The sequence below is a fragment of the Myxococcus sp. CA023 genome (assembly GCF_010998615.1).
Classification (GTDB): Bacteria; Myxococcota; Myxococcia; order Myxococcales; family Myxococcaceae; genus Myxococcus.
Window position 1 is genome coordinate 57672 of the sequence record NZ_JAAEAH010000023.1, and the last position, 44829, is coordinate 102500.

A 44829-nucleotide genomic window follows, 5' to 3' on the forward strand; every position below is an offset into this window, starting at 1 on the left:
ACTTCGGCGTGGGCGTGTCCGTCCTCGGCGAGCGCGCGGCGCTCGTCCTGCTGCTGGTGGACCGCAAGGCGGAGCTCCAGGAGTTCCCGCGCCTCATCGCCAACGACAAGCACTCGACCATGACGCTCTGCGGCGCACTGGTCCCACCGCTGCGGCGGGCAGAGGTGTACGTCACCCAGCCGAACGGCGGGGTGAGTCTCATGCCCGTCCAGAACCGGGGTGCGGGGGGCGGCTTCTGCAGCCGGCTCGCCTTCGCCACGCCGGGTACGTACACCGTGGAGGTGGTGGGACGCGCGGACGGCGGGCCGGAGGTGGCGGCGCTCTTCCTGGTGGACCAGGGTGAACCCCGCAAGCACGCCGCCAGCGAGGACACCGCTGAGCCCACCACGTTGGAGGACGCCCGCCGGGCCGTCTACGAGCGCATCAACGCCCTCCGCCGCGCCCACGCGTTGCCCGAACTGTCCCCCGACGCCGTGCTGGAACAGGTGGCCCAGGACTACAGCGCTCGCATGTCGAAGGAGGGCTTCTTCGCCCACATCGCCCCGGACGGCTCCACGCTGACGAAGCGCCTGCCGGCGGGCGCACGCTACGTGCGCGCGGGAGAGAACCTGGGCCTGGCACCGGGGCCGCTGGCGGCCCACTTCGGCATCGAGCACAGCCCTGGACACCGGCGCAACGTGCTGGACCCGGGCTTCCGCTTCATGGGCGTGGGCGTGGCGTTCCACACGGTGAACGGGCGCAAGGAGGCCGTCCTCACCGAGGTCTTCACCGTCGCCCCGCCCGCTTCGCCAGAGTTGGCGGACCCGCGGCAGGAGGCCTACGACACCCTGAGCCGGCTGCGTGCGTCCCGCAAGCTGCCGCCCCTGACGCGCAATGCCGCGCTCGAGACACTGGCACGCGCCCACGCCAGGCGCGCGCTGGAGTTGGACCAGCCCTCGGCCCAGCCGGGTGAAGCCCCGGTGCACGACCGCGTCTTCGAGCTGCTGCCCGACGCGGGAACGGCATCCGTGGACTTCTTCGTGGTGTCGGACCCCACGGCGATTCCGGAGTCCCGCAGCCTGGCCGACGCCACGAACAACCGCGTGGGCGTAGGCGTGGTGCGGGGAGACTCCCGCCGCTTCGGCACGAATCAATACTGGGTGGCCGTCATCTACGCGGCCGTCCCCTGACGTCCCGCACGGAGACGCCGTGCGTGGTGGTGCCCCCGGTGTGTGGCCAGGGGCGTCAACGCCATGAACCCCGTTCAGACAGGCCGGCGCTGCGTGGCGTAGGCCTCGAGCCCCATCTGCGGCGGCGCCACCTGCTGATACATCGGGCACTTCATGCAGGTGAACGACTGCCAACCTCGCCGGACGGCTTCATCCAGGCAGTTGTCATACTGATGACAGTTGAGGTTGCGGTGGGTCTCGACGCCGGCTCGCTTCGGCCCGGCTTCGGGGTTGATGGTTTGTGGCAGATCGGCTGGACACGGCTTCATGAAGCCCTCCCTCTGAACTGTTTCCCCCCCGAGCGCTGTGAACGAGCAGTGCTACCTGACGACAACGACTGGACCCGCCATGCAACGACGGACCGGAGTGGCGCTGAGCGGCGGCGCAAGGTAGTGATTCACTCCGGGTGACGCAATGGGTCGGCAGTTCCTACCCAAGTGCACGTAATCACCTGGACGCTTTCAGCGAATGACATCTGGTGCTGAACAGTCAGGACTGACCCGACGCCGCGCGGATCTAGGACTTGTCGCGCCCGCTGTCAAACCACCCTCCCTCCGGGGCAAGGGGAATGATCGGTGTGTGCGTCTCGTTGGCAGGCCGCAAAGCCGCGTCGTGAAAGGAAGACCACATGAGTTGGAGTGGGTGGGTTGCGGGGGTGGTTGCGGGGATGTCCCTGGGACAATCCCCCACGACGCTGGAGGCCGTCCGCCTCCACAAGCCGGATGCGGCCGCCCTGGCGCGCGCGGAGCTGACGGCCTGCGCTGCGAAGAAGTGCGACGACGTGGGGCGGCTGGCGCTGCTCGCGGGGACGCTCGCCCTCTCTGACGGACAGGCCGCCGAGGCAAGGGAGCTGCTGGCTGCCTGGCCGGCCCCTCCACTGCTGGCGCCGTACCACGCCTTCTACCTGGGCCAGGCCCGCTTCTACGCCGGGGACGCCGCGGGCGCGGCCGAGGACTTCGCGCGAATTCTGGAATCCAAGGCATCCGCTGAACTCGCGGCCCGCGCCCGGGCGCGGCTGGGTGAGTCACTGCTCAAGGCAGGCAAGCCCCAGGACGCGGCCCAGGTGCTGGAGGCCGCCGCGAAGGCGTCGCCCACCGTGGAGCTGCTCTATCAGCGTGCCTTGGCAAGAGGTGGCTCCGGAAACCGCGCCGGGCAGCGCGCCGACATGATGACGGTGGCGCTGCGCTTCCCCACCCACCCCTACGGTGACGAGGCCATGGCGTGGCTGACGGAGGGCAGCACGCCCCCGGTGAAGCTGGGCTACACCGAGCGCACCACCCGCGCGGACCGATTCCTGGACGCGGGCGCGACGCAGCGCGGACTCGACGAGCTGGCGACGCTGGACAAGGTGAAGCTCGACAAGGCGCAGGCGGCCCGTGTGGCGCTGTTGCGCGCGAAGGCCTGGTTCGCGCTGGGGCGGACGGAGGATGCGGAGAAGGCGCTCGCGCTGGCGCGCAAGGGCCCCGCCGCCGTCGCCGCTCAGGCGGACCTGCTGGTGGCTCGGCGCGCGCTCAAGTCCGACGACAACGCCAAGGCCCGAACGCTGATGGCGGCCCTGGACCAGAAGTACCCCTCGGAGCCTGCGGGTGATGAAGGCGCCTTCTTCGCGGGCTGGTTGGATTTGCAGGCCGGGCGCTTCGCGGACGCGGTGCAGGCCTTCACGGCTTTCGAAACGCGTTATCCGCGCTCACGCCGGCGCGACGAGGGCATGTGGTTCCGCGCGCTGGCCCACCTGCGTCAGGAGGAGTACGCGAAGGCCCGCGCCGCATTGGACGCGTTCCTGACCGCCTACCCCAAGAGCAACATGGGACCGCAGGCGCGCTACTGGATGGCGCGCAGCCGCGAGCTGGACGGCGCGAAGGCAGACACGCTGGGCCCCGCATACGAGGCCGTCATCACCTCGGCGCCCGCGTCCTTCTACGCGCTGATGGCCAACGAGCGACTCAAGGCGCTGAGCCTGAAGACGCCCGCGCACTTCCCACAGCCGCCGCAGGTGCTGAAGCTGCCCCGCCCTCCCGAGCTGGAGCTGGCGGTAGAGCTGACGCGCGCGGGCTTGTTCCGTGACGCGACGGTGGAGGTGGAGGCCCATGCGGCGCGGCTGCGCTCGGCAGACCAGGCCCTGCCCTTCGCGCACGCGCTTTTGGGACTGGGCGAGTACGGCCACGCCCACGCGGTGGCGGCGCGCCACCTGTGGGGACGGGCTTTCGGCGCGCGCGCTCCGGAGGCCCTGGCGCCCTTCTATCCTCGCGCCTTCGCCACCGCGGTGGAGGACGCGGCGACGCAGCACCAGGTGGACCCCTACCTGGTGTGGGCCATCATGCGGCGAGAGAGCGCCTTCCGGCCGGAGGTGATGAGCATCGCCGATGCGCGAGGGCTGATGCAGATCATCCCCAAGACGGCGAACGCCATCGCGGAGAAGCTGAAGGAGCCCGTCCCCGCGCCCGCGGACCTTTTCTCCCCCGAGCGGAACATCCGCTATGGCGCCTGGTATCTGTCCCGGCTGATGGAGCGCTTTGGACACCCGGTGCTCGCGGCGGCCGCGTACAACGCGGGCCCTGGCTCGGCGGCGAAGTGGGTCCAGGAGCGGAGCTCGCTGCCACTGGACCTCTTCGTGGAGACCATCCCCTTCAAGGAGACGCGCGGCTACGTGAAGCAGGTGGTGGCGGACCTGTTCCTCTACCACTCCTTCTACGGCGACGGCACGGGGGCGCTGAAGCTGCCGCTGCAGGTGCCCGCGCCGTCGAAGGAAGGTGTCAGCTTCTAGGCTCCGATTGGGGCGCCCGGCCCGCGAGACAACGCGCGGTCGCGCGCCGAGCTTCAATCCCGGTCTGGCGCGCCCAGGGGAAAGAGCGGCCGGAATTGCCGCGCCTCATTCACCGCGCGGGCGAAGGACGGGCGCGCAAGCAACCGCGAGCGGTAGGCGCGAAGCACGGGAAACGCATCGGAGATGCGGTGGGTCCAGTCCGCGTAGAACAGCGAGGGCGCGGCCGCGCAGTCCGCCAGCGTGAAGTCCTCGCCAGGGGCGGCCCAGGTCCTGCCGGCGAGCTGCCCTTCGAGCCAGGCGTAGGCGACCTCCAGCTTCTTCACGGCCAGGGCCAATCCTTCCTGGCGCTTCACCGAGTCCCCCGTCAGCGCGCCATCGACCGCGTGCTGCGCCGCGTTCATGACGTGCAGGTCGAAGAAGCGATCGAGGAAGCGCACGTCGAGCGCGGCCATCGGGTCCGCGGGCAACAGACGCACGGGCCCGGGATGTGCGAGCTGAAGGTACTCGATGATGATGCTGGTCTCGGCGATGTCGCGCTCGCCATCCACCAGCAGCGGGAACTTGCGCAGCGGCCAGCGCCGCGACCACTCGGCCGAGTGCTGAGGTGTTTCCGGTCCGATACAGCGAAACTCGAAGGGCGTGCCGTTCTCGTACAACGCGATGAGGACCTTCTGCGTGTACGAAGAAAAGGGATGACCGTAGAGCACGAGTGACATCGGCGGACTCCTGTCGCAGACCACTTGCATATCGCAAGTAGTCGAAACCCTATCCCTACCACTTGCACATCGCAAGGAGTAGCCTGGAGAGAATGGCCATGGCGCAGACAGGGCGATCCGGCTGCCCGATCAACCTGACGCTCGAACAGCTCGGCGACCGCTGGAGCCTGGTCGTCGTCCGCGACGTCATGTTCGGAAACAGGCGCAGCTACGGCGAACTGCTCGCGCAAAGCGAGGAACGCATCGCCTCGAACATCCTCGCGGACCGGCTGAAGCGCCTGACAGCGTCCGGCCTGCTGACGCGACGCCCGGATCCAACCCACCGGCAGAAAGTCATCTACAGCCTGACGGAAGCGGCCATCCAGCTCGTGCCACTCCTCGCGCACATGGGCGCCTGGGGCCGCCGGCATACGCGCCCGAGCAAGGAGCTGTCCGTACGCGCAGAGCTGCTGGAACAGGGCGGCGCTCCGCTTTGGAACGCCTTCATGGAGGAGCTGCGCCACCTGCATCTCGGCGCGCCGCGGCCGGCACGCTCGGTATCCGGCGAGTTGCAGGCCGCCTACGAGAAGGCGCTGGCGAAGCGCTCACGCTGAGCCCGGCGCGTCGTCCTCTCGCCGGGCACAGGTTCACCCACCCGCGCTAGGCGCGCTGGGCCATCCGGCGCAGGATTTCAGACTCCATCCCATGCACCACCTCCGACAGGGGGATGGTGCTGGAGTCCACGTGCACCGCGTCCTCGGCGGCCTTCAGCGGCGCCACAGCGCGGGCGGAGTCGTCGCGGTCCCGCTTCGTCTGGTCCGCGAGCACGGAGTCCAGGCTGCTCTCCACGCCCTTCTGGAACAGCTCCTCGTAGCGGCGCCGGGCGCGCACCTCGGGGCTGGCTGCCAGGAAGAACTTCGCGTCCGCGTCCGGGAACACCACCGTGCCAATGTCACGGCCCTCCAGGATGGCGCCCTTCTCCGACTCCAGCGCCAACCGCCGCTGGAGCTGCAGCAGGCCCGCGCGCACGACCGGCCGCCCGGACACCTGGGACGCCGCCATAGAGATGTCTGGCGTGCGAATCTCCCCGGACACGTCCTGGCCGCCCAGGAAGACGTGGTTCTCCTCCCCCACCACCTGGAAGTGGATGTGCACGCGGCCCAGCAGCTCGCCCAGGCGCGCATCGTCGTCGAAGGCGATGCCCTCACGCTGGGCCATCAAGGCCACGCAGCGGTAGATGGCGCCCGTGTCCACCAGCGAGAAGCCCAGCCGGCGCGCCAGCAGCTTGGACACCGAGGACTTGCCGGCGCCCGCGGGGCCGTCGATGGCGACGATGAACGGCCGGGCGCTCATGACAGGAGCTCTTTCAGCACCTGGACGCAGCGCGCGTTCTCCGCGGGCGTGCCCACGGAGATGCGCACGTGGTTCGGGAAACCCTGCCCCGCGAAGGGCCGGACGATGACGCCCTTGCGCAGCAGTTGCTCGTACAGCGCCACCGCGGGACGACCAAAGTCCACGAACACGAAGTTGGCGTGGCTGCGCGTGACCGTGCCGCCCAGCTTCGGCAACTCCGCGGCGAAGTAGTCCAGACCCGCGCGGTTCACCTCACGCGTGCGGCGCACGTGCTCGGTGTCTTCCAGGGCCGCCAGACCCGCGGCCTGGGCCAGCACCGTCAGGTTGAAGGGCATGCGCGTGCGGTGCAGGTACGCCGCCAGCCGGACATCCATGATGCCATAGCCCAGGCGCACGCCCGCCAGCCCGTGAATCTTGCTGAAGGTGCGCAGCGCCACCAGGTTCGGGTGCCGGCCGACCAGCGGCACGGCGCTGGTGTACTCGGGCCACTCGACGAACTCGAAGTAGGCCTCGTCGTGCACCACCAGCACCTCCGGCGGCACCGCGGCCAGGAAGCGCGTCAGGGCGTCGCGGCTGAACGCGGAGCCCGTGGGGTTGTCCGGGTTGGCCAGGAACACCATCCGCGTGCGCGGGGTGATGGCCTTCGCCATGGCCTCCAGGTCGTACTGGAAGCCCTCGCGCATGGGCACCTCCACGAAGGGCCGCCCATGGGCCTGCGCGGAGATGCGGTACGCGGAGAAGGAGCCCTGGCACAGGAGGATTTCGTCCTCCGGCGTGGTGAAGGTGCGGATGAGCAGCTCGATGAGCTCGTTGGAGCCGCTGCCCAGCACCACCTGCTCCGGCTTCACGTCCACGTGCGCGGCCAGCTTGCGCGCCAGGTGGAAGGACGTGGCGTCGGGGTACAGGTGCGTCGCGCCAGAGACGTTCCGCATGGCCTCCACGGCGCGCGGGGAGGGCCCCAGTGGATTTTCGTTCGAGGCCAGCTTGATGACGCCCTTGAGGCCGAACTCACGCTCGGTCTCTTCAATGGGCTTGCCGGGCACGTACGGCTTGAGCGTCTCAACGTGGGTGGGGACGAGCGGTCGCATGGTGTAAGGGCCCTGATACGGTGAATTCAGCGTCCGGAGAACACACCGAGCGCGCGAAACTTCGCGTACCGGTCCTGGACCAGTTCATCGGGCGACAGCTCGGCGAGCTGTCCCAGGTGCTTGCGCAGCGTCTTGCCCAGCGCCTCCGCCATCTTCGCGGGGTCGCGGTGGGCACCACCAGCGGGCTCGGCGATGGCCTCGTCGATGATCTTCATCTCCAGCAGGTCCTTCGCGGTGAGCCGCATCGCGTCCGCGGCCTTGTCCGCCTTGGCGGCGTCGCGGAACAGGATGGAGGCGCAGCCCTCCGGGGAAATGACGGAGTAGACGCTGTTCTGGAGCATCAGCACGCGGTTGCCCACGCCAATGGCCAGCGCGCCACCGGAGCCGCCCTCACCCACCACCGTGGAGATGATGGGCACGCGCAGCCGGCTCATGACCTCCAGGTTGACGGCGATGGCCTCGGCCTGCCCACGCTCCTCGGCGCCGATGCCCGGGTACGCACCCGGCGTGTCGACGAAGGTGAGGATGGGCTTCTCGAAGCGCTCGGCCAGCTCCATGAGGCGGCGGGCCTTGCGGTAGCCCTCCGGGCGCGGCATGCCGAAGTTGCGCGCCATGTTCTCCTTGGTGTTGCGGCCCTTCTGGTGGCCCATCACCATCACCGGCTTGCCGTCGAAGCGCGCGAAGCCGCCGACAATGGACGGGTCCTCGCCAAAGGCCCGGTCACCGCACAGCTCGACGAAGTCGGTGAAGAGGTAGTGGACGTAGTCGAGGAAGTAGGGGCGGTTCGGGTGCCGGGACATCTGCACCACCTGCCACCGAGTCAGGTCGCTGAAGATCTCCGTCTGGAGCTTCTTCGCCTTCTTCTCGAGCTTGGAAATCTCCGAGGAGAAGTCCACCGTGCCGCTGGTGGAGAGGACCTTGAGCTCGTCGATCTTCTTTTCCAGCTCAATCAGGGGGCGCTCGAACTCGAGCACATAGCTGGTACCGGTTGCCATGGCGCGGAACTAGCACCAGGGTAAGGCGGCTTTCAACGCGCAAGCGATTACGCACCCCTGTCTGGAGGCACATGCACCCCGCCCTGCCCCTCTTGCTCCTGGCCCTCACGGGCGCAGCGTCCACCCCCAATGCCCGGGGACTGAACACCCAGGGCTTCCGGCTGTACCAGGCGGGGCGCTACCCAGAGGCCCTGGAGCGCTTCCAGGCGTCCGCCCGGGAGTCCCCGGACTATGCGCTGGCGCACTACAACCTGGCCGCCACCCTGGGGATGCTCCGCAAACAGGGGAAGGTCTGCGAGTACAGCGCCCACCGGGACGTCATCGTCGAACACCTCACCCAGGCGGTGAAGCTGGATGCCCGGCGGCTCACCCGCGCGAAGGAGGACGCGGACTTCACCCCCATCCGGGACACCCTGGGCTGGCAGAAGCTGCTGGGCCGCAGCCCGGCGAGGGAGGCGGATGTCCCCGTGCTGCTGCGCGAGGTGTCCTGGTTCGGCCCGGGCGTGGGCGTCTACGGCACCACCCAGGGGCTGCGCTTCGGCCCCTCCGGCAGGGTCACCCTGTGGACGAAGGAGGTGGGCGATGACGGGACGCCCCGTCAGAAAGAGGTGCGGGGCCGCTACACGGTGCGCGGCAGGCAGGTAGCGCTTCGGTTGAATGGCCGTGCGCCGCTGGAAGGCACGCTGACGGAGACGGGCGCGCTCACCATCCCCGGCCTGGAGACGTTCACCGACTCACCTTCGGAATGCGAGGCGTGAGCCCCCACGGGCCTCCGTGCCTTCCAGCCATCAGTCGCGACGCGAGGCACGCTCGCTTTCAGATACGGCCCGCGCAACACCCTTGGCACCCATGCCGCGCGTCGGCATGGTGCGCACGGGGGCAGGTGGGAAGGGATGATTCTTCGGGGTGGAATCAGGGCGTGAGGCGGATGTGGCGGCGGCCCCCTCTACTTCTGCACAACAGCCAGGACACTCCCGCCGGGTGAAACGAAGCCCGGCAGAGCACCCCTTTGGCCCGATCCACGTCGGGCCTGGCTCAGGCCGCCTTGGTCTTCGCGGCCGGCAGCGACAGCGCGTACCACGCCGTGCGGAAGGCCTTCAGCTCGCGCAGACCCGCCGGGTGACGGCCCAGGGCCGGCGCCATGGTCACAGGCAGGCCCAGCTTCTTCTCGATGGCCTTCGCCGCGTTGAGTTCCAGCTTGCGCCGGTTCTCGCACTTCTCGCAGGTGGACTTGGGGCCCACGCGGTTGACGAGCACCCGCTCCACAGGGAGCTTCTTCTCCTTCAGGTACTCCACCAGCCGCTCGGTGCGGGCCGTGGCCAGCTCCTCGCCACGCGTGACGACCACGAAGCGCGCCTCGCTCGGGGAGGCCAGCGCGTCCTCGAAGCGCTTCACGTGCTTGATCATCCCGGCGATGTCGTCCGCCAGCTCGCCCAGGCCCTTGGCGCGGTGCTTGGTCAGCACCGCGTGCAGCGCGCCCAGCCACGTCTTGGCCGTCTCCGCCATTTCCACCACGCGCACGGACGTCACCACCGGCGCCGAGTCCACCACGATGCGCTTGAAGCGCTCCTGCACCAGCGCGTCCGTCAGACAGGACAGCGCGGCCAGCTCGTCGATGCCCGGCGGCGCGCACTCCAGCACGTTGCGCAGGTAGAGCAGATCCGCGGGCACCTCGCTGCCCGACCGGGGCGCGCCCTCGAACGCCTTCTCCGCCTTCTCCTTCACCCGCTTGCGCAGGGCATTGAACCACCCGGCGATGTCCAGCTCGCGAGCGTACAGGCCCTTGGTGCCCTTCACCTGCGTCTCGGTGTCCGTCAGGCGGCTCTGCAGCACGTCCGACAGCGAGTGCGCCGGATCCGTGGAGATGAGGAGCACCGGCCCCTCCTTCTCCGTCAGCGTCACCGCGGCGGCAGCGGCGCAGGAACTCTTGCCCACCCCGCCCTGCCCCACGAAGAAGATGAGCCGCGTGGGCGGCAGCGGCGGCGCGGCGATGGGCGGCATGGACGGCGCGCGCACCAGCGCCGGAGGCCCTTCGGCCGCGGCGAACTCCAGCGCCTTGGTCTCCTTGCCAGCGGCCCACGCCTTGGCGAACAGCGCCAGGCCATCCAGCCCGCGCGGCGCCACTTCACGCCGGCCCAGCAGGTGCACCGGCACCGTCTTGTCCAGCGCCTGGAACTTGCGGACGTGGGGGGCCTGTAGGCCGCGGCGGCCCTGACACGCAGGACAGCCGTCCTTGTCCTCGATCTGATTGACGACGATCTCCGTCACCGGCAGCCCGCGCTCGCGAAGCTGGGTGAAGAGCATGCGCGTCTGCGCCTCGGGCACCGGCTCCGCCAGCGCCACCAGGTGGAAGGCCGTGCGCGCGGGGTCCTTCAGCAGCGCCAGCAGCTTCTCCGCCTTCTGCCCCACCTGCTCCAGGAATCCAGGCGCCTCGGCCGCGGCCGCCGCCTTCTTGCCCTTCTTCGCCGGCGCCTCCGTCTTGTCCCCACCGGCCTTCACCAGGCCCAGGAACTTGCGCAGGCTCGTCGGCAGGTCGAACAGCCGCAGGGTGTGGCTGGTCGGCGCGGCGTCCACCACGATGCGGTCGAACTCCTCGCCCTCCAGCAGGTCCACCACGTGGAAGAGCGCCACCAGCTCCTCCAGCCCCGGCACGGCCTGCTGGTACAGCTTGCCCATGTCGTCTTCCGACACGTGCGTGCCCTTCGCCGCGGCCTTCGACAGCGCTGGCAGGTAGGAAGCCAGGAAGGGCTTCATCAGCGCCGCCGGCTCCACTTCCAGGCCGTACACGCCGCCGTCTCCCTTGCCCGGGACCAGCTTGGTCGCCTTGGCCGGGAGCTTCTTCTTCACCAGGTCCGACAGGGAGCGGACCGGATCCAACGACACGAGCAGCACCCGTTCCTTGGGCGCATCCTCCGACAGCCTCAACGCATATGCCGCCGCGAGCGTGGTCTTACCTACCCCGCCTTTGCCGCCGAAGAAGTGAAGTACTCGCGCGTCGCTCATTGCGTTGTGGCCTTCCTTGTGCCCCCCCGCGGCACCCGATGCACACTCCGGGGCGCCCGAATAGATTGGCGCCGCTGGAGTTGCCCGAGGCGTGGAACATGTACGGCCGGGCACTCCCTGTGGGTGGGAGACCCCCCAAGAATCCCCCGTCAGGAGGTCAAAAGTCAAGAATTGACGGGGGTTTCGCGGCGGGGTCGCCGCCTGGGCGGGCATCCCCTCCAAGCCAGGCCAAGAGCCCGGAATCCGAAGGGGATTTCCTACCCGTGAGGTCAGCGGATGACAAACGAGTTGGTGCCCATGGCCCCCATCGCGCCGTCACTTCCCTGCCCGCCCAGGGGGCCGCCACCGCCGCCGCCGGGCGCCTGCTGCGCGCGGGCCTCGGCCGCGTAGCGGTTGAGCTTGTTGTAGAGCGTCTTCTCGCTCACCCCCAGCACCTCGGCGGTGCGGGCCTTGTTGTTCCCGTTCCGCTGGAGGCTGCCCAGGATGTACTCGCGCTCCACCGCGTCCAGGCTCAGCCCGAAGGGCAGCCGGAAGGTGTGGCGTTCTGGGCTCTTGCCGGCCATGTCGGGCGGCAGGTGCTCGCGGGTGATCAGCTCCCCGTCGCACAGGATGACGGCGCGCTCCACCGCGTTGCGCAGCTCGCGGATGTTGCCCGGCCAGTCGTAGTTCTTCAGGACCTCCATGGCCTCCGGGTGCACGCCGCTGACGCGCTTGCCGGAGTCGCCGCGGAACTTGTCCACGAAGTGCTGCACCAGGATGGGGACGTCGTCGCGGCGCTCGCGCAGGGGCGGCAGGTGGATCTGGAAGACGTTGAGGCGGAAGTAGAGATCCTCACGGAAGCGCCCGTTCTTGATCTCCTGCTTGAGGTCGCGGTTGGTGGCGCAGAGCACGCGCACGTCCACCTCGATCTCCACCTTGCCGCCCAGCCGGCGCAGCTTTCCCTCTTCCAGCACGCGCAGGAGCTTGGCCTGCAGCTCGATGGGAATCTCACCCAATTCGTCCAGGAAGAGCGTGCCGCCGTGGGCCATCTCGAACACGCCGGGCCGCCGCTGATCCGCGCCGGTGAAGGCGCCGCGCTCGTGGCCGAACAGCTCGGACTCGATGAGCGTGGCCGGGATGGACGCACAGTTGATGGCGATGAAGGGCTTGTCGCGGCGCAGGGACAGGTTGTGCACCGCGCGGGACACCACTTCCTTGCCCGTGCCGGACTCGCCGCTGATGGACACGCTGGCCTTGGAGGGCGCCACCTTCTCCACCAGCTCGATGACCTTGCGCATGCCCACGGACTGGGCAATCAGGTCCGACGAGCCGAGCTGCTTCAGACGCCGCCGCAGCGTCTGCACCTCGCGCATCGTCTCCTTCTTCTCCAGCGCCCGGTCGATACAGACCTTGAGCCGCGCGGTATCCAGCGGCTTGACGATGAAGTCGTAGGCGCCCTCGCGGATGGACTCCACCGCGGCGTCGATGGTGCCTCGCCCCGTCAGGAAGACCACCGGGCAGTCCGGCAGCTCCTCCTTCAGGTTGCGCAGCAACCAGAGCCCATCCGTCTCCGGCATGGCCAGATCCGACAAGACCACATCCGGCCGGAACTCGTTCGCCTTGCGGAGGGCGTCATGCCCGTCGAATGCGATCTCGACCTTGTGTCCCCAGGCGCTGAGCATGTCCGCCAGTGCCTCACACGTGTCGCGTTCGTCATCCACGGCCAGGATTCGTGCGCTGCCCAAGTGAAGACCTCCCGTGCTGCGTCGTGACGCGAAGTTGTCGTGACTCGAAATCAGAAGCCGGCCCGTCGAGATGAGACACTCAGGCGCGGGAGAAACTCAGGCGGCACAGCCCCGCCCGGAAGTACAGGTCGACGCCCAGCTGTGAACAGCGCAGTTGGAGCGCGGCCACGGCTTCGGGCAGGGGCTCGGGGCAGGCGCCGGCCGAATCCTCGACCTCCAGCACCGCGCTCGTCTCGTCCCCGCGCACCGTGACGCGGATCGAGCCGCCATTCTCCGCCCGGCGGAAGGCGCGCAGCAGCGTCTGGATGAGGAAGAAGCCCAGCTCCGACGTGTCCTGCAGGCGGACCTGGACGCCCGCCTCCACCCCCGCCTGGACCTGGACGCGGCGCTTGCGGCCCTCGTGCCCCAGCACGCCCAGCGCCCGCGTGGTGGCCTCCGACAGGTCCGCCACGCCTGGCGCGCCGCCTCGGAAGACGACGAAGTCGCTGAACAGCTTCAGGATGCCGTCCACGCGCTGGATCTGATCGCGCATGGCCTTGAGGTTCTTCTCCTGCGACGGCGGCACGCTCCCCGTCTCCACCTTCAGCTTCTCCGACAGGACCTCCAGGTGGATGGCCAGCGCGTTCAGCGGATTGCGGACGTCGTGCAACAGGCTGTCCATCAGCGTGGGGACGGCCAGATACCGGGCCGCGCCCACCACGGGCTGCGGCGCGTCCTCAACAGAGGGTGCACTATTTGACATTGCTGTCGAGGTAACCAACTGGAACTCCTCGGGATTTCCCCTGTTCCACCCCCGCCGCCGCCCAACCGGAGCCAAGAGTTAGGGAGCCGTTCCAACATCGTCAACCCTGGGGCGGTAATTCTTGCCGGAAGTGGCAAATTCCCCATACACGGCGCGGACTTATGTCCGCCCGCGAGTGTTATTCAGGTGACGATTGAGGAGCGCGCGCGATCCGCGCGGAAATGCCCGTACTGCCCCGCGGTGCGGGGTGCTCAGGCACCCGAGGCGGGAGGCAGGGCGGCATCGCCCAGACCCACCAGGTCCAGCTTCAGCCGGGCCGCGTACTCGAAGATGCGAGGGTCCCGGTAGAACTCGCCGAACACGATGCGCACCAGGCCCGCGTTGGCGATCAGCTTGAAGCACGGCCAGCACGGCGAGGCGGTGGTGTAGATGGTCGCCCCGTCGATGCTGACGCCGTTGGTGGCGGCCTGGATGATGGCGTTGGCCTCCGCGTGGACAGTGGCCACGCAGTGTCCGTTCTCCATCATGTGACCCACGTCATCGCAGTGCGGCAGCCCCCGGATGGCGCCGTTGTAGCCGGTGGACAGGATGGTCCTGCCCCGGACGATGACGGCTCCCACGTGCTTGCGATCACACGTGGCGCGCGAGGCCACCTGCGTCGCGATGTCCATGAAGTACTGATCCCACGAGACACGTCCGGCCATCCCACGCCTCCAGTCCGGCGGATGTACCCCGCTCGCGCGCGGTGTCGAGATTCCTGCCAGCCGGCCAGGCGGACCTGAGACACCGCGCGAAGTGGCTAACGCCCGGCGGCGTGTGCGAGTCCCCCCTCCGTCGCGGGATTGCGCGCCAGCAGCCGGCCAAAGCCCTTGGACTGGAGGAAGTGGCGCACCTTCGCGCTGGGTGCGGCGAACGTCTCTCCGGGCATGGGCACGTCGAAGCTGTAGTTCTCCTCTTGCACCTCGAAGTCCACCTTCGCGGTGCGGTAGCCCTCGACGATGGCCAGCAGCCGGCCCGTCGCGAGGCTGAAGATGCCGCCGCCCGACGCGCCGTAGCCGATGGGGGCGTCCGTCTTCACCATCTTCGGGCGCTGGGACGCCTTGTCCCATTCGACCTGGGACAGCATGCCGCCGGACAGCGACAGCGCGCGGCCGAACGGCGAGGCAGCCACCACCACGTCCTCGCCCAGCTCCAGCTCCGCGTCGTCTGCCAGCTCCACCGCGGGCAGGTCCAGCCCCGGCACGCGCACCAACGCGAGGTCCAGGTCAGGCACGTGGCCCATCGCCACCACCTCGCCCCGGTGCTCCAGCGACTCCGCGCGGCGGTCCACCAGCACGCGCAGCTCCGGAGCCTCCATCCCGTCCATGGCCACCGCGTGTGCATTGGTGAGCACCCAGGCGACCGTGGCTCCGTTCGCGTCCCGCTCGGCGCCCACCACCACGCCCGACGCCGTGCTGCGCACGCTGCCCTGCGAGGCCAGTTGCAGCCGCACGTTGTGCGGGAGGATGCGCCGCACCTGCTCCTTGCGCGTCATGCGCGGCGCGTCCGGCACCGCGATGACACGCTCGACGACGGGCGCCACCTGGGATGCGGGGATGGCGGCGGCCGGCTGAGACGGGGCACCGGCGCACGACACGAGGGCGAGCAGGGCGGGGGCGCCCAGGAGGAAGCGGGTCATCGACTCTCCGGTCTGGGGGGAAAACGGATGCAGCCAGTACAACTCCCTGGCAGCCCCCATCATCCCGAGCCCTTTCCGGCTTTGAAAGCAGGCGTCCAGGCGGGCCCCGGACGCCTGCCCGGTCACGCGTAGCGCTTCTTCATCAGGAAGAGGATGGCGTCCTTCGCACACGCCTCGCAGTAGCCGTAGCGCTCCGCCATCGTCTTCAGCGTGCTCTGCACCTGCGTCTGCTCGCGCGCGGTGAGCTGGTTGCGGTCCTCGGACAGGTACTTGAGGACGTTCTCCTTGTTCTTACGCAGCACGCGCTTGCGCTCCTCGAAGTAGTGATCTCGCAGGCGCTTGAACATGTCCGGGAAGATGCGGCCGTAGTCCATGACCGCGTCCGGGTTGTCCAGCCGGTGCGCGCCGATGGAGGCGATGAGTCCCCGGCGGAAGTCGGCGGCGTCCTCGCCGCGCGGCATGATGATGGCTTCCACCTCCGCCATCCGCTGCTCGTCCGGCGCCTCCATCACCCCGGTGACGCGGTTGCGCATCTTCTCCCCGCGCACCCAGTGGCTGATGGTCTGGATGTAGCGCTCCACCAGCTCGCGGTACTGCCCCTCCGACACCAGCCCCATGGACTCGCGCACCTCCGAGTCCACCCGGTCCAGGTACTCCGCCTCCGCCAGCCGCACGAAGGCGTCATGGTCGTGGTAGCCGTCCACCACCTCCTGCAAGAGGAACTCGTAGACGCTCTTGTCCTTGCAGATGGCGGACAGCTCCTCCAGCACCGCCAGCGCGTTGAGGCACTTGTAGTCGGCGTTCTGCGCGGCATTGAAGAGCGCCGTCTTGATTTCACGCGCGCTGGCGCCCGAGCGCCCCTCGTAGTTGGGGTACGCGTCCGACTCCGTGAACAGGTCCTCGCGCAGCTTGCGCAGCTCCTTGGTGTCGGCCAGGCTCAGCCGGTCCGGCGGCGCGCCCTCCTCGTAGAGGTGCAGCTTCTCCACCGGCGTCACCTGGTCGATGAGGTCCTTCACGTCCTGCGGGTAGCGGTCCGGAATGGGCTTCTTCAGCCGGGTGAGCACCGCCCACATGGCCGCCAGCTCCGTGGCATGGGGCGCCACGTGCTTGCCCACGGTGGTAGAGGTGATCTGCGCGTCGTAGATCTGCTGCTCGGTGCGGTAGCGGCGCAGGTAGGGCACGCGCACCAGCTCGATGCGGCCCTTGAAGGACGCGAAGTCCGGCAGCTCCTTGAAGGCGTTGAGGTGCTTCTCGTTCGCCGACGCGATGAGCACCTCGTCGAGCTGGAGGACGAAGGGCTCCAGCGGCACCTCGCCCGTCTCGCTGAAGCCCAGCAGGTACTTGAAGGCCTCCAGGGGCCGCTTGAGCAGGTCCGAATACTCGATGAGCCCGCGGTTGGCGTGGACCAGGGGGCCGTGCGGCTCGAAGAGCACCGTGCTGTGCAGCGGCGCGGGAACGTTGAGCTGGGTGCGGTCCGCGGTGAGCTGCTGGACGACGGCGTCCACGCTCATCTGCGGCTCCACCGTCACCGTGCCCACCTGATAGCGGCGCGACACATAGAAGCGCTCCACCTGGACGTGGCGCATCACCTTCAGCCAGTCCCCGCCGTAGGAATTGAGCAGCGCGGTGTAGATGCGGCGGCACTTGGAGCACAGCTCGCCGTCCCGCACGTAGTCGGACAGGATGAAGTCGCCACTCTCCCCGTCCCCGTTGCCCAGTCCCTTCTTCTTGAGCGCCGTCTCCAGCAGCTTGCGACGCTCGCCGGGCGGGACGGCGAAAAGCGGGTGGTCCCGCAGCTCGCACGGCATGCGCAGGTCGATGGACTCCGCGTCCAGGTGCGCGAAGGTGGTCATCTCCCCACTGGCGGAGTCCCGCTCGCCGAAGCCGATGGAGCCCTTGATGAGCTTCTCCGACGGGAACACCCAGGCGAGCCGGTAGAGCGCGCCCTGGGGCAGCCGCGAGTACGCCTCCATGCCCACCTTCAGGGCATTGACGAGCGTGGACTTGGCGCTGCCATTGGGCCCGTGCAGGAGGATGAGCTTGTTGATACGGCCGGCCCGCACGAAGTTGCCGAGCAGCCGGTAGATGGCGTTCTGCACCTCCTCCTGGCCCGCCACCCGGTCGTCCCGGTCGCCGCCGGGCACGTCGAAGACCTGGAAGCGCCGGATGGTGCCTGTGGGGTGCGGCACCGTGGTGGTGCCGAAGTGGTCCATCACGTCCCGCAGGTACTGCGCCGCGTTGCGTGCCTGGCCCTTCGGGTCGTTGAAGAAGAGGGAGAGATACTCCTCGAAGGAGAGAATCGACCGGTTCTTGACGAAGTCGGCGTTCACCTGCGCGCCCACTTCCTGCAGATAACCCTTCGCGTCCAAGTTGACTCTCCTCTGGTCAGTCGTCCACCACCAAGTTTTCCGCCCGGGCCACCAATGTCCAGCACCCCGGATGCCATTGTCGGCTGGGGCACGCGCTGCTGGCCACCGGGCGGGCACAGGGAGCGCTACGGCTCCCTCCTGGGGAAGCAGGGAGCCCGGGTCCGCATTCCCGGGGAGGGCAAACGTCGCGGTGTGTGAACTCGCGTGCGGCGCGAGGGTGCGCTACGGTCTTTTTCTTCCTCTGCGGCCTACCCACCCGGAGTCCAAGCAAGATGCACAAGGAGCCCATCATCGGCATCGACCTCGGCACGACGAACTCGTGCGCGGCGATCGTCGAGGACAGCGGGAACGTCAAGCTCATCCCCTACAAGGGCGGCGAGTACACCATCCCCTCGATCTTCGCGATCGACGACAAGGGGAACGAACTCATCGGCTACGAGGCCAAGCGCCAGTGGCAGCTCAACCCGCGCAACACCGTTTACGGCTCCAAGCGGCTGGTGGGCCGAGGCTTCGGCAGCGAAGTCGTCGACACGATGAAGCAGGTCGTGGCGTACAACATGCGCCCCGGCAAGCAGAGCGACGTCATCCTGGACGTGGGGAAGAAGGAGTTCGCCCTCCAGGAGATCAGCGCCAAGATCCTCGGGAAGATCCGCGAGGTCGCCTCCAACTACCTGAAGATGCCCATCAAGCGGGCGGTGGTGACGGTGCCGGCCTACTTCAACGACCGGCAGCGCCAGTCGGTGAAGGACGCGGGCAAGCTCATCGACCTGGAAGTGGTGCGCATCATCAACGAGCCCACCGCGGCGGCGCTGGCCTATGGAGTGGGCAAGGGGCTGAAGGAGAAGGTCGTCATCTACGACCTGGGCGGCGGCACCTTCGACGTCTCCATCATCGAGATCCGCGACCGCGTCTTCGAGGTGAAGGCCACCGGCGGTGACGTCTTCCTGGGCGGCATCGACTTCGACAACGCCATCATCCACCACGTCCTCAAGGACTTCGCGGCGAAGACGGGCCTCGACCTCGCCACGGATCCGGTGGCGATGCAGCGCATCAAGGACCTGGCCGAGCGCACGAAGATCGACCTGTCCGCGCGCGAGGAGGTCCCCTTCAACATCCCCTTCATCACGATGACGTCCCAGGGCCAGCCCCTGAACATCGAGATGAAGTTCAGCCGGAAGATGCTGGAGCAGCTCACCAACCAGCTCGTGGACCGCACCCTGCAGATGGTGGCGCGCGTGCTGGTGGACTCGGGACTGTCCACCAAGGACGTCGACGAGGTCATGCTCGTGGGCGGCCAGACGCGCATGCCCATCGTCCAGGACCGGCTCACCAAGTTCTTCGGCAAGCCGCCCAGCAAGGGCGTGCACCCGGACGAGGCCGTGGCCATTGGCGCCGCGCTCTACGCGCACTCGCTCCAGGACGACACCAACCTGCGCATCCAGCTCCTGGACGTGATTCCCATGGCCATTGGCCTGGAGAAGGCGGGCGGCGCGTTCCACACCGTCTTCCCGCGCAACGCGTCCATCCCCAACGCCAAGCAATTGCTGGCCACCACCAGCATGGACAACCAGACCGAGCTCGCCGTGCGCATCTTCCAGGGCGACAATGAGTTGGTGGCCCGCAACGACATGCTGGGCGAGTTCACCTTCTCCGGCATCCAGCCCGGCCGCGCTGGCGCCGCGCAGGTGGAGATCACCTTCGACGTGAACGTGGAAGGCATCCTCACCATGCGCGCGCGTGACCCGGCGTCCGGCCGCGAGATGAAGACCACGGTGCGCGTCAGCAATGCCTGATTGAAGTCCCCTGCCCCGCTCCCGTGCGCGAGGAGCGGGGAGCGCCCTCGGCAGCCCCTCAGCCGCCCTGCGTGGTTCCCCGGCCTTCTGCCGCCGCTTCCGGCGCCAGGAAGGCGGTCGCATCGTCGGGGCCCAGTGAGCCATGGCCCTCGTCGCGGGCCAGTTCGAAGAGGCCCGTCTCCACGGGCGGCAGGCGGAAGCGTGACGCCGCGCGAGCCTGGGCCCGGCCGCTGACCAGCACCTGCCCACGCCCGGCCCTCGCCGCCAGCCGCGCCGCGGTGTTCACCACGTCCCCCAGCACCGTGAAGTCCAGCCGGCCGGAGGCCTTCGCCCCCACGCTGCCGGCCACCAGGTCTCCCGAATCCAGGCCCATGCAGACGCCATGCGCGTATGGCGCGCCTTCGCCGCCCCGCGACGCCAGCGTGCCCAGTTGCCGGCGGATGGCGTGACAGGCCTCCAGCGCCAGGTCCACGTGCCCGGGGCCTCGGAAGACGGCCATCACCGCGTCCCCCATGAACTTGTCCACGATGCCACCGCGCGCGAGCAACTCCGGGACAATGGCCTCGAAGTTGGCGTTGAGACGGCGCAGGGACTCCGGCGGCGCTTCCTGATGCAGCACCGGCGTGAAGGCATCCACGTCGATGAACACCACCGTGCCATCCACCCACTCGCCTGCCATGGCGTCCGAGCCCTGGAGCAACGGCGGCAGACGCTCCAGCACCGCGCCCGGGACGAACATGCGCAGCAGGCCGTTCTCCTCCGTGTAGCGCACGGTGCGGCGCAGCTCGCGCACGTGCTTCAGCGTCTTGACGAGCGTGGCCTCCAGGTCCGGGAAGTCGATGGGCTTGGTGATGAAGTCGAAGGCGCCGCGATTCATGGCCGTGCGGATGTTGTTCATGTCGCCATACGCGGAGACGATGACCACCCGGGTCAGCGAGCTGATCTCCCCCACGCGCGACAGGAACGTCAGCCCATCCATGCGCGGCATGTTGATGTCGCAGAGGACGACTTCGATGTCGGGATGCTGGCGCATCTCCTCCAGCGCCTCCTCGCCGTCCGCGGCGAAGAGGAACTGATAGACGGAGCGGCGGATCTGCTTGCGGAAGCTCTGCTCCATCAGCACGACGACGTCCGGCTCGTCATCGACGACCAGGATTTTCGCCGGGCGCGACGGCCGGCCCGCGTCCACCGCGCTGGTGAGGGCCGAGGCCAACTCGTGCGCGGACTGGAAGCGGCGCGCGGGGTCCACGTCCAGGGCGCGCGCGAAGAAGGCATCCACCTCCGTGCCCAGCTCCGGTGCCAGGCTGGACGGCGTCGCGGGCGGCGGCGGCACGTTGCCCAGGCGCATCTGCCGCAGTGACTCCAGGGGGAACGGGTGCTGTCCCGTCAGCGCGCGGTACGCCACCACGGCCAGCGCCCAGAGGTCACAGCGGTGGTCCAGCCGCGGCTCCAACCCTCGGAGCTGCTCGGGGCTCATGTACCGGGGCGTGCCGGCCATCTCCTCCTCGGGATGCGGCCGGGCCGCGCCGCCCGACATCAGCAGCGCCAGACCGAAGTCCAACACCTTCACCTGTTCGCCATGCTCCGTGCGCGCGAGGAACAGGTTGGCCGGCTTGAGGTCGCGGTGGATGACGCCCGCGGCATGCGCGGCGGTGAGCGCGCGGGCCGTCTGCGTCACCAGCCGCTCCACCATGGCCAGGGACAGCCGGCCGCGGCGGTTCAACAGGGCCTCCAGGTCCTCGCCCACCAGCCACTCCATGACGATGTAGGGTGTCTCGCCGGAGAGGTCGCAGTCGTGGACCTGGATGACGTGGGGATTCTGGAGGCGGGCAATCGCCTGCGCTTCCCATTCGAACTGCTGGCGAGCCAGGGGCGCGGGCGCGCAGTGGGCCGCCATCAGCTTGAGAGCCACGCGGCGCTGGAGCTTCGGATCCAACGCCACCCAGATGGTGCCCATGCCACCACCCGCCAGCCGCCGCTCCAGGACGTAGCGGTCGCCAACGACTTGTCGCTCGGAGTGGGAGTCTTCGACCATGGGAAGCGGGAAGTGTCTCACACCGGCCCCGCCCAAGGTACTGCGGGCTGCCCTCTCCCACGGCGGCCAGCCGCGCGGCGTCGACCGGTCTGTCACAACGCGCGTGCTACGGTCCCCGCCCCCCATCCCGATGCGGCGCTCACTCACCCAACCTCCGGAGGCGTCATGCCCGAGACTGAATCCGTCCTGAAGCACCCCGCCCCCGCGGCGACCGAAGCGCCCCCGTCCATCTCGCGCGATTCGGACGGCCATGCGCTCCCCGGTCTACACGTCCCACCGGGGCTCAGGCCCGGCATGCCACGCAACGCGATGACCACCAGCCCGGTGGAGTACGTCAACGAGCCGCTGCGGGTGCTCGCCGGCACACTGCCAGAGGACCTGCAGGGTCACGTCTATGTCGCGGGGCCCAGCGTGCACGCGGGCTCACCGGCCCTGGCCTCGGACGGGCTCGTGATGCGCCTGGACTTCCAGGTGGGCGGCGCCCGGTTCACCTCCGCCACCATGCGCACCCCATCGTACTACGCGCGCCAGCAGGTGGACGCGGGCGCGACGGCGCGAGGCCCCCTGACGCGGCTGCTCAACCGCTTCCGCGAGACGACGCTGGCGGACGTGTCACTCACGCTGGGCCCGCAGGAGACGCCCAACACGGCGCCCTTCCTGGTCGAAGGCGAGCGGATGCTGCTGGTGACGACGGACGCGGGCCGCCCGTGGGCCATCCACCCCAAGACGTTGAAGGCATACACACCGCTGGGCTACCTGCGCGAGTGGAACCGCGCCCTCCCCACGCCGTGGGCCTTCCCCCTGCTGCAGAGCACGGCCCACCCGGCCTTCGACCCCGCCGAGCGCCTGGGCCCGCGCATCGACAAGGACCGGCCCCGCCTCTTCTTCACCAACCACGCGCCCAAGTGGCCCCTGGGCGCCGGTTACACGCAGCTGGTGAGCTGGGACACGGAAGTGAACCGGCTGAACCACTGGAAGCTGATGGACGCAGCCACGGGCGAGCCGGTGGTGGCGTCGTCGCTGCACCAGATCGCCGCCACGCGGGACTACGTGGTGCTGCTGGACGCCAACTTCCCCATCAACTTCTGGCAGATCGCCGCGCAGGCGGCGGTGCCCTTCCTGCCGCGGGTGCAGCGCGCGGTGGAGTGGCTGACGGCGTCCCCCGCCGCCCCGCAAGCGGTGTTCTGGGTGGTGCGGCGAGCGGACCTCCAGACGTCACCCGGGACGCTGGACCCGGAGAATCCGCCGCTCGTGTCCGCGCACCGCTTCCAGGCCGGAGGCGGCGGGCTGCACTTCGCCGCCATCTACGAGAACCCCGACGACGTCATCACCCTGGTCGCGGCGCACTCTCCCACCGAGGACCTGTCTCATACGCTGGAGCCGGGCGAGCTGCTCATCAATGGCAACCGCGTGCAGGACTGGCAGGCGGGAATGCCCACGGCGGTGCCCGTCACGCGCAGCTCCATGGGGGTGCACCGCATCGACATGAAGCGACTGCGCATCCAGTCCAATCTGTATTCGCATGACGACTTCACCTGGGGCCTGACGGTCTTCTCCAACGCGGGCCTGGTGAATGGCGAGTTGGAGGCCCACTTCCGGCTGCTGGGCCACGTGATGAATTCCAAGGTGCCGACGAAGGAGCTGGCGCTCTACCTCAACTCGGACGGCTTCACGGCGGACATGGTCCCCGAGGCGCTCTACCAGCTCTACAAGCCCATCGTCGGGGACAAGTCCGCGCTGCCCATCCGCGATGGCCGCGCGGCGAGCTTCTTCAAGTTCTTCGTCGACTCCGGCCACATCGAGGGCTACGTGCTGCCCACCGGCTGGTTCGGCTTCGCGCCGCAGTTCGTTCCCAGCGCCCGGTTCCCCCAGGTGCCACACTGGAAGGGCTACGTGGTGGCGCTCGTCGTGTCGGACCCGACGCCGGACCTGCCTGAGAACTCCACGGGCGACGAGGTCTGGATCTTCGACTCCGAGGACCTGGCCAAGGGCCCCATCTGCCGGCTGGGCAGCCGCAACTTCGACGTGGGCATGACGCTGCACACCACCTTCCTGCCACCGGGCCTGCCTGACCTCCTGGAAGGCCAGCCCCCGGGCAACGTGGCCCCGTACTGCGTGGACGTGCGGCAGGACCTCGACATGGACGCCATCGAACGGACGTACCTGGAGTGGCCCCAGACGCTGCTCCCACGAGTGCCCCGGGTGCTGTTCGCTCCGTGGCGCCTGGGCGTGAAGTGGGCGTTGAACTTCCCGAAGCTGCGTCAGGTCCTTCAGGAGGACGTGTATCCGCACTTCCCGCACAGGTGATTGCGTTCGCCGCAGGGCCTCAGCCAACGACGATGTTGATGATTCGCCCTGGCACGTAGACGAATCGGCGCTCGGTCTTTCCAGCGAGATGCGGGATGAGCTCCGGCTCTCGGTGGACGGCCTCACGCGCCTCCGCCTCCGTGGCGTCTCGCTTCAGGCGCAGCTTCCCTCGGACCTTGCCGTTGACCTGGATGGCCATTTCGACCAGCTCGTCCACGGTCAACGCGGGGTCGTATTCAGGCCACGGCTGGAGGGAAATGGACTCACTTGCGCCCCAGCGGTGCCAGAGCTCCTCCGAGAGGTGAGGCGCGAATGGGGAGAGAATCCGCGCAAAGACTTTGGCCGCCTCGAGCGGCACACGCGGGAACTCGGCCAGCGCGTTGGCGAGAATCATCATCGCGCTCACGGCCGTGTTGAAGCGCAGCGCTTCGATGTCCTCCCCCACCTTCTTCACCGTCTTGTGCAGCAGCCGCCGCGCGTCCTCGGTCAGCTCCGCCGGCGAACCGCCCGCGTCTTCCGTCACGAACGCGAGCATGTTCCACACGCGGTCAAGAAAACGCCGCACGCCGATGACGCCGTTGGTCTGCCACGGCTTCACCGCCTCCAGCGGCCCCATGAACATCTCGTACATGCGCAGGGCGTCCGCACCGAACTGCCGGACAATGTCGTCCGGGTTCACCACGTTGCCGCGCGACTTGGACATCTTCTCGTTGTTCTCACCGAGGATCATTCCCTGGTGGACGAGCTTCTTGAACGGCTCGGCGTGCGTGACGAGGCCGCAATCGAACAGCACCTTGTGCCAGAACCGGGCGTAGAGCAGGTGCAGCACCGCGTGCTCCGAACCGCCGACATACAGGTCCACCGGCATCCAGGCGTCGTACGCCTCCTGCGAGAAGATGGCCTGGGTGTTCTTCGGGTCAATGAAGCGCAGGTAGTACCAGCACGAGCCCGCCCATTGAGGCATGGTGTTGGTCTCTCGCGCATACCACTTTCCGTCGCGCTGGAAGAAACGCCAATCCAAGGCGCGGGCCAGCGGGCCCGCCGGGTCCTCGCTGGGCTTGAAGTCCTCGAGCTCGGGGAGCCGCACCGGCAGCTCGTCCTCGGACACGGGCAGAGGCTGGTCGTAGCGAATGGTGTGGGGATGAATACGCGGATCCGATGAGCCCTCCGCGAGCTCGACCGGGAAATAGATGGGGATCGGCTCCCCCCAATAGCGCTGGCGCGAGAACACCCAATCCCGCAAGCGGTACTGGACGCGCCGTGCGCCCAGTCCCTCGCGCTCGAGGTGGGCGAGCATGGCCGCCTTGGCCTCGGGCGTCCGCAGCCCATCGAGGAAGCGCGAGCGCACCGCGACGCCGTCCCCCACGAATGCCTCCGTCCACGTGCCGGTCTCGTTCAGGGCGCCGTCGGCCGAAACCACCTCGACGACGGGCAAGCCGAGGGCACGCGCGAACTCGAAGTCACGCGCGTCATGGCCGGGCACGCCCATGATGGCGCCCGTCCCATAAGAGCCGAGCACGAAGTCCGCGACCCAGATGGGGAGGCGCGCTCCCGTGAGCGGGTGCAGCGCGTAGGAGCCGGTGAACACGCCGGTCTTGGCTTTCGAGAGCGCGGTGCGGTCCAACTCGCTCCGGCTCGCGGACGCCTCGCGGTAGGCCAGGATCTCGGCGCGCCGCTCCGCCGTGGCGAACCGCTCCAGCAGCGGGTGCTCGGGTGCGACGACCATGTACGTCGCGCCGAAGAGCGTGTCCGGACGGGTGGTGAAGATGCGGAGGCGGTCCGCGCTGCCCTCGATGACGAAATCGACCTCAGCGCCCTCGCTGCGCCCGATCCAGTGGAGCTGCTTCTCCCGCGTCTCGGGCCAATCCAGCCCCGAGAGGTCCTGGGCGAGCCGATCGGCGTACGCCGTGATGCGAAGCGTCCACTGCCGCAGCGGCAGCCGCACAACCGGGTGACTGCCCCGCTCGCTCTTCCCGTCAATGACCTCCTCGTTGGCGAGCACCGTGCCGAGCGCCGCGCACCAGTTCACCGGGAGCTCGGCCTGATAGGCAAGCCCACGCTCGAAGAGCTTGAGGAAGAGCCACTGGGTCCAGCGCACGTACTCCGTGTCTGTCGTGGAGAGCTCGCGAGACCAGTCGTACGAGAACCCGAGAGACTTGAGCTGCCGCTTGAACGTCGCGACGTTCTTCGCGGTGGTATCGGCCGGGTGGGTTCCCGTTTCGAGCGCGTGCTGCTCCGCGGGCAGGCCGAACGCGTCCCATCCCATGGGATGAAGGACATCATATCCCCGCATCCGCAAGTACCGCGAGACGATGTCCGTGGCCGTGTAGCCCTCCGGGTGCCCGACGTGCAGCCCGGCCCCCGAGGGGTAAGGGAACATGTCGAGGATGTATGCCTTCGGTTTGCCGGGGTGCCTGCGCGCCTCGAAGAGGCGCTGCTCTTCCCAACGGGTCTGCCAGAAGGGTTCGATGTTCGCCGGGTCGTACTTCGGCCGTTCTGTGGACATGGCGCGCCAGTTACCACAATGGGCATGCCCAGTCAGCAGACGGCAGAGCGGCTCTTCGGGTGGTCCGCTCCGCGAGCGAGCCAGTGCTGAAGGTCCCCAGACCCGCTCATGCCTGCCCTGTCATTCACCGGTGCAGCTCGCGCGGAGCAGCGAACCACGCGCATCAGTAGCAGACAGGGAACTCCTCACAGATGCAGTGAGGGCCCACCTGGACACACTGATAGAAACATGTACAGCTCTCATCGGCGCACTGGTTTTGACACCAATCCCCGCTGGCTTGGGCCTCCGGCGGACGGACCGTGCCCATGACGCTTCCAAACATGATGCCCACGACAAAGACCCACTTCTGGATTCCCTTGCGCATGACAAATCCTCTCAGCAGGACTGCGCGGAAATCCTATCACAAGACAAAGCCCGCCAAGACCTTCCTGCCGCGTCTCAATGCGTCATCAGGTCCAGTGCTCCGAGAGAAATTCGCTAAGCCAATGGAATCACGGTGTCCACGATCTTGGCGGAGCACAACACGGCGGGAAGCCCAGCGCCGGGGTGCGTGCCCGCTCCGACCATGTAGAGGCGATCCACGTCCTCACTCCGGGCCTGCGCCCTGAGGAACGTCGTCTGCAGCAGCGTCGGCGCGAAGCTGAACGCGGCCCCCTTGAATGACCGCAGTTCGTCACGGAAGTACTCGGGTGTAGCCATCCGCGAAGTCACCAACTCTCCCCCCAGCCCCGGCAACACGGTCCGTGAAAGGCGCTCCTCCAACTCGCGTCGAAAGGCCTCGGCCCTGTGCTTCCACTCCGAGCCCGTCCCCAAATGTGGCACCGGCGCCAGCACATAGAAGGCATCGTGCCCAGCCGGAGCTAGCGCCGCGTCCGTCGCCGTGGGCCTGTGCAAATACAGCAACGGGTCGGCCGACGGATGTCCAGGCCCCTCCAGCCCCGAAAACATCCCCCGGAAGTCCTTGCCGAACAGCAGCGTGTGGTGGGCGACCTCCGGGTACTGACGCCGTGTCCCGAAGTACCAGAGGAACGCGCTCATCGAGTACCGCGCCCGGCTGATGCGCTCGTCCGTCCAGTGCTTCCGGACATGCCCCGGCAACAGATACCGGTACGTCCACGCCGCGTCCGCGTTCGACACGACCACGTCCGCCGCCAGTCCCGTGCCGTCCCCGAGCCTCACACCCGTCGCCTTCCGCCCTTCCAACGAAATCTCCGTCACCTCACTGCCGTAGCGGACCTCGCCACCCAGTGCCTCCAGCAGTTCCACCAGGCCACGAACCAGCGCGCCGGTGCCGCCCACCGGGAAGAACGCCCCCCAACGCCGCTCCACGAATTGGATCGACGTGTACACCGCGCTCGCGGTCGCGAAGGGGCTGCCGCCAATCAGCAGCGGATGGAAGCTCAATGCCTGCTGGAGTCGCGCGTCGCGGATGTGCTTCGACACCAGGCCGAACATGGAGCGAAATGCCTCGTCTCGCACCAGCGCGGGGGTGAACGGCGCCAAGCTCAGCACGTCCGGAACCGGCGTGCTCATCAGCGTACCAATGCCCGCCTCGTACATGCGCTCCACGCGGGCGCACAGCGCCAGGAACCCCGCCTCATCCCGGGGAGACAGGCGCCGTACGGACTCACGCATCGCCTCGCGGTCCGAGTGATAGTCGAACGTGGAGCCATCCGGGAACCGCATCCGGTACAGCGGCACCACGGGCCGCAGCTCCACGTGGTCCGCCATGCGTTGCCCCGCCAGCGCCCACAGCTCTTCCAGCAGGTGCGGACACGTAATCACCGTGGGGCCCGCGTCGAACGTGAAGCCATCCTGGAGGAAGGCGTTCGCCCGCCCACCCGGACCGTCCCTCCGCTCCAGCACCGTGACGCGCCACCCGCGCGCCGCCAGCCGGATGGCCGCGGCCAATCCACCGAAACCACTGCCAATCACGAGTGCGCGTCGTCCGCCGCTTCGTGCAGCCAGGCCAGCCATCCCAGAGGATCTCAGCACGGTGACTCGATCCATCGCACACCCGAGAGGCCCGCTCCACTCCGGCCTGCTGCCACGCATCCGTGCTGACTTCACCCGCGCTCTGTTGCGAGCCCCCGAGTGCCAGGGCTACCCTCCCCGCCTCAACGCGGAGTGCGCTCCTGCGCGCACGGGTGGAAGCAATGATGGATGTACCCGGCTACCGCATCGGCAGAGAGTTCATCACCGCAGGCGCCTTCCAGCTCTTGCGCGCCACACGCGAGGAAGACGGCGCCTCGGTCATTCTCAAGGTCCCCGACGCGGCGCGGCGCCCCTCCGCCACCACGCGGCTCCGCCACGAGTGGGAGCTGACGCACGCCCTGAACCTCGACGGCGTCCTACAGCCCCTGGCCTGGGCCGAGTCGCGCGACGGCGCCCCCGTGCTCGTCCTGGAGGGCTTCGGTGACGCGACGCTGACCCAACGCCTGTCACACGGGCGCGTGGAGCCGCGCGCCGCATGCCGAATCGCGCTGTCGTTGGCGCGCGCCCTGGGTGCCATCCACGAGCAGGGCATCCTCCACCGGGACCTGAACCCCAGCAGCATCCTCGTGGGCACGGATGGTGAGTCCGTGAAGCTCACCGGCTTCACCCTCGCCACGCGCAGACCCCGTGCCGAGGTCGCTCCGCTCGCCCCCGAGCGGTTGGAGGGCAGCCTCGAATACCTCGCCCCCGAGGGCACCGGGCGCACCCACCGCAGCGTGGATTCGCGGGCTGATTTCTATTCCATGGGCGTGGTGCTCTACGAACTGCTCACCGGGCGCCGCCCCTTCGCGGACACGGATGCGCTGGGCCTCATCCACGCACACGTCGCCCTGCCCCCGCCTCCGCCCGTCAGTGTCGAACCCGAGCTGCCCCAGCCCCTGTCCGACATCGCGCTCAAGCTGCTCGCCAAGTCCCCCGAGGACCGCTACCAGAGCGCCTACGGGCTCGTGGCGGACCTCCAGCGCTGCCTGAGTGCCCTGGAGGGCCCCGGCCCCGTCGCCGCCTTCATGCTGGGCGCCAAGGACGTCCCCGAGCGCTTCGCCATCCCCGAGAAGCTCTACGGCCGCGAGCCCCAGCAAGCGACCTTGCGCGACGCCTTCGAGCGCGCCGCATCAGGCCGCTCCGCCTTCGTGCTCGTCTCTGGTGCGGCGGGCATGGGCAAATCGGCCCTCACCGGGATGCTCAAGCGGCCCGTCGCGGAGCGCCAGGGCCACTTCGCCCGAGGAAAGTACGACCAGCTTCTTCGCGACACACCCTACGGCGGCATCTTCGAGGCCTTCCGCGAGGTGGCTCGCGCGCTCCTGGGAGGGCAGGAGCAGGAGCTGGAGACCTGGCGTCAGCAGCTCCTCGAAGCCGTGGGCGGCATGGGCCGGCTGGTGGTGGACGCGGTGCCTCGCATGGCGCTGGTGCTTGGCGACCAGCCCCCCGTCCCGGAGCTGGGGCCCGCGGAGTCGGAGCTGCGATTCCAACTGGTCCTTCGCAAGCTGGTGGCCGCGCTCGCCACGCGGGACAATCCCCTGGTGCTCGTCCTGGACGACCTCCACTGGGCGGACAGCACCAGCCTCCAACTGCTGCGACTGCTCTTGACGGACCGGGACATCGAGCACCTGCTCGTGGTCGCGGGTTGCCGTTCGGAAGAGCTGGGCCCCGACCATCCCGTGGAGTCCCTTGCTCGCGCGTTGCAGGAGCACGGCACGCCGGTCCACCGCATCGACCTGGCACCGCTGTCGCCCGAGGACATGACAAAGCTGGTCGCGGACGTGTTCCCTCCCGCGGAGGGCCAACCCGACGCGCAGCTCGACGACCTGGTGCTGTCGCTGACCGAAGGCAACCCGTTCCACGCGGTGCAGTTGCTACGCACCTTCTACGAGCGGGGGCTGGTGCGCTTCGACGCGGACGGCGGTGGCTTCCGGTGGGATGCCAGCGCGCTGCGTGGACAGGACTTCAGTGACGGCGTGGTGGCGCTGCTCACCTCCCGCATCCGCGAGCTGAGCTCCGCGGCGCAGGCAATGCTGCCCATCGCCGCGGCGCTGGGCCATACGTTCGACCTGCGCAGCCTGGCCATCGTCCTGGAGCGCACGGACGAGCAGGCCGAGAAAGGTCTCCGAGAAGTGCTCCAGGCGGGCCTGGTGGCGCCCATCGACGACGCCGACCTCGACAGCGGGGGCACGTATCAATTCACCCATGACCGCGTGCAGCAAGCCGCGCTGGAGCTGATCCCGGAGGACATGCATCCGGAGATCCATGCCCGCATCGGCCGGCTGCTGCTTCGGCACACGCCCCCGGAGCGGCTTGACGAAGGACTCCCGGAGCTCGTCAGCCACTTCCACCTGGCGTTGCCCGTGCTCCACGACGAGCAGGAGCGCCACCGCGTGGCGGAGCTGGACCTGCGCGCCGGCCGCAGCGCCAAGTCCCGAGGCGCCTGGTCCGCGGCACTGCGCCTGCTGAACACGGGCCTGTCCCTTCTCGGCGACGAAGGCTGGCGGAAGGACCGGCGGCTCACCTTCGACCTTCACGTCGACGCGGCCGAAGCGGCGTACCTCGCCGCGGACTTCGACCTGATGGAGCGGCTGGCGGCGGCGGCGCTGGCCCATGCGGTGGACGGCGCGGAGGAGGTCCGGGTGCAGGAGGTCCGGCTCCAATGCCTCGCGCACCGGGGCGAGCACTCACGCGGCGTGGACCTGGGCCTGGAGGTGTTGCGCAAGCTGGGCCAGCCCCTGCCCGCGAATCCGAAGCAACCCCACGTGCTGGCCGCGGTGGCGAAGACGAAGATGCGCCTGGGCCTGCGCAAGCCCGAGGACCTGGCGACCCTCCCCGAGTGCACCGACCCGCTCCTGCTCGCCACGCTGCGGCTGCTGGTGAAGCTGTCCTCGCTGGCCTTCATGGCCCGCCCGCTGCTCTTTCCGCTGGTGGTGCTCCGCGTGCTCCAGCTCACCATCCGCCACGGCGCCACGGGCGTGGCCGCGTTCGGCTACGTGGGCTACGGGCTGATGCTGAGCGTGCACCTGGGCAACCCCGAGGAAGGCTTCCGCTACGGCCGGCTGGCGCTGAAGACGCTGGACCGCTTCCAGGCGGAGAGCCTGCGGGCCATGGTGACCTTCGTCTTCAACCTCTTCATCCGGCACTGGAAGGAGCCGCTGTCCGCCTGCGTCGGCGACTTCCTGGCCGCCGCGCAGAAGGGCCAGGAGACGGGCGACATCGAATACTTCGGCTATGCGTCCAGCGCGGGCTGCGCCACCGCCCTCATCGCCCGGGACGGTCTGGCCGACGGTGGGCCGCGCATGGACCGGTACCGGAACATCCTGGCCACCCACCGCCACAAGAACGTGCTCTTCACCGAGTACATGCGGCACACGCTCGACTCCCTCACGGGTGCCTTCACCGGCAACGTGGAGGCCCGCGAGGAAGAGCTGGTCGCGCCGTACCGGCAGCTCGACTACGGCAATGGCATCGCCACCTGCGACGTGCTACGCACCCTGCGCCGCTGGCTGTGGGGCGATGCGCGCGGAGCGCTGGAGAGCGCTGCGGCGGTGGACGCCCAGGTGGAGCTCATCGCCGGGCAGATCTACCTGCCCTGGTACAAGTTCTTCCAAGGCCTGGCGCTCATGGCTGTCCACCCGACGTTGGGGCCGCTGGACCGGATTCGCTCGTCACGGGCCATTGACGCCATCCGCAAGTCCATGCGCGGATGGGCCCGCATCGCCCCCATGAACTACGGCGCCCGCGCGGAGTTGCTGGACGCGGAGCGGGCCCGCCTGGACGGCCAGGGGGACTCGGCCGCGGATGCCTATGACCGGGCCATCCGGCTGGCGCGCCAGTACGGCCTGTCGCTCGACGAGGGCGTGGCCTGCGAGGCCGCGGCACGGTTCCACCTGACGCAAGCCCGCGAGCGCGTGGCCCGCACCTACCTGGAGGACGCCCGTGCCGCCTACCTGCGCTGGGGGGCCCGTGCTGTCGCGGCTCGACTGGAGCGGGAGCACCCCCGGCTCTTGCCGTCCGCCCCCACGCCCACGCGCACGGATGCCCCCACCGAAGCGTCACTGGCCGCGCTGGACCTGGCGTCCGTCATCAAGACGGCGCGCGCGCTGTCCGGCGAAATCGTCCTGGGCAAGCTGCTGCGCAAGCTGATGACGCTGGTCATCGAGAACGCGGGCGCGCGCCGGGGCCTGCTGCTGCTGAAACGGACCGAGGGCCTGGTCATCGCGGCGGAAGGCTCCGTGGACGGCGATGGCGTGGTGCTCGAGGCGCCCATCCCCATGGAGTCCTCCGCGTCGCTGCCGACCTCCATCATCCACTACGTGGTGCGCACCGGAGAGACGGTGCTCCTCCACGACGCCTCGGCGGAAGAGCCGTTCTCCGAAGACCCCTACGTCCGCAGCGCCCAGCCCAAGTCCCTGCTGTGCAGCCCGCTCTTGAAGCAGGGCTCGCTCACGGGCGTGCTCTACCTGGAGAACGACGCCACACGAGGCGCCTTCACCCCGGAGCGGCTGGAGGTGCTGCGCCTGCTGTCGTTCCAGGCGGCCATCTCCCTGGAGAACGCCGACCTCTACGCCAGCCTGGAGGAGTACAGCCGGACGCTCGAGCGCCGCGTGGAGGAGCGCACCGCCGAAATCCAGCACAAGAACGCCGAACTGGCGGACACGCTCACCCGGCTCCAGGAGATGCAGCGCCAGCTCGTGGCGCAGGAGAAGCTCGCGTCCCTGGGCGCGCTCACCGCGGGCATCGCCCATGAGCTCCAGAATCCGCTCAACTTCGTGAACAACTTCTCGAGCCTGTCCTCACGGCTGGCCGGCGAGTTGGAGGAGACGCTGAAGGGCATGGCGGACCGGCTCGACAGCGAGGCCCGCGAGGACGTGCTGGAGACGCTCCAGGACTTGAAGCAGAACGCCCAGCGCATCCACGGCCACGGCAAGCGCGCCTCGGACATCATCAAGACGATGCTCCGGCACTCGCGCAAGTCGGAGGGCACCCGCTCCAAGTCGGACCTCAACCTGCTGGTGCGCGACAGTGTGAACCTGGCGGTGCAGGGCCTGCGCAGCCGTCCCGGCGGAACCAGCGTGAAGATGGAGACCACGCTGGACCCCACCGTGGGCATCGTGGAGCTGGTGGCCAGCGACATCAGCCGGATGCTCACCAACATCCTCGACAACGCGTTCTACGCCGCGGCGCAACATCAACCGCAGTCCGGCGCGGGCTTCACGCCGCGGGTGCACCTGAGCACCCACCGCGTCGGAACCAAGGTGGAGCTGCGCATCCGCGACAACGGGCCGGGCATCCCCGAGGAGCTCCACGAGAAGCTCTTCCACCCCTTCTTCACCACCAAGCCCGCAGGCGTAGGCACGGGGCTGGGGCTGTCGCTGTGCAACGACATCGTCCAGGAGCACCAGGGCGACATCCGCGTGGAGAGCACGCCCGGCGCCGGGGCCGAGTTCATCATCACCCTGCCCGCGCCCTGAAAAGCGAAGGCCCCGCCTCCCAGGTGGGAAGCAGGGCCTCGGGACACCAGGAGAAAGGAGACGCCGCTAGGCCGTCTTCTTCTCCTTCTCCATGACGAGCTGGGGCGCCTCGTGCTTGGTGATGACCTGCTCGGTGATCTTGCACTCCTTGACGCCCTCGCGGAACGGCACGTCGTACATGATCTCCAGCATGGCATCCTCCAGGATGGCGCGAAGACCGCGCGCTCCGGAGTGACGGCGCATCGCCTCGCGGGCGATGGCGCGCAGCGCCTCCTTGGTGAAGGTCAGCTTCACCTTCTCAAACTCGAAGAGCTTCTGGTACTGCTTCACCAGCGCGTTCTTCGGCTGGGAGAGGATGATGACCAGGTCCTCTTCCTTCAGGTCGTTGAGCGTCGCGATCATCGGCAGCCGGCCGATGAACTCCGGAATCATGCCGAAGCGCATGAGGTCTTCCGGCTCGGTCAGCGCCAGCAGTTCGCCCACGCTGCGTTCCTCGCGGTGGGTGATCTTCGCGCCGAAGCCGAGGCCCTTCTCGCCCACGCGGCGCTTGATGACGCCGTCGATGCCGTGGAAGGCGCCGCCGCAGATGAACAGGATGTTCGTCGTGTCGACCTGGACGTACTCCTGCTGGTTGTACTTCTTCCCGCCGCGCGGCGTGACGTTGGCCCGGGTGCCTTCGATGATCTTCAGCAGGGCCTGCTGCACACCCTCGCCGCCCACGTCGCGGGTGGCACTGGGCATGTCACCCTTGCGGGCGATCTTGTCGATCTCGTCGATGTAGACGATGCCGCGCGAGGCCTTCTCCACGTCGTAGTCGGCGTTGTGGAGGAGGTTCTGGATGATGTTCTCCACGTCCTCGCCCACGTAGCCGGCCTCGGTGAGGCTGGTGGCGTCGGCGATGGTGAAGGGCACGTTGAGGAAGCGCGCCAGCGACTGGGCCAGCAGCGTCTTGCCACTTCCCGTGGGGCCGATGAGCAGGATGTTGCTCTTGCTCAGCTCCACCTCCTCGCCGGTGGGGCCCTTCACGCCCGGACGCGGCCGGGAGTTCGGCTTCTTTTGATAGATGCGCTTGTAGTGGTTGTACACCGCCACCGCGAGGACCTTCTTCGCCTGGTCCTGTCCGATGACGTAGTCGTCGAGGAACGCCTTGATCTCCGCCGGCGTAGGCAAGCTGACCTGGGGCTTGCCCTCCTCGCGCTCGTTCTCGTCCGCGATGATGTCGTTACACAGCTTGATGCATTCGTCGCAGATGTAGACCGTCGGGCCCGCGATGAGCTTGCGGACCTCGCGCTGCGACTTGCCGCAGAACGAACAAGACAGGTTGACGTGGTGCTCCTTCTTCACTGCCGCCTCCGAGTTCGCCGGCTCCGGACACCCGGAGCCTCCTTCGCCGTCCACCGCTCCCCAACCCGCACGGCCTGCCCACGTCTCGAACAGCCGTCAGGCCCACCTTCCACGCGGCCCTGAACCACTATAGGGCCCTCCCCTTCGGGCAGGAAGCCCGGCGGTACAGGCCCGTTGCCGAGCGTACAGCCCCGGCCACGGGTCAGCGTTCAGTAACAGCGGCTCAGGCGTCCGTCACGCCCGAGGCGATGTCCTCCAGATCCTCCGCCAGGGCGGCTGCCCGCTCGGCGACGGCATTCGGAATCCGACGGCTCCCCGACAGCTCGCTCGCGAGCTTGCGGGCCAGCTGCGCCAGCTTCCGCACCTGGGCGCTCTCCGGAGGCGGCTCCGGCGGGGGGCGGGGGAAGCGCTCGGCGAACTCCTTCTTCAGCTCGGCCGGGTTCTTCTCCGGGCTCCAGATGCTGTCGCGCAGGGACTTGTATTCAGTGGGCGACAGCTGGCCCCGCTCCTCCGCATCCGCGAGGACTTCAATGACCTCGAACGCGGGCGCGCGCTGGGGGAACTCCTGTGCGGTGAGCTCCTCCTCGGGCTCGTGCTTGGTCAGGAAGCTGAACGAGCGGGTGAGCTTCAAGGCGGTCTGCTTCTTGATGTGCAGTTCCTTGAGGCAATAGGTCTCGAAGGAGGGGTAGCCCCACTCCTCGAACTTGGCCTCGTCCCGGACCTGGACCAGGAGCTTCCCCAGCTCGGCCCAGGTGGACTTGAAGCGCTTGGCGGCCGTCAGCACGGTGTGACGGAAGGTTCCCGGCGGGACGCTCAGCGCCTTCTTCGCAATTTCGGTCTCAGCAACAGATGCGGCGGACATGCCCACGGTATCGGGCATGCCCGGGGTGCCGGCAAGAAAGTGACCCTACCCCCGCTTGCCGATGGTGAACGACAGGCCCACCGTCGCCTGCTCGCCTTCGTAGGCGCGGAACGGCCACTTCTGCATCTCCGACAGCAGGCACTCGTAGAGTGGACCCTTCTTGAACTGATGGTTGTCCACCCACAGCTTGCTGACCCGGCCATCGTTCCCGATGACGAACTCCATGGGGACCTTGGCGTAGATGCCCGGGGTGCGCTCCGCCTCTTCCTTGAAGCAACGGAAGAGCGTGGACTTGTTGCTGGCCACCACCCGGTTGATGGCGGACTGGTCGAACTGCTGCGTCATCTCCATGCCCTCCGGGTCGGTGGTCACGCTACCCCCGGGGCGGGGCTTCCGGTCCGCCGGCGCCCGGGTGGTGGAGGCCATGGCCACCTTGCCCGGACCGCTGCTGCTGGTGGCGGGCTTCACACCCGGCTCGCCCGAGCCCGGACGGCGCGCGCCATGTCCGGGGTACTCGAAGAGCTCCTCGTCATCCACCCGGGCCTGGGCCACGCGGATGGTGATTTCGCCCATCTCGAAGTCGTCCGTCTGGACCTCGCCGCCGCCGAACCAGCCGTGGACGGCGGCGTTGCGCGCTACCTGGATGCCGACGATGCCCAGCACCACCACGCCCGCCGCCGCGGCGCCGCCGAGAATCTTCAGGCGCTTCGCGGACTTCGCCCGCTCCACGACGACCGCGGCGTCCACGCGGGCGCGCGCCTCCGCCCGGGCCACGTGCACGCGGAAGGCGTCCACCTCGGACATGCGGTGGAAGTCCCGCTCTCCGGCGGGCGCCACCAGGGTGTCCAGCGTCAGCTCACCCGAGGTGAGCTTCTCCACGAGTTGAGCACCACTGACGGGCCCCAGGACGAGGTCCCCGTGCTTGAAGAGCCAGAGTCCGTCCACGTCCGCCGCAAGGTCTTGTCCAGCCGCCATTTTGCGCGCGAGTATCCCGTGGTTCCCCACACCCAAGCAACGGCGTGCTCCCCTCCACCTCCAAGCGGATTCCCGTCGCACTGTGGATCTGGTACCGCGGCGGAATCTTCCGCGGCTTCCAGCGCCAACCCGAAGGCCCCACCGTCCAGTCAGCTCTGGAAGAGGCGCTGCGGTCCGTGGGGGTGCCGGCGACCCTGATGCCTTCGGGGCGCACGGACCGGGGCGTCCACGCCCGGATGCAGGTGGTGAGCGTCCGGCTGGAAGCGGGCGACTCGGCGGAGTCCCTGGAGAAGCGGCTCCCGCCCCGGTTGCCACCGGGCCTGGGCCTGTGCGGGGTGCGCCGGCCCACGTCCTTTCATGCGCAGTGGAGCGCATGCGGCAAGGAGTACCGCTACCGGTTCCAGTTGGGCGGGGCCGTGATGCCCGAATGGGCGCCCTATGCGCTGGACGTGTCCGCGGAGCCGCTGCTCCAGGCCACGGCGGTGACGCCGGAGCGGTTGGCGGCGCTGCTGCGTTCAGCGGAAGGGACGCGGGACTTCATCGCGTTCCATGAGAAGTCCAGTCCACGCAAGCCGCGCACGCTGGAGTCCGCCACCCTGCACGCGCTGGGCGGTGGGCTCTACGAGGCTCGGCTGCGCGGGGACGGCTTCGCGCGCTACCAGATCCGCTATTTGATGGGGAGCGCGTTGAAGGTGGCCGCGGGGCTGCTGCCGGAAGAGGCGTGGCTCGCGGCACTCGAGACGGGTCAGGCCATGGAGGGCTTCAAGGCGCCCGCTCACGGCCTCGTGCTCTGGGAGGTTCGCTACCCTCCCCAAGTGGACCCCTTCACCGCCGGGGAGCGTCTCCATCCCCCGGGGCTTCCGCTGGAGCCACCCTTCCACATCGGGTGACGCGCGGTGGGGCCCGGACGGCCGTCTTCAGTCGACGAGCCGCTCTTCGTACTTCGCGAGCAGATCGGAGATGGCCTCGCGGAGGTACTCGCTCTGACGGATGCGCGTGGTACGCGACAGGTCCTTGAGGGCGTCGAGCTTCTCGCGGTTGAGCCGGAAGACCACTGAGGTAAGGCGGGGATTCATGTCCATGTGCGCGACCTCCTACAGATGCACACACATTCTCACAAGTCGGTCTGATCGCAAGAAATTCACTTCGATCCGACCGGGAAGATCCACTGAACCCCGGTGAAGGCTTCGGCGTCTCCGCGCAGGCCCGCGCCGAACCCGAGCGAAAGCCCGAGTCCCCCGAACACCGCGAGCCGTTCGGAGAAGGTGTGTCGCACGCCCAACGCTACGCGAGGCCCCAGCCACGGCCCAGAAAACGGCCTGATCAGCAGGCCCAGATCATAGAAGGTCTGCCAGGACCCATCGCCGTAGAAGTTCCGGAAGCCGCCGGCCACCGATAGATCCGGGCCGCGCAGGCTGCCGCGGATCACCACGAAGACCTCGTCCCCGTCGTAGCCCACGGTCCGGCTGCCCCCGAGGTCCAGGTGCGCGTCCCCACCATGCTTCGCGTCGGACTCTGAGCGATCAATGGACTCGGTGTAGGAGGCGCCGGGACCGAGGATCAGCGAGAAGGCCCGTCGTTCCGTGTACGGCGCGTCCACGTACTCCGCCGCGCCGGCTGCCGCGGGCAGGAGGATGGCGCAGGCGCTGATCAGGGCGTGGACGCGGCGTGTCAGGCGGGAACCCGCTCTGGAAAATGTGGAGTGATCGCGGGCCATGGCGCGGATCACGTTTCTATCAGGGTCCGAGCTTGGGATGCGCCAGTCCGTGGCCCCCTCCCCTGGCGAGGCTTCTCTGGGGGGCGCACGCACGGAGTCGGACGCTCGGGAATGGATTGACACCTTGTGGGGCCCCTTGCAGGCGGATGGCCACCAGCTCATGGCGGAGCTGCCGGAGGAGCACCTGCGGATCATCGCGGGGTTCTTGAAAGCGGCGAGAGGCATCCAAGACAGACACGCGGCCCGGGTGGCTCGACTGCTTCAGGAACCGGGAACCTGCATGACACCGCATGTCTGGGTGCAGCAACGACGCGTGGAACGAGGGCGCGATCTGTTGAGCAACTCATCACTGCCATTGGGAGACATCGCGCTCGCGGTTGGCTTCAGCTTACAAAGCCACTTCACCACGGTGTTCCGCAGACTCACCGGGCTGACTCAGGCAGTCATCCGACGCGACCAGCGGTAAGGCGCCTGGAGTCAGGCTCCACCCATCTCTCCCCTGTTTGACAGTGTTACTCCGCCTCCGTAGGGTCGTGTCCGTCCCAAGGGGGAGTCATGCAAAAATTGAGTCTGGCTGCGTGCGCGCTCGCGATGCTGATCGCCGCGTGTGGGGAATCTTCGTCAACCGGGCCGTACACACCGATTCGCGCGACCGAAGGAGTGATGCGTCTGCCATTGGTGTCGACCGCGCCCAATGGCGTCCAGTACCGGCTCGTAGGGGCGACCTTCGTCATCACTGGGACGGAGTCGCTCACGATCACGGATACGTCACCGGACACGCTGTCGGTGCCGTTGGTGGCCGGAACCTATTCCATCCAGCTCGAGGGTGATTGGCACGTCGAACGCGTGGGCACGCCATCCGAGATCGTGCCAGTGCAGCTGATTTCTCCCAACCCGATGGCGTTCTCCCTCGCGGAGCGGGACATGCGCGTAATTCGATTCCTGTTCAAGCTCCCCGCGGACGGCAACGCGAACGTGGGCATCACGGTCGATGAGGGTGGCTGGATTTCAGGCACCATGCGATTCACTGATCATTGGCCACGGGACCCGCCCAGTGAGTACGCCGAATTGGTCGGGCAGGAGGTGCCATTTACCATCAGCTTCGAATTCGCCTACCTGAGTCGCAACTACTGGCGAGGACTCTCGGTGGCTACGAATGAGCTCGTCGTCCAGTTCGGGGGCCCTTACTCCGCGCTGCTGCATGATCATATTGCAAGATATCTAAGCGGTGACACAGCCAGATTCGAGTTGAACCGAGGCGAATCGAATCTCATCTACTTCGACAACTTCATGACGATGGGAATGAGCACCACAGGCAACACCCCGTATTACCTGCAAATGACTGGGCGACACCTGTTCCGAGGAGTCTTGGACTCCGAACAAATTCCTGTCAGCCAGCCGTTCCCTTTCACCACGGAAGTCCTTCTTCAAAGATACGACACTTCTGAAGGCACTCTCCGTGGAGTCGCGACTGGCACCGGCACGACCCAGTAGCGAGAGTCGACGGGCCCGTTTCCGGGATCCGCGCCGCCGCATCGCGCAAGCCCCTGTGCTTGCGCCTTGACCTGAGTGCATGGAGGGGCTGTTCTGACTCCATGCACTCGGGAACCCTGCGACTCGCTGGATTGTTTCTCATCATGGCGGCCTGCGCCAGCCGTCCCACGCCCGTCATTCCCGCTCCTTCCTCGATCCCCGTCGTAGTGACGGCTCCCAAGCCGCTCCTCACGGTGTTCCGCCTCGAACCGGATGGGACAAGCGCTGAGTTCGGGCAGTTGCCACCAGGGCCCGAAGGCTTCGCCCCACCTGACACGGGCAACTGGTACGCAGAACCCTTGCGCCCCGTGCGTACCGAAGCGGAGGCTCGCGAAATCGCTGCCGTGTTGCGCGAGCATCGCGTGCGCGAATTGTCATTTGCCGAGGTCGGCGTTCCAGCCCCCGGGCTGCTCGCGGCCCTGCTCCAGGAGTCCGGTGTCGTTGCGCTTCAGTTGTCTGGCACGGACTTCGGCAATGCGCACCTCGCCTCGCTGGAAAACGCGACCCAGCTCGAGGCCCTGCACCTCAATGCCACCCGGGTCACCAACGCGGGGCTGGCGCCTCTCAAACGCATGCAACACCTGGCAGTGCTACGGCTGGACGAAACGCCGGTCTCCGACGCAGGCCTTGCGTCGCTGTCAGAGCACACCACCCTGCGCCGAGTAACCCTCGCCGGAACAGCCGTAACATCCCAGGGGCTTGGATTCCTCGCGAGGCAACCGGGGCTGGAGGAGCTCGACCTGTCGGATACCGCGGTGGACGACACCCTCCTCGCAGTGCTGCCGGGCGCCCCGTTGCACACGCTCAACCTCAGCGGAACGAAAGTCACGGATGCCGGCCTCCGCGGCCTCAGCGCCATGCCCTCCCTTCGGCGGCTGGGCCTTGCGCGTACCGCCGTCTCCGACGCCAGCCTCGTGCACGTCGCGGGACTGCGTGAACTGGAGGCCCTTCACCTGGGCAACACGCGGGTGACGGACGCGGGGATGCTCCACCTTGCGAAACTGCCCGTGCTTCGTGCGCTGGTCCTCAGCAAGGCGCGAATCCGAGGCGCAGGACTTCGCCACCTCGCGGGCCTCTCTGGACTGGAAGCGCTTCACCTCGACGACACGCGAGTAGGCGACTCAGCGCTGCGCCATCTTCGAGGACTCAACGAGTTGAGAGAGCTTGACCTCTCGCGCACCGCCATTACGGGCACGGGACTTCAAGAATTGAGCACCTTGGTGGCGCTCGAATCACTCTGGCTCTCAGGGCTCGCGCTGACGGACGATTCCCTCACGGCACTCGCTCCCCTCAGCCAACTGACTCGACTCGCTCTCAGCCACACGCCGATTGGCCCGGAGGCGCTGAACCACCTGGGTTCCCGCCCACTCCTCCGACACCTGGACTTGAGCAAGACCGGGCTCACCGACGAATGGGTGCCCTCCATCCGGCGGGCCTTTCCCAGCCTCCATTCATTGAAAGCCGAACGCACCCTCCTCACGGACGTGGGGCTGGGCCAGTTCGCCGAATGGACGGAACTGGAGGCAATCCATGTCGCGGGGACTCTCGTCAATGGCTCTGGCCTGACGAGCCTGCACACCCTTGCCCGACTCACGACGCTCGACCTCGGCGCGACGAGGTTGGACTCGGAGGGCCAGAAAGCGCTCCAGGGCTTCACGAACCTCGTCTGGCTGAGCGTCGCCGGCGTCCGCACCGGCGACGAGATGCTCGGCCACCTCCCCAGTTCGCTCCGAACCCTCTACCTGACGCGCACGAAAGTCACTGACGCGGGCCTCCCGGCGTTGCACAAGCTGCCACACCTGCGGGAACTCGACCTGCGCGGAACCGCGGTTTCCACAGAGGCCCGAAGCACCCTGGCACGGGAACGGGGCATCCACCTCATCACCGGGATGTGAGCCGCGCCCGAGCCTCACGACCACCGCCAAGGAGACGCGGCTCAGCTCACCACGGGCAGCGAAAAGCCCTCCGCCTTGCCCGTGGCCCCCGGCCGCGCGACGCCCGCCGCATCATTCATGCGGCCCGAGCGGAACGGCTCCAGGTCCAGCGCCACGAACTTGAACCCCAGCGCCAGGAACGCGGTGTTGATCTGCTGCCGCACGTCCGCCGCGAGGAAGCGTTCGTACTCCTCCGCCGCGACCTCCAGCCGCGCCACGTCCTGATGGTACCGCACGCGGAACTGTCGGAAGCCCAGCTTGCGCAGCTCCGACTCGGCGGCGGCGACCTGCAGCAGCCGATCCCGCGTCACCGCCGTGCCGTACGGAATCCGCGACGCCAGGCACGCCATCTGCGGCTTGTCCCATGTCGGCAGCCCGAGCGACTGGCTCCACGCCCGGATCTCCTCCTTCGTCAGCCCCGCCTGTGCCAGCGGCGACACCACCTGGTGCTCCTGCGCCGCCTTGTGGCCGGGCCGGTGGTCCTTGAAGTCGTCCGCGTTGAAGCCGTCCAACACCACCGCCAACCCCAGCGACTTCCGCTGCGCCTCGCAGATGTCGTACAGCTCCGTCTTGCAGAAGTAGCAGCGGTTCGTCGGGTTGGCCGCGTACTGCGGGTTCGCCAGCTCGTTGCTGCCCAGCACCACGTGCCGGGCCCCCAGCCGCTTCGCCAGCTCGCGCGCCTCGTCGGCCTCCTCCGGCGCCACGGACGCGGACAGCGCGGTGAGCGCGAGCGCCCGGTCGCCCAGTTCCTCCACCGCCACCTTCAGCACGAAGGTCGAATCCACACCGCCGGAGAACGCCACCAGCGCGCTGCCATGGGCCCGCAGCGCGGCACGCATCAACTCCAGCTTGGGGCGCGACGACTCACACAGGGACTTGATCCGCTCGGGGCTCAACATGAGGCTCTCCTAAAACGGAGGGGCCCCGGATTGCACGCGCGCCGCGCGGCAACCTGGAGCCCCTTGGAAATGACACCGGGCCGGGAAGCCCAGCCGCCTAGCGAGCCTTCCGCTTCGCGGCCTTCTTCGCCGCCGACGCCGGCTTCGCCACCCGGGCCGCGCGCGTGGCCGGACGGGCCTTCGCGCCCTTGTCCGCCTTCGGCGCCTTCGCCGCGGGCTTGGACTCCTCGGCGCGGCGGGCCTTGGCGCTCCCCTTCTCGGCCTTCTCGGCCTTCTCAGCCTTCTCGCCCTTCGCGGGGAGCGGGTTGGCCTTCATCTTCTTGCCGGTGATGACCTTCAGCTCCTCGGTGCTCATGTAGCCGAGGTCTAGAAGCGACTGGAAGATCTTCGCCGCGCCGTCCTCCACCGACTCCACGTTGGAGTGGATGGTGACCTCCGGCGAGTTGGGCGGCTCATACGGCTCGGTGATGCCGATGAAGTTGGGGATCTCCCCGTTGAGCGCCTTCTTGTAACGGCCCGTGCTGTCGCGCTCGATGAGCTTCTCGGTCGGGCAGTCGACGTAGACTTCCACGTAGCGACCAATCGACCGGCGGTTCTCCTCGCGGCCCGGCTTGTACGGGCTCACGCAGGGTACCAGCGCCGCCACGCCGTTTCGCGTCAGCAGGTTCGCCACGAAGCCCAGCCGCTTCACGACGGTGATACGGTCCTCCTTGCCATCCCCCAGCCCCGCCCACAGCGCCTCGCCAAGTTCACCCTCGTCGAGGATCTCGACGTTGCGGCCCACCTGCCGCAAGCGCGCGGCGATGTAGGCGGCGGTGGTGCTCTTCCCGGTACCGGACATGCCGGTCAGCCAGAGGGTGAAACCAGTGTTGGAGGCCATATGGGTCGTCTACTCCCTGCGTCCGGAGCACTTCTTGCAAGCTGCGTAGGGACGCCGCAGATCCAGAAGATGGACGCGGTTATAGACGAAAACCCGGCCACTTGACAATTCGTGCCCACCTTTCCGCAGGTGGGGGTTCCGGGCGTTCAAGTGCCTGCTCAGACAAGGCTTTTTCGTTTCTGCAATGCACTTTCAGCTCGTTCGTAACACGAAGTTTCCCTCAAGCCACTCATACTCCGACAAGTAGCGAACACAGCCGCGATGTACGGATCCGATGAGATAGGAAACATCGGAGAGCAACGGATGCCCCTCCGGAGCCGCCCGCAACAGGTCCTCCCGGGAGAAGGTGGCCGGTGCATCCACATGCGAGTGGAACACGCACACCACTCGCTCTGACCGCACATCCGCGTCGATGCAGACGGCCAGCCACTCCTCGGGCGCGAAGGCGTACGCCACGCGTGGGTTGTCGGCGGCATTGCGCAGGGGGCGGATCCGCAGGGCGCCCGACCCCTCCGCGCGGAGGAGCACCCCACAGCCCTCGAACGGATACGCGGCCTCCAGGTGACGCCCCACCTCGTCGAGGATGTGCTCGGGCCAGTGACTCACGGCTCGGCGGGCGGCTCACGGCCCGCGCAGCGCGAGCACCTGCGCAACTCCATCTCCTCCACGGTTCCAGGTGCCACCAACCACCGGCCGCCCAGCGCGGGGCCCAGGCCCAACCGCAGCCGCTGAAACACGAGCGCTCCCAGCGTCCCCACGGCCACGCCCAGCGCCCCATCCGGGGGCGAGCCCAGGTGCCGCACCGTCTCACCGAAGCACCAGAAGCACCCCTCCGCGCTTCGGAAGACAACGGCGGCCCGCATGCCATCGCCCCCCAGCGCCACCCAGGGCGCCTCGCCACTCCACGCCGCGGGCAGCTCCGCCACCAACCCGCCCCCCTGCCCCACGTCTCCTATACACATCTCCCATCCCAC

The 44829-nt window shown here is 68.2% G+C and carries 33 protein-coding genes and 1 pseudogene (1 of these 34 cut by a window edge); 11 read left to right on the plus strand and 23 right to left on the minus strand.

The window, feature by feature from the left end:
* Positions 1–1169, plus strand: the 3' portion of a protein-coding gene (locus F8M74_RS12460) for a CAP domain-containing protein (RefSeq protein ID WP_141254287.1). The gene continues 346 nt to the left of window position 1, outside the view; 1169 of the gene's 1515 nt are visible here — the last part of the coding sequence; its start codon lies beyond the left edge, outside the window; the stop codon is at positions 1167–1169.
* Between the two features lie 74 nt (positions 1170–1243).
* Here F8M74_RS12460 and F8M74_RS12465 read toward each other — a convergent pair whose 3' ends face one another.
* Positions 1244–1477: a hypothetical protein gene (locus F8M74_RS12465; RefSeq protein ID WP_002636478.1), complete on the minus strand. Its 234-nt coding sequence runs from the start codon at positions 1475–1477 to the stop codon at positions 1244–1246.
* 359 nt (positions 1478–1836) lie between these two features.
* Between F8M74_RS12465 and F8M74_RS12470 the strand changes: the two genes are divergently transcribed.
* Positions 1837–3972 carry a transglycosylase SLT domain-containing protein gene (locus F8M74_RS12470; RefSeq protein ID WP_141254285.1) on the plus strand — a complete coding sequence of 712 codons (2136 nt, stop codon included), beginning with the start codon at positions 1837–1839 and terminating at the stop codon, positions 3970–3972.
* Between the two features lie 53 nt (positions 3973–4025).
* Here F8M74_RS12470 and F8M74_RS12475 read toward each other — a convergent pair whose 3' ends face one another.
* On the minus strand, positions 4026–4688 hold the full coding sequence (locus F8M74_RS12475) for a glutathione S-transferase family protein (protein ID WP_141254283.1): 663 nt from the start codon (positions 4686–4688) through the stop codon (positions 4026–4028).
* A 92-nt stretch (positions 4689–4780) separates the two neighbouring features.
* Between F8M74_RS12475 and F8M74_RS12480 the strand changes: the two genes are divergently transcribed.
* Positions 4781–5281 (plus strand): helix-turn-helix domain-containing protein, encoded by a 501-nt coding sequence (locus tag F8M74_RS12480; protein ID WP_141254281.1) that lies wholly within the window; start codon positions 4781–4783, stop codon positions 5279–5281.
* Positions 5282–5327: 46 nt separating this feature from the next.
* Here the strand turns inward: F8M74_RS12480 and cmk are convergent, their stop codons facing one another.
* The 3 genes from cmk to F8M74_RS12495 are packed head-to-tail and all read right to left on the minus strand — an operon-like array spanning position 5328 to position 8103.
* Positions 5328–6020: a (d)CMP kinase gene (gene cmk / locus F8M74_RS12485; RefSeq protein WP_141254279.1), complete on the minus strand. Its 693-nt coding sequence runs from the start codon at positions 6018–6020 to the stop codon at positions 5328–5330.
* Entirely contained in the window at positions 6017–7108 is a 1092-nt protein-coding gene (hisC, locus tag F8M74_RS12490; RefSeq protein WP_141254277.1) for a histidinol-phosphate transaminase, read from the minus strand. The genes cmk and hisC overlap by 4 nt, the downstream gene beginning before the upstream one ends.
* A gap of 26 nt (positions 7109–7134) precedes the next feature.
* Complete coding sequence (locus F8M74_RS12495; RefSeq protein ID WP_011554047.1) at positions 7135–8103, minus strand: acetyl-CoA carboxylase carboxyltransferase subunit alpha; 969 nt, start codon at positions 8101–8103, stop codon at positions 7135–7137.
* A gap of 71 nt (positions 8104–8174) precedes the next feature.
* Between F8M74_RS12495 and F8M74_RS12500 the strand changes: the two genes are divergently transcribed.
* On the plus strand, positions 8175–8861 hold the full coding sequence (locus F8M74_RS12500; RefSeq protein WP_228559383.1) for a tetratricopeptide repeat protein: 687 nt from the start codon (positions 8175–8177) through the stop codon (positions 8859–8861).
* Between the two features lie 277 nt (positions 8862–9138).
* Here F8M74_RS12500 and F8M74_RS12505 read toward each other — a convergent pair whose 3' ends face one another.
* From F8M74_RS12505 to F8M74_RS12530, 6 genes are all read right to left on the minus strand, one after another.
* Complete coding sequence (locus F8M74_RS12505; protein WP_141607743.1) at positions 9139–11106, minus strand: ArsA family ATPase; 1968 nt, start codon at positions 11104–11106, stop codon at positions 9139–9141.
* Positions 11107–11375: 269 nt separating this feature from the next.
* Complete coding sequence (locus tag F8M74_RS12510; RefSeq protein WP_011554050.1) at positions 11376–12830, minus strand: sigma-54 dependent transcriptional regulator; 1455 nt, start codon at positions 12828–12830, stop codon at positions 11376–11378.
* A 79-nt stretch (positions 12831–12909) separates the two neighbouring features.
* Complete coding sequence (locus F8M74_RS12515) at positions 12910–13647, minus strand: HAMP domain-containing sensor histidine kinase (RefSeq protein WP_141256916.1); 738 nt, start codon at positions 13645–13647, stop codon at positions 12910–12912.
* 176 nt (positions 13648–13823) lie between these two features.
* Entirely contained in the window at positions 13824–14276 is a 453-nt protein-coding gene (locus F8M74_RS12520) for a cytidine/deoxycytidylate deaminase family protein (protein WP_141256917.1), read from the minus strand.
* Between the two features lie 95 nt (positions 14277–14371).
* On the minus strand, positions 14372–15250 hold the full coding sequence (locus F8M74_RS12525; RefSeq protein ID WP_141256918.1) for a serine protease: 879 nt from the start codon (positions 15248–15250) through the stop codon (positions 14372–14374).
* A gap of 122 nt (positions 15251–15372) precedes the next feature.
* Positions 15373–17619 (minus strand): PrkA family serine protein kinase, encoded by a 2247-nt coding sequence (locus F8M74_RS12530; RefSeq protein ID WP_141256919.1) that lies wholly within the window; start codon positions 17617–17619, stop codon positions 15373–15375.
* Positions 17620–17891: 272 nt separating this feature from the next.
* Between F8M74_RS12530 and F8M74_RS12535 the strand changes: the two genes are divergently transcribed.
* Positions 17892–19412 carry an Hsp70 family protein gene (locus F8M74_RS12535; protein WP_011554055.1) on the plus strand — a complete coding sequence of 507 codons (1521 nt, stop codon included), beginning with the start codon at positions 17892–17894 and terminating at the stop codon, positions 19410–19412.
* A 58-nt stretch (positions 19413–19470) separates the two neighbouring features.
* Here F8M74_RS12535 and F8M74_RS12540 read toward each other — a convergent pair whose 3' ends face one another.
* Positions 19471–21543 carry a response regulator gene (locus F8M74_RS12540; protein WP_141256920.1) on the minus strand — a complete coding sequence of 691 codons (2073 nt, stop codon included), beginning with the start codon at positions 21541–21543 and terminating at the stop codon, positions 19471–19473.
* Between the two features lie 69 nt (positions 21544–21612).
* On the opposite strand from F8M74_RS12540, the gene F8M74_RS12545 reads away from it, so the two are divergent.
* The gene (locus F8M74_RS12545; RefSeq protein WP_171410456.1) at positions 21613–23754 is read left to right on the plus strand and encodes a carotenoid oxygenase family protein; all 2142 of its coding nucleotides are present in this window, start codon (positions 21613–21615) and stop codon (positions 23752–23754) included.
* A 19-nt stretch (positions 23755–23773) separates the two neighbouring features.
* On the opposite strand, the gene leuS is transcribed toward F8M74_RS12545, so the two are convergent.
* Both leuS and crtI read right to left on the minus strand, forming a co-directional pair.
* Positions 23774–26260 (minus strand): leucine--tRNA ligase, encoded by a 2487-nt coding sequence (leuS, locus tag F8M74_RS12550; protein ID WP_141256921.1) that lies wholly within the window; start codon positions 26258–26260, stop codon positions 23774–23776.
* 477 nt (positions 26261–26737) lie between these two features.
* Positions 26738–28195: a phytoene desaturase family protein gene (crtI, locus tag F8M74_RS12555; protein ID WP_304610492.1), complete on the minus strand. Its 1458-nt coding sequence runs from the start codon at positions 28193–28195 to the stop codon at positions 26738–26740.
* 221 nt (positions 28196–28416) lie between these two features.
* Here crtI and F8M74_RS12560 point away from each other — a divergent pair, with 221 nt between their 5' ends.
* On the plus strand, positions 28417–33711 hold the full coding sequence (locus F8M74_RS12560) for an ATP-binding sensor histidine kinase (RefSeq protein WP_141256923.1): 5295 nt from the start codon (positions 28417–28419) through the stop codon (positions 33709–33711).
* A gap of 66 nt (positions 33712–33777) precedes the next feature.
* Here F8M74_RS12560 and clpX read toward each other — a convergent pair whose 3' ends face one another.
* From clpX to F8M74_RS12575, 3 genes are all read right to left on the minus strand, one after another.
* Positions 33778–35055: an ATP-dependent Clp protease ATP-binding subunit ClpX gene (clpX, locus tag F8M74_RS12565; protein ID WP_141256924.1), complete on the minus strand. Its 1278-nt coding sequence runs from the start codon at positions 35053–35055 to the stop codon at positions 33778–33780.
* A 223-nt stretch (positions 35056–35278) separates the two neighbouring features.
* Positions 35279–35935: a hypothetical protein gene (locus F8M74_RS12570; RefSeq protein WP_141256925.1), complete on the minus strand. Its 657-nt coding sequence runs from the start codon at positions 35933–35935 to the stop codon at positions 35279–35281.
* A gap of 27 nt (positions 35936–35962) precedes the next feature.
* Entirely contained in the window at positions 35963–36892 is a 930-nt protein-coding gene (locus tag F8M74_RS12575) for an AgmX/PglI C-terminal domain-containing protein (protein WP_171410457.1), read from the minus strand.
* A gap of 44 nt (positions 36893–36936) precedes the next feature.
* On the opposite strand from F8M74_RS12575, the gene F8M74_RS12580 reads away from it, so the two are divergent.
* The gene (locus F8M74_RS12580) at positions 36937–37782 is read left to right on the plus strand and encodes a tRNA pseudouridine(38-40) synthase TruA (protein ID WP_141256927.1); all 846 of its coding nucleotides are present in this window, start codon (positions 36937–36939) and stop codon (positions 37780–37782) included.
* A gap of 27 nt (positions 37783–37809) precedes the next feature.
* On the opposite strand, the gene F8M74_RS12585 is transcribed toward F8M74_RS12580, so the two are convergent.
* Together F8M74_RS12585 and F8M74_RS12590 are read right to left on the minus strand one after the other, a co-directional pair.
* Positions 37810–37974, minus strand: coding sequence for a ribbon-helix-helix domain-containing protein (locus F8M74_RS12585; RefSeq protein WP_011554065.1), 165 nt, complete (start codon positions 37972–37974; stop codon positions 37810–37812).
* 59 nt (positions 37975–38033) lie between these two features.
* Positions 38034–38609 carry a hypothetical protein gene (locus tag F8M74_RS12590; RefSeq protein WP_141256928.1) on the minus strand — a complete coding sequence of 192 codons (576 nt, stop codon included), beginning with the start codon at positions 38607–38609 and terminating at the stop codon, positions 38034–38036.
* Between the two features lie 160 nt (positions 38610–38769).
* On the opposite strand from F8M74_RS12590, the gene F8M74_RS12595 reads away from it, so the two are divergent.
* From F8M74_RS12595 to F8M74_RS12605, 3 genes are all read left to right on the plus strand, one after another.
* Positions 38770–39075: a helix-turn-helix domain-containing protein gene (locus F8M74_RS12595; RefSeq protein WP_228559385.1), complete on the plus strand. Its 306-nt coding sequence runs from the start codon at positions 38770–38772 to the stop codon at positions 39073–39075.
* Between the two features lie 89 nt (positions 39076–39164).
* On the plus strand, positions 39165–40103 hold the full coding sequence (locus tag F8M74_RS12600; protein ID WP_141256929.1) for a hypothetical protein: 939 nt from the start codon (positions 39165–39167) through the stop codon (positions 40101–40103).
* Between the two features lie 347 nt (positions 40104–40450).
* On the plus strand, positions 40451–42037 hold the full coding sequence (locus tag F8M74_RS12605) for a hypothetical protein (protein WP_228559387.1): 1587 nt from the start codon (positions 40451–40453) through the stop codon (positions 42035–42037).
* 41 nt (positions 42038–42078) lie between these two features.
* Here the strand turns inward: F8M74_RS12605 and larE are convergent, their stop codons facing one another.
* The 4 genes and pseudogenes from larE to F8M74_RS12625 form a co-directional block, all read right to left on the minus strand.
* Positions 42079–42975, minus strand: a complete 897-nt coding sequence (gene larE, locus F8M74_RS12610) for an ATP-dependent sacrificial sulfur transferase LarE (RefSeq protein ID WP_141256931.1) — start codon at positions 42973–42975, stop codon at positions 42079–42081.
* Positions 42976–43072: 97 nt separating this feature from the next.
* Positions 43073–43855 (minus strand): adenylyl-sulfate kinase, encoded by a 783-nt coding sequence (cysC, locus tag F8M74_RS12615; protein ID WP_141256932.1) that lies wholly within the window; start codon positions 43853–43855, stop codon positions 43073–43075.
* A gap of 192 nt (positions 43856–44047) precedes the next feature.
* A complete protein-coding gene (locus F8M74_RS12620; RefSeq protein ID WP_141256933.1) occupies positions 44048–44461 on the minus strand; it encodes a Mov34/MPN/PAD-1 family protein in 414 nt (137 codons plus the stop codon).
* A pseudogene (locus F8M74_RS12625) lies at positions 44458–44829 on the minus strand (ThiF family adenylyltransferase); the annotation flags it as partial. The gene F8M74_RS12620 and the pseudogene F8M74_RS12625, both read right to left, overlap by 4 nt.

What these genes read in the sequence shown, in the direction of transcription:
- F8M74_RS12470 (WP_141254285.1), top strand. Translation starts at nt 1,837, where the DNA reads ATGAGTTGGAGTGGGTGGGTTGCGGGGGTGGTTGCGGGGATGTCCCTG.
- F8M74_RS12495 (WP_011554047.1), bottom strand. Translation starts at nt 8,103, where the DNA reads ATGGCAACCGGTACCAGCTATGTGCTCGAGTTCGAGCGCCCCCTGATT.
- F8M74_RS12570 (WP_141256925.1), bottom strand. Translation starts at nt 35,935, where the DNA reads ATGCCCGATACCGTGGGCATGTCCGCCGCATCTGTTGCTGAGACCGAA.
- F8M74_RS12600 (WP_141256929.1), top strand. Translation starts at nt 39,165, where the DNA reads ATGCAAAAATTGAGTCTGGCTGCGTGCGCGCTCGCGATGCTGATCGCC.
- F8M74_RS12575 (WP_171410457.1), bottom strand. Translation starts at nt 36,892, where the DNA reads ATGGCGGCTGGACAAGACCTTGCGGCGGACGTGGACGGACTCTGGCTC.
- cysC (WP_141256932.1), bottom strand. Translation starts at nt 43,855, where the DNA reads ATGGCCTCCAACACTGGTTTCACCCTCTGGCTGACCGGCATGTCCGGT.
- F8M74_RS12585 (WP_011554065.1), bottom strand. Translation starts at nt 37,974, where the DNA reads ATGGACATGAATCCCCGCCTTACCTCAGTGGTCTTCCGGCTCAACCGC.
- F8M74_RS12475 (WP_141254283.1), bottom strand. Translation starts at nt 4,688, where the DNA reads ATGTCACTCGTGCTCTACGGTCATCCCTTTTCTTCGTACACGCAGAAG.
- hisC (WP_141254277.1), bottom strand. Translation starts at nt 7,108, where the DNA reads ATGCGACCGCTCGTCCCCACCCACGTTGAGACGCTCAAGCCGTACGTG.
- F8M74_RS12480 (WP_141254281.1), top strand. Translation starts at nt 4,781, where the DNA reads ATGGCCATGGCGCAGACAGGGCGATCCGGCTGCCCGATCAACCTGACG.
- larE (WP_141256931.1), bottom strand. Translation starts at nt 42,975, where the DNA reads ATGTTGAGCCCCGAGCGGATCAAGTCCCTGTGTGAGTCGTCGCGCCCC.
- F8M74_RS12525 (WP_141256918.1), bottom strand. Translation starts at nt 15,250, where the DNA reads ATGACCCGCTTCCTCCTGGGCGCCCCCGCCCTGCTCGCCCTCGTGTCG.
- F8M74_RS12500 (WP_228559383.1), top strand. Translation starts at nt 8,175, where the DNA reads ATGCACCCCGCCCTGCCCCTCTTGCTCCTGGCCCTCACGGGCGCAGCG.
- cmk (WP_141254279.1), bottom strand. Translation starts at nt 6,020, where the DNA reads ATGAGCGCCCGGCCGTTCATCGTCGCCATCGACGGCCCCGCGGGCGCC.
- F8M74_RS12465 (WP_002636478.1), bottom strand. Translation starts at nt 1,477, where the DNA reads ATGAAGCCGTGTCCAGCCGATCTGCCACAAACCATCAACCCCGAAGCC.
- F8M74_RS12505 (WP_141607743.1), bottom strand. Translation starts at nt 11,106, where the DNA reads ATGAGCGACGCGCGAGTACTTCACTTCTTCGGCGGCAAAGGCGGGGTA.
- F8M74_RS12590 (WP_141256928.1), bottom strand. Translation starts at nt 38,609, where the DNA reads ATGGCCCGCGATCACTCCACATTTTCCAGAGCGGGTTCCCGCCTGACA.
- leuS (WP_141256921.1), bottom strand. Translation starts at nt 26,260, where the DNA reads ATGTCCACAGAACGGCCGAAGTACGACCCGGCGAACATCGAACCCTTC.
- F8M74_RS12560 (WP_141256923.1), top strand. Translation starts at nt 28,417, where the DNA reads ATGATGGATGTACCCGGCTACCGCATCGGCAGAGAGTTCATCACCGCA.
- F8M74_RS12545 (WP_171410456.1), top strand. Translation starts at nt 21,613, where the DNA reads ATGCCCGAGACTGAATCCGTCCTGAAGCACCCCGCCCCCGCGGCGACC.
- F8M74_RS12535 (WP_011554055.1), top strand. Translation starts at nt 17,892, where the DNA reads ATGCACAAGGAGCCCATCATCGGCATCGACCTCGGCACGACGAACTCG.
- F8M74_RS12520 (WP_141256917.1), bottom strand. Translation starts at nt 14,276, where the DNA reads ATGGCCGGACGTGTCTCGTGGGATCAGTACTTCATGGACATCGCGACG.
- F8M74_RS12595 (WP_228559385.1), top strand. Translation starts at nt 38,770, where the DNA reads ATGGCGGAGCTGCCGGAGGAGCACCTGCGGATCATCGCGGGGTTCTTG.